We start from the raw sequence: 57,034 nt of genomic DNA on the forward strand, positions 1-57,034 counted from the left end.
CCCGCCAGTTTCGTCGGCGAAGAACAGGGTGCGGGTCTCTGGCCAGTCGCGCAGTAACGCCGCCAATTTGACTGGTTCGGCGAGTGCGGGCAGCGCGGTGCGGCCACATTGCTCGGCGGCCTCGACGGCATGCGCGCGCAGGCGGTCGAGGTTCAGGCGATCGACGACGGTGCGGCGGGTCAGCACCGGCAGGATGCGATCGACGCCCAGTTCGCACGCCTTTTCGATGACCCAGTCGATGCGGCCCTTCTTGGTCGGGGCGATGCACAGCCACAGGTCGGGGGCGATCTCGCGGTCGCGTAAGCGTTCGGTCACCTCAAGGATCAGGTCGCGCTTGCGGACATGCGTCGCGGCGGCCCGCCATTCCCCGGTCCGGTCGTCGAAGAGGCGGACAGTGTCGCCGTCCTTCACGCGCATGACGGACAACAGATAATGCGCCTGCGCGCCGTCGAGCCGGACCTGCGTGCCCTGGCTCAGCGGCTGATCGACGAACAGGCGGGGCGACGAATCGGGCGGCCAGGCGGGGGTAGCGGGCATGGGCGGGGGTTAGGACGCCAGCTTCATCAGCACCAGCCCGCCGAGCAGCATCGCCGCCGCGGTCAGGCGCAATGGCGTCACCGCTTCGCCAAGCAGGACGATGCCGACGACGAACGCGCCCAATGCACCGATGCCGGTCCACACCATGTAGCTGGTGCCGAGCGGCAGCTGCTTCATCGCAAGGGCAAGCAGCCCGAAACTGGCGAACATCGCGACGAAGGTGGCGATGGTCGGCAGCGGTTTCGAAAAGCCGTCGGACAGCTTCATGTAATAGGCCCAGACGATCTCCAGCAGCCCGGCGACGGTAAGCATCACCCACGGCATCACCGCGTCTCCGCGTCGCGTTCGATCCGGTAGGCGGCGTCGAGATAGCGTTCCGCCGCCGCGCGTAGCGCCGGTTCCTTCTCGAACGCTTCGGCCGGGGGCGGGGCGAAGCCCAGCGCGTCCATCAGCGCCCATAGCGCGAAGCGGCGCGACGGATCGCGCTCGACGCCGAAGTCGATGCCCATGCGTTCGCGCGCCGCGTCGATCGTCGCCGGATCGGCGGTCTCGGGATCGGTCGACCCAAAATAATGGCGAAGCAGCTGGTCGAGGTCCATGGGCAGTCTGTAGCCGCGATCGGGCAGGTGCGCGACCGCTTCGTGACCATCAGGTGACGAAGGTTTAACGCAACAATTCCGTCCATTCGTGCACTGTATCCGCCATCGGACATGGGGTCCGTGGAGGGTTGAACATGCGTAACGTTTCGCTGATCGTCCTGCCGCTGGCGATGCTGGCAGCACAGCCGGCGCTGGCCAAGGGCTGTATCCGCGGTGCCGCCGCCGGCGCAGCCGCCGGTCATTTCGTGGGCAAGGGCCATGGGCTGCTCGGTGCTGCGGCAGGCTGCGTCGCCATGCACCATCATTACGCCAAGCAGGCCAAGGCGGCACGCTGAGCGATGGCGGCCCGCCGCCCCGTGGGACGGGACGGCGGGCATTGCCGGATCAACCGATCTGCTTATCCTGAGCACCGCTGTCGGGGCGTGCCGGGCCGAGCACGGGTTCCTCGCCGAGCGGCTTGTTCTGGAACACGGTGAATTCGCCACGCCCGTCGACGCTGGGACCATCGGTCCAGCGGCCTTCGGGGAAGGTGCCGTCGACCGAGGTGGCGTAGAAATTATAGTTGTTGGCCTGATCCTCCATGTCCTGCGGGAAGCTATTGGGGATCGGCAGGTTGGCGGCGGCACCGCCCAGTTCCTCGACCACCGCCAGCCATTGCTGCTGGTGCATCGTATCCCGGGCGATCATGTAGTGCAGCATCTTCTTCATGCCGTCGTCGCGCGCCGCGTTGAACAGCCGCACCGCCAGCACCCGTCCGGTGCTCTCCGCCGCGACGTTGCAATACATGTCGGCGGCCACGTTGCCGCTGGCATAGATGTGGCTCATGTTGAACGGTACGCCGTCCGAATCGATCGGCATCGCCGCAAGCCCACCCGACAGCAGATTCTTGTGGATCAGCCCCTCGATCGACGCCTTTGCGCTATGGCCGCCCATCACCGCGCCGACGATGCCGTCGCTTGCGCCTTCTTCCTGCAACGAGGCGGGCGCGGTTTCGAGGTTGAGCGCGACGGCGGTCGCCAGCATCTCGATATGGCCGATCTCCTCGGTCGCGGTGTGGAGCAGCATGTCGCGATATTTGGTGGTCGGCGCGCGATTGCCCCAAGCCTGGAAGAAATACTGCATGCAGACGCGGATCTCGCCTTCGACACCGCCGATCGCCTGTTGCAGCATCCGCGCGAACGCCGGATCGGGTCGTTCGACGGTGACGGGGTACTGAAGCCGTTTGTCGTGATAATACATCGGGGATACTCCGCTGGATGCCGATGGGGCTGCAACGGGTCGGCGATGGGGAAGGTCGCGAAGGAAATCGGCTTTATTTCCGTAACTTAGGTCAGCTTTTTCCGATCGTCGTACCTGGCGGGCGGTTCGTCGCGGCGCATTCCCCCTGTCGCTTCGCGCGCAGCCGTGGCAGCAGGGGGGACCATGCCGACCCCGATCCCAGCCGCTACGTCCGAACAGGTTGCCGATACCGAACATCGCGGGTTCGTCGCGATGCTGCCGCGCGCCGCGCGGCCGTTCGCGTTGCTGGCGCGGTTCGATCGGCCGATCGGCTGGTGGCTGCTCTATTGGCCGGGGGCCTGGGCGATGGCGCTGTCCGGGCGCGCGATCGAGCGATGGGACATGCTGCTGTGGTTCCTGCTCGGCAGCATCGCGATGCGTGGCGCGGGCTGCGTCTATAACGATATCGTCGACCGCGATTTGGACCGGCAGGTGGCGCGGACCGCCAACCGGCCGCTGGCGAGCGGCGCGGTGTCGGTGAAGGCGGCATGGGCGTGGCTGGTGTTCCTCAGCCTGATCGGGCTGGTCGTGCTGCTGCAACTGAACTTCACTGCAGCGATCGTGGCGCTGGCGAGCCTTGCGCTGGTCGCCGCCTATCCGTTCATGAAGCGCATCACCTGGTGGCCGCAGGCGTGGCTGGGCATGGTGTTCTCGTGGGCGGCGCCGGTCGCGTGGGCGCAGATGGGCAGTGACGACTGGTCGGTGCTGGCACTGCTCTATGCCGGGTCGATCGCATGGGTCATCGGCTACGACACCATCTACGCGTGTCAGGATATCGAGGACGATGCGATGGTCGGCGTCCGCTCTTCGGCGCGGGCGATGGGCGGCAAGGTGCGGCCGGGAGTGACGTTGCTGTACGTCGTTGCCATCGTCTGCTGGGCAGGCGCGGTGTGGCGGGTGTTTCCGACGCCGCTGGCGCTGGCCGCGCTGCTGCCCGGCGCGTTGCATCTGGTTTGGCAGGTCGCGACGTTGCGGCCCGCAGAGGGGGCGAACACGCTGCGCCGGTTCCGGTCGAACCGCGATGCCGGGTTGCTGATCTTCCTCGGCCTGCTGGTGGTGGGGCAGGCGGCATGAGCGTTGCCGTCGCCGCTTCGGCTTCCCATTTGGCCGATATGCTGACCCCGTCCCAAGCCGTCGATCGTGCCCATGCCGCCATGGACCTTGCCAAGCGGCACGGCGCGGATGCCGCCGATGCGATCCTCGTCGCCGATACCGCGCTGTCGGTGTCGGTACGGCTGGGGAAGCTTGAGGATGTCGGCCGGTCGGAGGGCAGCGAGCTGGGGCTTCGCGTGTTCGTCGGGCAGCGGTCGGCGAGCGTGTCGACCTCGGACCTGTCCGACGCCGGGCTGGACGCGCTGGCCGAGCGGGTCGTGACGATGGCGCGCGCCGCGCCCGAAGATCGCTGGGCGGGGCTGGCCCCGGCCGAGCGGTTGCTGCACGGAGCACCGCCGCTGCTCGACCTCGACGATGGCGGCGACGTGCCGCCGCAGGCGTTACGCGAGGCTGCGCTGGCGGTCGAGGATGCGGCGCGGGCAGTGCCGGGCGTCAGCATTTCGGAAGGCGGATCAGCCGGTTATAATCGGGCGGTCGTCGCCTTCGCCACCAGCCATGGCTTTGCGCAGGGCTATGCGGTGACCAGCCACGGCATCTCCGCCAGCGTGCTGGCAGGCGACGGCGCGGGGATGCAGCGTGACCATGCGCATCATTCGGCGCGGCACTATGCCATGCTGGAGGACGCGGAGAGCGTCGGCCGGCGAGCGGGTGAGCGCGCCGTTGCCCGGCTGAACCCGGTGCGGATCGAAGGCGGGGCGATGCCGGTGGTGTTCGACCCGCGCGTCGGCGGCAGCCTGATCGGGCATATCCTCGGCGCGATCTCCGGCCCGTCGATCGCGCGTGGGACCAGCTTCCTGCGCGACTGTATGGGCCATGCGATCCTGCCGACCAACCTGTCGATCATCGACGACCCGCACCGCCCGCATGGCCTTCGCGCGCGGCCGTTCGATGGCGAGGGGCTGGCGGTGTCGCCGATGGCGCTGGTCGATCACGGCGTGCTGGAGACGTGGCTGCTCGACAGCGCATCGGCGCGGCAGCTGGGGCTGGAGCCGACCGGCCATGCCTCGCGGGGCCTCAGCGGTCCGCCGGGGGTGACGACCGGCAACGTCCATTTGGCGGGCGGCAGCGGCAGCCGCGACGCGCTGATCGCCGATATCGAACACGGCGTGCTCATTACCGAACTGATCGGGCAGGGGGTGAACGGCGTCACCGGCGATTACAGCCGGGGCGCGTCGGGCTTCCTGATCGAACGCGGCGAGGTGACGCGACCGGTGTCGGGCATCACCATCGCCGGCAATCTGCGCCCGATGCTGGCGTCGCTGACCGCGGCGGGCGATCTGGAGCATCGGCAGGGCGTCAACGTGCCGACGCTCAGGGTCGATGGCATGACGGTGGCGGGTGGCTGACGCTGCGCTGCTCGAACAGGTAAGTGCGATCACCGCCGAGGCGGCGGCGCTGGCGCATGAGCGCTGGCATGGCGATTTCGCGACATGGGAAAAGGCGCCGGGCAATCCGGTGTGCGAGGTCGACCTGACCGTCGACCGACTACTGCGCGACCGGTTGAGCGCGCTGTTACCGGAAGCGGGGTGGCTGTCGGAGGAGACCGCTGACGACGCGGTGCGGCTGGCGAAGCGGCTGGTGTGGATCGTCGACCCGATCGACGGGACGCGCGACTATATCCGCCGGCGCGACGGCTGGGCGGTGTCGGTGGCGCTGGTCGAGGATTGCCAGCCGGTGCTAGGCGTGCTCGACGCGCCGGTGCGGGGGCAGCGCTGGACCGCGCGCGCGGGCGGCGGGGCGTGGCTGAACGGGCAGAAGCTGGCGGTCAGCGAGCGGATCGACTTTGCCGGCAGCCGGACGCCGGTCGACGCGCTGCCCAAGGCGGACCGTGACCTGTTGATGGTCGCCAAGCCCAATTCGATCGCGCTGCGCATGGCGATGGTCGCTGCGGGCGAGGCCGATTTCCTCGCCACGATCCGCTGGGGCAATGAGTGGGACGTGGCGGCGAGCATCCTGCTGGCGCGCGAGGCCGGGGCGACCGTCACCGACGCGATCGGCCGCAAGCTGCGCTTCAACCAGCCGCGCCCGCAGTTTTTCGGGGTGATGGCGGCGGCACCCGGCATCCATGCGGCAGCGGTCGAGCGGCTGCGCGAGCGGGCGATCGTGGCGCTGGGGAAGCGGTAGCGCGGATCAGCCGCCATTCATCGGCGTTGTGGCAGGGCGATGGCGATGCAGGCGGTAATCCCCGAACGGACGCGGATCGGCGCGATGGGCGTGACGATCGCGCTGCACGTGCTGCTCGGCTGGGCGCTAATCGTCGGGCTGGGCGTCGATGTGCCGCGGGTGACGCAGAGTGCGCTGGCGACGTTCGACATCCTGCCGCCGCCGCCCGATCCGCCACCTCCACCGCCGGTCCCGCAGGTTGTGCGGCAGGGGCGGCCCGAGGGCCGCGCCGCCCCGCCCAATATCCGGTCGAAAGCGACCGAGATCGTCGCGACGCCGCCGGTCGTGCCGTTGCCGGTGCCGCCGCCGGTCGTGACTGCGCCGGTCGCCGGGCCGGGCAATGACGCTTCGTCGGGGGCGACCGATCGGGTCGGGCCGGGAACCGGGGCCGGCGGGGTCGGCAATGGCCTCGGCGGCGGCGGTGCGGGGGACGGCGATGGTGGGGGCGGCGGGGATACGCCGCCCGAGCAGATCGGCGGTTCGTTGCAGGGCGCGCGCCTGCCGGCCGAACTGGCCGAGGATGGCTTCGTCGGGACGGTCGAGGTCGACTATGTCGTCGAGCCCAATGGCCGCGCGACCGATTGCCGCATCCGCCGGTCGAGCGGAAACCGCGCGATCGACATCGCGACCTGCCGCCAGATCGAGCGCGCCTTCCGGTTCCGCCCGTCGCGCGATGCGCAAGGGCGGGCGGTGCCGTCGGTCATGGTGCAGCGGCATGACTGGGACGTCGAGCGCTACTGAAAACAAAGGGGTTTTCGGCCAAAGTTCACAAAGTTCACACTCGTGCGGTGTTGGTGCGCGAGTTGCTTTTTGCGCGGGGGCACGGGGCGGGGGTCACGGTAAGAAAGGGCGGTCATCAGCGTAGCGAGCGTCGGCTGGTGTAGGAAAGTGGAATGATGGGAATTGCGCCACCGAACGGACTGCCTGTTGTCCCAGACCCGATCCGGTCCCGCAATTGACTACGGTCGAGAAGAAGCGGGGCCCCGGATCAAGTCGGGGGCGACGTTGATTATTTGGAAGGTTCTCGCGTGACGATCGACCAGCCCTATTCCTCGCCCTGATACTTGATCTGCAGATACCGCTCTCTTGTCGCCAAGCTATCCAAGTCCCCCTGCGCCAGTTGCTGGGTCATCGCCGCGATTTCGGTGTCGATGATGCGCAGGCCATCGACGAGTTGCTGGTCGGGGGTGCGGCCGTTGCGTTCGACGCGGCGGAGCGGTTCGGGGACGCGATTGTAGCCGCGAATGAGTTCGGGGAGTTGTTCGCCGAGCAGCTTACGAACTTCCGACGCGGCCATCGGTTCATCCTCGCCGAGGGTGGCGAGTTGGGACGACAGCGTATCGAGCTTGATCCCGATCGCGTCCGCCAGGCTGACGGCGGGGGCGGGCAAAGCGGGGCGCTGGGTGGCGAGCCAGCGTTCGGTCTGCGACGGCAGCGACCTGATCGGGGCCTGGACCAGTTGTTCGACCGCGACCGGGCGGGTGACCGGCAAGGCGGCGAAGAACAGTGTCGCGGCGATGAGCAGCGTCACCACCAGCAGCGCGCCACCGACGCCCAGCGGCACGAACCAGCCGAATACCAGCGCGGCGATGAGGATCGCGCCGTCGGCCAGCGCGATGCGGCCAAGGCGGCGCAGCACCTCCGCCTCGCGGCGGCGACGGGCGCGCGGCGCGACCTGTCCGTGGCGCTCGCGCGCGCGCTCCAGCGTCAGGCTGGCGCGTTCCAATACCTCGTCGCTGCGCGACATGGGCCTACATCGCCTCCAGCTTGAACGTCTCGCCCTGACCCGATGCGTTCTGCGACGCCCCCTCGGCGCGGGCGATATAGCCCCGCGACTTCTCGACCTCGTTGCCGAGCGTGTTGATCGTCGTCTTCATCGAATCGAGCGCCTTCAGCTTGAACGTGTCGATCGCGTCCATCGTGTCATAGACGTTCTGGAACGCACGTTGCAGCACTTCGACCGGAATGGTCGAGGCGGCGGCCTGTTCGTGGATCGTCGCGGTCTGCGAACGGAGCAGCTTGCCGGTCGAATCGATGATGTTGGCGGTGGTGGTGTTCAGCGCGGTGATCTGTTCGAGCACCAGCTTCTGGTTGGTCAGCGCCTGTGCGACCGTCACCGCGGTGCGCAGCGCGCCGACGGTGGTGGTGCTGGCGCGGTCGACGCCCTTGACCAGTTCGACATTGTTCTTCTTGACCAGATCCAGCGCCAGATAGCCCTGCACCGTCACCGCCATCTGCGTCAGCAGATCCTGCGACCGCTGACGGACGTAGAAAAGCGCGGTCTCGCGGATCGCCTTGGCCTTTGCGGGATCGCTATGGTCGAGCTCGTTGGCCTTGTCCTCCAGCTTCTGGTCCATCTCGCGCGAGAGATAGATCATCTGCTCCAGACGCCCCATCGCCGTCCACAGGTTCGCGCGTTCGGTGTCGATGGCGGCATTGTCCATCAACAGCTCGTCCTTGCCCGATTGCAGGCGTTTGAGGATCGAGGCGATATGGCTCTGCGCGGATTTATAGCCGTCGAAATAGTCGCGGACCTTGCTGCCGAACGGGATCATGCCGAACAGTTTCTTCGGCTCCAGCAGATTGCCCTGCCGACCGGGATCGAGGTCCTCGATCGTGCGGCGCAGCTGGGCGAGGTCGGCGCCGACGCCCGATTCCTGGTCCATCGCGCGGACCGGGCGGTCGAGGAAGCGGTTGGACTGGCCCGCCGCCTCGCGGATCTCACGCGCGCCGAGGTTGCTGATCGCGTCGACGCGCTTGCCGAATTCGGGGGAGTTCGCGTCCTGCGCGACCAGCTGTTCGACGAAATCGTCAACGCGACGCTGCAATTCGGTCTTCTTGACGTCGTCGACCGGCACCAGCCCGGCCGCCTTCGCCGCCGGCACGGTCGGCACCGGATCGGGCGGGGTCAGCACCAGCGCGGGTTCTTCGGTCGTCTGCGTCGCCATACTTCCTCCACGTCGTCCGCCGGTTGATGCCATGCGAACGCGGTATCGTTCAACTGTGCTATTTAGATAATACACTTTGCGGATGCAAGACGGCGGGGCGTTCGCCGCAGCGCAGCAAGGAGGGGACTTTCGGTTTCGCAGGAAATACGCTAAGCGCGCGGCCAATTGCACTCCCGCATGATCCAGGAAATACCATGAGCCTTCGCAACGTGGCGATCATCGCCCACGTCGATCACGGCAAAACCACGCTCGTCGATCAGTTGTTCCGTCAGTCCGGCACGTTCCGCGACAACCAACGCGTCGAGGAACGCGCGATGGATTCGAACGACCTCGAAAAGGAGCGCGGGATCACGATTCTCGCCAAGCCGACCTCGGTCGAATGGGTTCCGCCGGCCGGTGGCGAACCGGTGCGCATCAACATCGTCGACACCCCCGGCCACGCCGATTTCGGCGGCGAAGTCGAACGCATCCTGTCGATGGTCGACGGCGTCGTCCTGCTGGTCGATTCGTCGGAAGGCGCTATGCCGCAGACGAAGTTCGTGACCGGCAAGGCGTTGGCGCTGGGCCTGAAGCCGATCGTCGTGGTCAACAAGGTCGACCGCAGCGACGCGCGCATCCAGGAAGTGCTCGACGAAGTGTTCGACCTGTTCGTGTCGCTGGACGCGAACGACGAACAGCTCGACTTCCCGGTGCTCTATGCATCGGGCCGCAACGGCTATGCCTCGACCGACATGGACGCGCGCGAAGGCACGCTACAGCCGATGTTCGAGACGATCGTCTCGCACGTCCCGCCGCCCTCGCTCGACGAAGAGGCACCGTTCACCTTCCTGGTGACGCTGCTCGACCGCGACAACTTCCTCGGCCGCATCCTGACCGGGCGCGTCAATTCGGGCACGGTGAAGCTGAACCAGCCGATCCACGCGCTCGACAATGACGGCAACGTGATCGAAACCGGCCGCGCGTCGAAGATCATGTCGTTCCGCGGTCTCGAGCGCGTGCCGGTCGAGGAAGCGAAGGCGGGCGACATCATCAGCCTTGCCGGCCTGACCGTCGCCACCGTCGCCAACACCATCTGCGATCCGCAGGTCACCGAGCCGCTGCACGCGCAGCCGATCGATCCGCCGACGCTGTCGATGCGCTTTGCCGTCAACGATTCGCCGATGGCGGGGCGTGAGGGCAGCAAGGTGACGTCGCGGATGATCCGCGACCGCCTGTTCCGCGAAGCCGAATCGAACGTCGCCGTGAAGGTGACCGAAGCGTCGGATCGCGACAGCTATGAAGTCGCCGGCCGCGGCGAGTTGCAGCTGGGCGTGCTGATCGAGACCATGCGCCGCGAAGGGTTCGAACTGGGCATCTCGCGTCCGCGCGTGCTGTTCGGCGAGGACGAGAATGGCGGCAAGACCGAGCCGTACGAAACCGTCGTGATCGACGTGGACGAGGAATTTTCGGGTACGGTCGTCGACAAGATGAACCAGCGCAAGGCCGAGATGACCGACATGCGTCCGTCGGGCGGTGGCAAGACGCGCATCACCTTCTCGGCACCGTCGCGTGGCCTAATCGGCTATCACGGCGAATTCCTGTCGGACACGCGCGGCACCGGGATCATGAACCGGCTGTTCGAGAAGTATGGCCCGCACAAGGGCCAGATCGAAGGTCGCAAGAACGGGGTGCTGATCTCGAACGGCGCCGGCGAAGCGCAGGGCTATGCACTGGGTCCGCTCGAAGAGCGCGGCATCCTGTTCGTCGGGCACGGCGAAGCGCTGTACGAAGGCATGATCATCGGCGAGAACGCCAAGACGGATGACCTCGAGGTCAATCCGATGAAGGCGAAGCAGCTGACCAACTTCCGCGCCTCGGGCGGCAAGGACGACGCGATCCGCCTGACCCCGCCGAAGAAGATGACGCTGGAACAGGCGATCGCCTATATCGACGACGATGAAATGGTCGAGGTGACGCCGAAGAACATCCGTCTGCGCAAGCGGCATCTGGACCCGCATGAGCGGAAGAAGGCATCGCGCGCGAAGGCGGCAGCCTGAGCGAGCGAGCCGGGCAGGCGGACCGGGCAAAGGCGTAGCGCCAGCTGCGCCGAGCCGCACTAGGTCCGCCCGGCCGGCCTTGCTACAAGCAAGGACCGACGACGTGGCTTCGCCACGTCGGGCCAAGAAACAAAACGGCCCCGGAAGCGATTCCGGGGCCGTTTCCTATGCACCGCTACCCGGGCCTCAATCGACCGGAGCCGGTTCCTTCAGCAACGGAATGATCTCGCGGTTCAGATCGTCCAAATCCAGTGCGCCGGCCTTTGCGTAGCGGACGACGCCACGACGATCGATGATGTAGTTGGTCGGAACGGCGGTCGGGCTGCCGGACATGCCCTTGACGCGCTTGGCAGGCGTGATGGCCAGCGTCGCGAACAGGTTCTTCATCTTGTGGATCGGCACCGATCCTTCGGTCGTGATCGCGAACACCTGCATCCGGTGTTTGCGCACCTGCCGGTAATAGCCGTCGAGCAACGGCAGCTCGACCCGGCACGGCACGCACCATGTCGCCCAGAAATTGATGATGACGACCTCGCCGCGATGTTCGGCCAGCGTCGTCTTCGTCCCATCGACCAGCGTCAGTTCGATGGGCGGCGCGGGCTGGCCGACCTTCAGTTCCTTGGCAGTGGCTGGTGTCGCCGCGAGCATCGCGCAGACGAGCGGCAGCAGCATGTTCAGACGCATGAAAAATTCCCCCGCCGGCAATCTTTTGCGGCGGACGAACCGCGTCAAGCTACAGCAGCAGCCATCCGGCCAACGCGCCGACCGCGACGATCAGCGGCGTCACCCAGCCGCCCTTCAACCGCCACGCCATCGCCAGCGCGACCGCGAACAGGCCGATCGCCACCGCGACCGCATCGACCCGCGCTCCGGTCGCGATCACCAGTTGCACGAAGGTCGCGGCGATGATCCCAACCACGGCCGCCGCAACCCCGGTCAGCGCGTGGCGCAGCGACGGCGCGTCGACGATCCCCTCCAGCCGTTCGAAGAAGATCAGCGAGAAGGCGAAGGCGGGCAGGAACATGCCGAGCGTGATCGCCAGCGCGCCCGCCAGCCCGCCGGCGACATAGCCGACAAAGGTCGCGAAGATCACCAGCGGCGCAGGGATCACGTTGGCAAAGGCGACCCCGTCGAGGAACGCGGCATCGCCGATCCAGCCGCGCCCGACGGTATCGGCGCGGACATAGGGGATGGCGGTATAGGCCCCGCCGAAGGTCAGCAGCCCGCCCTTCAGCCCGGCGACGAACAGCGCAAAGATCGTCAGCGGCTGCGCGACCGATCCGGCCGGGGCGGGGGCGGCAAGCTGCATCGCGCCGATCGCCGCGACGACTCCGGCCACGCCGATGGCCGCGGCCAGTGCAGGGCGGGCCATCGCCGCATAGACCGCGCCGCCGACCAGCAACGGTATCCAGAACGGCACCCCGATCAGCGTCGCGACGGCTGCCGCAACGGCGATCATGGCGAGCAGCCGGTCCTCGATCACATGTTGCCCGATCCGCGTTACGGCGCGCAGGATCACCGCCAGGATCGCGACCTGAATGCCGAGCAGCACGCCGGTCACGCCGACGCTGCCCTGCACGACGGTGACGTACAGCCAGCCGACCAGCAGCATCAGGCAGAAACCGGGGAGCATGAAGCCGAGCCCGGCGAGGAGCCCGCCGATCCGCCCGCGCGCCAGTACGCCGAAATGGACGCACAGTTCGTGTGCCTCGGGTCCGGGCAGGACCTGTAATACCGCGAGCAGGCGGTTGAACCGCCCCTTGTCGATCCAGCGCTCCTCCTCGACCAGCGCCTGCCGCAGCATCGCGATCTGCGCGACCGGCCCGCCAAAGGCGAGGCAGCCGAAGCGCAGGAATTTGAGGAACAGCGCGAACAGGCCGATGGTCGGGAGACGGGACGGGGCAGCGACTTCCATAGACAAACGCTCCTAAGGCCGCGCGACGCGGCCGGTGGAGCGGAACTTGGACGGAAGCCGTCTGAACGGGCGTCCGCATCTGCCCGTTGGGGGCTTATTCTTCACAACCCTGCCCAACTGTCAATCGGTTGCCGCGTCATGCCCGCCGCGTGGTGGCGGTGAACGCATCGACGATCGCCCCCCGCATCGGCTTGGGACGGTAATCGGACGCATAGGGTAGGGGGCGCTTGGGCAGGCCGTCGCGGCGGATGCCGAACTCGCTCGATTGCAACCAGCTATATTTGTCGACCAGCCCCCAGGTCAGCACCTCGTTCATCTGCGGATAGCTCATCAGAAGGTCGAGATAGGCGCGGACCAGCAGCGCCGAATCCGCGTCGCGCTGCTCGATCGATCCTTCGCGCTGGGTATCGTTGACGTCGAGCTCGGTGACCTTCAGCTTATACCCCATCGCCACGACCTGATCGAGAAAGGGCTTCATATTGTTGACGTTATAGTCGGCGATGGAACGTGCGCTGTCGGGCGAATAGAAGCCGAGATGCGACTGGATACCGAGCGTGTCGACCGGCACGCCGCGATCCTTGAACCCCTTCAGCAGGTTCAGCACGCCCTGCCGATGGTTGGGCATGCCGGCGTCCATATAGTCGTTATAGACCAGTTCGGCGGTCGGCAGTTCCTGCCGTGCGGTGATGAAGGCGAGGTCGAGCAGCGACGTATCGTTGCCGACCGCGGTGGCGAGCGCATTGGTCCTGAGCGCGCCGGTGGCCGGTACGATCGCTTCGTTGATGACGTCCCAGCTGGTGATGCGGCCGGCAAAGCGGCGGGTCACGGTCTGCACATGCTCGCGGACCAGCCGGCTGGCCTCCGCCTTGGGATCGCTGCCGAAGTCATAGTTGCGCAGCCAGCCGGGGAAACGCTCCTGCAGATACCACAGCAGCGTGTGGCCTCGCACCGGGATACCCGCGCTCTGGGCGGAGGCGAGCATCGCATCGATGCGGGTGAAGTCGAACGTCGTCGCACTGGGACGAACGGCTTCCCACTTCAGCTCGTTCTCGGGGACCAGGATGTTGCAATCCTGACGAAGCAGCGCGGCATAGTCCGGGTTGGTGAAGGATGCCGCATCGGTTCCGGTGCTGAACGCGAAGGCCGATCCGAAGCGCATGTTGCGTGCCGCCGCGATGGTCGCGATGCCGGTCGTCGGACTAGGGCTGGCAGAGGGGGTGGGCGTAGGGGTGGGCGTAGGGGTAGGTGTCGGTGTCGGGGTGGGTGTCGGTGACGGCGCAGGGCTGACCGATCCGCCGGAACTGCTGGATCCGCCGCAAGCCGAAACCGCCGCGCCAAGGCCGAGTATCATTGCGTCACGTCGCGTGATCGTCGCCATCGTCATCCCCTCTCGATTGCCGGAATTTTTCCGGTCGAACATGATGGTAGCGCAAACATCGCCCTTCACAAGGGGGCAGGCGACGAGGGTTCCGCGCCGCTACCCCTCGCATGCGCGCACCGGCGCTGCTATCTCCGCGCCATGCCCCATCTCTATCTCGTCGACGGCTCCGGCTATATCTTTCGCGCCTATCACCGGCTGCCGCCGCTGACCAACCAGCATGGCGAGCCGGTCGGGGCAGTCTATGGCTATACGACGATGCTGTGGCGGCTGGCCGATGCGCTGCACAAGGCCGACGGGCCGACGCACATGGCGGTGATCCTCGACAAGTCGTCGAAGACGTTCCGCAACGACCTGTACGACCAGTATAAGGCGCACCGGCCGCCGCCGCCCGAGGATCTGGTCCCGCAATTCCCGATGATCCGCGACGCGACCCGTGCCTTCTCGATCCCGTGCATCGAGGAGGAGGGGCTGGAGGCCGACGATATCATCGCCTGCTATACGCAGGCGGCGCTGGCCCAGGGCTGGTCGGTGACGATCGTCAGTTCCGACAAGGACCTGATGCAGCTGATGACCGATCCGTCGGTCGACATGCTCGACACGATGAACAACCGTACGCTCGGCCCCGATCATGTGCGCGAGAAATTCGGAGTGGGGCCGGAGCAGCTGGGTGACGTGCTGGCGCTGATGGGCGACAGCGTCGACAATGTGCCGGGTGTGCCCGGCGTCGGGCCGAAGACCGCCGCGAAGCTGATCGCCGAGCATGGCGACCTCGAAGCGGTGCTCGCCGCCGCGCCCGAGATGAAGAAGGGCAAGCTACGCGACAATCTGATCGAACATGCCGACAATGCGCGGTTGTCGAAGGTGCTGGTGACGCTGAAATGCGATGGCGGGCTGCCCGAACCGCTCGATGCGCTGGCGATGCAGGGGATACCCGAGGCGCCGTTGCGCGCCTTTCTTGAGCATCATGGCTTCCGCACGTTGCTCACCAAGCTGTCGAGCGTTGCGGACGAACCGGTAGCACCCGCGGCGGCGCCGGGGGGCGAGGAGGATGAGCCGGCCTGCAACCATGACGGCTATGAGACGGTCGTGACGCAGGACGCGCTCGACCGCTGGGTACAGGTGGCGCGGCATCACGGCTGGGTCGCGATCGATACCGAGACGACGGGGCTGGACGCGACGCGCGCCGAACTGGTCGGGATCAGCATGGCGTTGCACCCGAACCTCGCCTGCTATGTGCCGATCGCGCATGGCGGGACCGACATGTTCGCCGAGCGTCCCGAGCAATTGTCGCGCGAGGCGGTGCTGGCGACGCTGAAACCGCTGTTCGAGGATCCCAGTGTCCTGAAGATCGGCCATAATCTGAAATACGACATGATCGTCCTGTCGCGCGCGGGGGTCGATGTTGCGCCCTATGACGACACGATCGTGATGAGCTTCGACCTCGACGCGGGCCTGCACGGGCATGGCATGGACGAGCTGGCGGCGACGCACCTCCAGCATAGCTGCATCGCGTACAAGGACGTGGTGGGGACGGGGAAGAAGCAGGTCGGTTTCGGCGAAATCGATCTGAAGACCGCGACCCGCTATGCCGCCGAGGATGCCGATGTGACGCTGCGGCTGTGGCGGCGGTTCAAGCCGCGCCTGCCGTACGAGCAGGCGACCAAGGTGTACGAGATGGTCGACCGGCCGCTGGTCCGCGTCATCGCCGATATGGAGACAGCGGGAATCAAGGTCGATGCGCAGGTATTGGCGCGGCTGTCCGACGATTTCTCGACGCGGATCGCCGCGCTCGAAGGCGAAATTCATGAACTGGCCGGCGTGAAATTCACCATCGGATCGCCGAAACAGCTGGGCGACGTGCTGTTCGTGACGCTGGGGATCAAGGGCGGACGCAAGGGCAAGTCGGGTGTCTATTCGACCGACGTCAACGAACTGGAGCGGATCGCCGCCGACACTGATTCGGGTGGGGCGGCGATCGCGGCGAAGGTGCTCGACTGGCGGCAGCTGACCAAGCTCAAGAACACCTATACCGATGCGTTGCAGGCGCAGATCAATCCGGCGACCGGGCGGGTGCATACGTCGTACAGCCTGACCGGTGCGCAGACCGGGCGGCTGTCGTCGACCGATCCAAATTTGCAGAACATCCCGATCCGCACCGAGGTCGGCCGGCAGATCCGCGATGCGTTCGTGGCGGAGCCGGGCAATGTCATCCTGGCGGCCGACTACTCGCAGATCGAATTGCGGCTGGCGGCGCATATCGCCGACGTGCCGCAGCTGCGCGACGCGTTCGAGCGCGGCGACGACATTCACAGCATCACCGCGCAGGAGCTGTTCGGCGAGGTCAACCGCGACACGCGCGGGCGGGCCAAGACGATCAACTTCGCGATCCTGTATGGCATCAGTCGCTGGGGGCTGGCCGGGCGGCTCGACGTGACCGCTGAGGAGGCGCAGGCGATGATCGATCGCTATTTCGACCGCTTCCCCGGCATCAACCGCTACATCGCCGAGACGACGCAGAGCGTGCGCACGACCGGCTTCACCACGACGCTGTTCGGCCGCAAGACTCATTTCCCGCGCATCAAGTCGAAAGTGCAGCACGAACGGCAGGGGGCGGAGCGCGCTGCGATCAACGCCCCGATCCAGGGGACCAGCGCCGACATCATTAAGCGGGCGATGGCGCGCATGGGTCCGGCGCTGGCCGAGGCGGGGCTGAGCGAGGTGCGGATGCTGTTGCAGGTGCACGACGAACTGGTGTTCGAACTGCCCGAGGGGCTGGTCGAGGCCGCGACGCCGGTGATCCGTCGGGTCATGGAAACGGCGGCCGAGCCGGTGGTGCAACTGTCGGTGCCGCTGGGCGTGGAGATCGGGACCGGGCCTAGCTGGGGCGCGGCGCATTGATGCTGGCGCTGGCATTGGTCCTGCAAACGGCGCCGACGGTAGCGGCGGTCGATCAAATGGTGCCAGCGGAAGCGGGGGCGGCGGTCTTGGCCGGCAAGACACACGAACCGATCGCGGCCGTCGTCAAGGTCGAACCGGGGCATATAGCACCACCGGGATTTGTCGACCGCGACCTGATCGAACAACCGGTGCGGAACGGTAGCGGTTGCGCCCGGCATCGGTGGCGGGCCAGTTTTCGTTCGCCGACGCTCGAGCGGCGAGGGCCGTTCGTCCTTGATACCGTCTACGCCATGACGGAGGTCGCGCTGACCGCGACGTCGGCATGCCCGACGACGGACTATGTTCATTTGAACCCCGGCATAGACCAGATGAGGGGGTTGGCGGCACTGGCTCAATTCGAACGCGTCCGAACCGGCCGCGTCCGGGTGGCGTTCGATTGCCGGGACGATACCGGCGATGCAGGGTTCTGTCGGTCGCGGGCGACCATCCTCCGGGAACTTGCCGGTCGCAGGGCATGGATCATGTCGCGAACGGGCGATGGGTTCGCCGTTTCGCTGCAAGGGCAGACGCCAGCCATCGTCATATTACAGGTCCATCCGCGGACGCCGGGTCGCGCCAGCGTGTCGAAAGCATTTCCGCCGCCGTTCTGACACGAAGCAACCGGTCCAACCGTTGCCCGCAAGCCGCACCCCGTCGCCAAAGCGCAACGGGGGGCTATGGGGAGCCGCCGCCCTCGCGTATGACGCGGCGATGATCCAGCCCCCGCGCGCCGCATGACCGACGCGCCGACCCAGCCCACCGACGACATCGCCGCACTTGCCAAGGGCGGGCGGACGAACGTGTTCGGGTTCGTCCTGCGGCTCGTCGCCCGACTGCCGTTCCTGTTCATCGCCGGGCGCATCTATGGTCCCGAGATCGTCGGGCGGTTCGCGCTGGCGGTGCTGGTGGTCGAACTGGCGGCGCTGATCGCGACATTGGGGTTGAAGCGGGGGCTGGCGCAGGCGCTGTCGTCGACCGACCGGCCGCATGCCCATGTCGTGTGGGACGCGCTGGCGGTCGCGTTCATCCTCTCGGTCGCGGCGAGTGCGGTGCTGTTCGTGTTTCCGCAGATCATGTACCCGAACAGCCAAGTGATCGGGTTCGAACGGCTGTTGCCGCTGATCGTCTTTGCGATCGCCTGGTCCGACGTCAGCCTGGCGGCGCTGGCCTATCGGCTAAACGTCAAGGCGGCGGTGACCGCGCGGGCGGTGATCGAGCCGTGGACGATCTCGATCGCGGCTTGGGCACTCAGCTATTATTCGACGCGCGACGGGCTCATCATGAGCTATGTGCTGTCGATGGCGGCGGCGCTGGCGGCGTCGATCGTGCCGTTCATTCGCAGCTATGGCCTGCCCTATGGTTGGTCGCCGCATCTGCGGCCGATGCTGGCGCTGGTGAAGCGCAACATGCCGCTGGCCGGAGCCGACGCGATCGAATGGGGCACGCGCAACGTCGATCGCTTCATCCTGGGCCTGTTGTTCGGACCGGCGATCGTCGGCATCTATTACATGGCGCAGCAGGTCGCGTCGCTGCCGCAGAAGCTGAAGACCAGCTTCGATCCGGTGCTGGGGCCGGTCATCACCCAGAGCCTGGCCGTCGGGGACAAGCCGGCGGTCGCGCGGCAGGTGCGCCAAGTCGGATTCTGGATCGTCACCGCGCAGGCGGCGCTGGCGCTGGCCGGCAGTATCCCGGCATCGGGGGTGATGGGCGTCGTCGGGCGCGAGTTCGTCAGCGGGGCGGGGGCGCTGTCGTTCCTGCTGATCGCCGAGGTGCTGGCGGCGAAGGGCGCGGTGTCGGAAGCGGCGCTGGTCTATATCGCGCGGCACCGCAACCTGATGATCTCGCTGGGGCTGCTGACGTTTCAGGTGGTGCTGAGCTTCGCGCTGGTCGCGTTGATGCGCGCGCTGGGCCTGCCGCAAAATTATGCCGCGGTGGGGCCGGCGATGGCGCTGTGTACGTCGGTCGGGCTGGGGTCGATCATCAAGTCGGGGCTGCTGTCGAAGCTGCTGGGCGTCAGCGTTCGCGATTTCCGGCCGGCGTTCATGTGGGCGGTGCTGGCGGCGACGGTGGCCGGGTCGCTCATCATGCGCCTGCCCAAACGCTATGAATGGGCGGAGCTGCTGTTCGGTATCCCGATCATGCTCGGCATCTATTTCGCGGTACTGTGGCGCTGGGCGTTCCGGCCCGAGGACAAGGCGCTGTTCCACAAAAGCGCGGCGGCGAGCGAGGCGCATATCCCGACGGATCGGTACAAGGTTTAGGGACGCGAGCTTCTTGGGGCTCGCTTGCCACCCCCCCGGCGTGGCCGAGACCTATCCGTACCCCTGCGAAGGCGGGGGGGGGCAGAACCAGATATTACAACGGCTTGCGCATCTGGCCCTGGGTCCCCGCCTTCGCGGGGACACGGTACCGTGGCGGTCCGCAGTAGTTCTGCCTTGGGTCTTACCGGAACGGCGGTTCGTTGAACGCCCGCAGCTTGCGGCTGTGGAGGCCGGCGCCTTCCAGCCGCAGCTGTTCGCACGCTTCGATGCCGATGCGCATATGTTCGTTGATCGCGCGTTCGTAGAAGCGGTTGGCTTGTCCCGGCAGTTTCAGTTCGCCGTGCAGCGGCTTGTCCGAGACGCACAGCAGCGTGCCATAGGGGACGCGGAAGCGATACCCTTGCGCCGCGATCGTCGCCGATTCCATGTCGATTCCGACCGCGCGCGACAGCGAGAAGCGCAACGCCGAGCGGCTGAAGCGCAATTCCCAGTTGCGGTCGTCGGTGGTGACGATGGTGCCGGTGCGCAGCCGTTTCTTCAGTTCGTCGCCCGACTGGCCCGACACGATCTCCGCCGCGCGGGCCATCGCCACCTGAACCTCGGCGATGGCGGGGACCGGGATTTCGGGCGGCAGCACGTCGTCGAGGACATGGTCGTCGCGCAGATAGGCGTGCGCCAGCACATAGTCGCCGATCCGCTGGCTGGGGCGCAGGCCGCCGCAGTGCCCGATCATCAGCCACGCCTCGGGCCGCATGACGGCGAGGTGGTCACAGATCGTCTTCGCATTGGAAGGGCCGACGCCGATATTGACCAGCGTGATGCCGGTGCCGTCCGCCGCAACGAGGTGATAGGCCGGCATCTGGTGCCGCCGCCACGCACTGTCGCTGACCATACGTTCGGCATCGTCCTCGGCAGTCGCGAGCACGCCACCTGCGCCCGACAGCGCGGTATAGCGGCTGGGCGTGCCGTCGGCGGCGGGCTTCAGCTGCTCGCCGGCCCAGCGGACGAATTCGTCGACATAGCGGTGATAGTTGGTGAACAGCACGTAGCGCTGAATATGTTCGGGCGGGGTGCCGGTGTAATGGCGCAGCCGGGCGAGCGAGAAATCGGTGCGCAAGCCGTCGAACAGCGCCAGCGGACGGCTATCGTCATGCGCGTTCCACAGGCCGTCGGCAATCTCGTCGCCGATATGCGCCAGTTCGGTCGCGGGGAAGAAGCGCGCCAGTTCGGATGCCGACACCGCGTCGAGGCTGAGCGCATGGCCGGCATCGAGCACATAGGGGAAGGGAATTTCCTGCCGCCCGGCAACTGCCTCGACCGTGACGTCATGATTGGCGATCAGCAGGTCGAGCTGTTCGGTCAGATAGGCGGCGAACATCGCCGGCTTGGTCACGCTGATCCGGTATTCGCCGGGCGTAGTCAGCCGGCCATAGGCGCGCGAGGGCATCGGCTTGTCGCTGCCGCCGCGATGGGTCAGGCGGATCTCGGGATAGGCGAACGAGCCGTCGACACGCGCCGAGGAAGGCGGGCGGGTGCCATCGGTCAGGTAACGGTCGAGCGCCGCACGCAGCCGCGCCACGGAAGCGGTGTAGAGCCGATCGAGTTCGGCGACGATATCGGAAGCCTGCGTCATCGACCGTGGCTAGGGCGATCCGACGCGGCAGGTCAAGACCCGGCGCACGGGCAGTGCGCCGGGTCGGAGACGATCAGGTCGCCGACGGGGTGACCTTCGGCACATCGCCCTTGGCGTCCGCCTCGCGCTTCTTCTCGATCAGCTTGGATGCGCCGAAGGCGGCACCGGCGATCGCGGCGGCGGCGCCGGCGACGATCGCGGCGGTGGCAGCGGGATGGGCCTTCACCGTCTCGGCAGTCGACTTGGCGGTTTCGGCGACGGCCTCGCGGGTCTTGCCGGCGGCATCGACCACCGCGTCACGCGATTTGGCGGCCGCGTCGCTCACGCTTTCCTTAGCCGACGCATAGGTGGCCGACGCCTTTTCGGCGAAGCTGCCCGATGCGTCGGCGGCGTCGTTCACGGCTTGCTTGGTGGTCGTCGTGCTGGTCATGACGGTTCCCTTTCGCGTTCGATATGGTTGCGTAACCAACGATCAACCCGGCAACGCCCGACCGGTTCCGACACGCCGATATGGAAACCGCCACCCTGCGTCAGATCGAGGCGAGCAGGTTTTCGGCCGAGCTGACCTTGAACTCGCCGGGGGCTTCGACGTGCAGCGCCTCGACCACGCCGTCATTGACCAGCATCGCGTAACGCTTCGACCGGATGCCCATGCCGTATGCCGAGCTGTCCATGTCCAGCCCGGTCGCCTTGGCGAAATCGGCATTGCCGTCGGCCAGCATCGTCACCTTGCCTTCCGCATTACCTGCCTTGGCCCAGGCGTCGAGCACGAAGGCGTCGTTGACGGCGGTGCAGGCGATCTCGTCGACGCCCTTGTCGTGGAACGCCTGCGCCTGTTCGATAAAGCCCGGCAGATGCTTGGCCGAGCAGGTCGGTGTGAAGGCGCCGGGGACCGAGAACAGCGCGACGCGGCGGCCGGCGAAGAAGTCCGTGGTCGACACCTGATCGGGGCCGTCGGGCGTGGCCTTGACCAGCTTGGCATCGGGCAGGCGGTCACCGATCTTGATCGTCATCATCGTCTCCGGGAAAAATTGGCACGCAACACTGCGCACGGGCGGAGCGTGGGAGCGGTCCCGATCGTTTTCAAGCATGGCGCCCGGAGCTTGGGACGATTAGCCTCGGACTACCATGGACCAGACCCGATTCCTGACCGGACAGATATTGCTGGCGATGCCCGGTATCGGCGACCGCCGGTTCGACCATGCCGCCATCGCGATGTGCAGCCACGACGCCGATGGCGCGATGGGGGTCGGCATCGGCGATACGATCGAGGGGCTGACGCTGCACACGTTGCTGGCGCAACTGGAAATCGAGCCGGGGGCAGCCCCCGACGTGCCGATCCATCAGGGCGGCCCGGTCGAGACGCGGCGCGGCTTCGTGCTGCACGATGCCGGCTGGGGCGGGCAGGACACGATCGACGTCGCCGGCAAATGGGCGCTGTCGGGATCGGTCGACGTGCTGCGCGCGATCGCCGCCGGCACCGGGCCGGAACGATTCCTGATCGCGCTCGGCTATGCCGGCTGGGAGGGTGGACAGCTCGACGCCGAGATGTCGCGCCATGGCTGGATGAACGTCGATGGCGATGCCGCGCTGCTGTTCGACGTACCGACCGCACAACGCTGGCGCACCGGGTTCGACCGGGCGGGGATCGATACGCGGTTGCTGTCGCCCGGCGCCGGCACCGCCTGACAAGGCTTTGTTAGGGGCGGGCGGTTAGGGGTTCGAGCATGTCGATCCTCTCCGCCCTGTGGGAAAGCATGAAGCCGACGCTGTGCGTCATGGGCTTCGGATTTTCGGTGATGACGGCGGTCGAGTTGCTGACTCCACGCGAGCGATCGTCGCTCAGCGGCCGGCTGCCGGGCCTGTTGTTCTGGGCGCTCTGGCTGGCGGTCAGCGGCATCGCCTACGCCGCCTTCCGCGTGCTGTGGACCGCGATCGGCATTCCGCCGCTGCTGACGCTGCCGACCGGGGCGGGGTGGGGCGGGCCGGTCGCGTGGGTCGTGGCACCGATCGTCGGGGCGGCGATCTACGACTTCTTCTTCTACTGGTGCCACCGTGCACAGCATCGCTGGCTGTGGCGCTATCATGCCGTGCATCATTCGATCCGCGAACTGTCTGCGGTCAATGCGTATCATCACCCGATCGAACCCTTTGTCCAGATCCTGCTGATCGCGATCCCGACCAGCCTGATCGCGTCCGAGGCGGGACCGGTGGTGCCGACGATGCTCGTACTGCTGCACCTGCAGGGCGCGTTCCTCCATTCGGCGAGCCACTGGCATCTGGGGCCATTGTCGCGGGTCGTCGTCGACAATCGCTTTCACCGCATCCATCATTCGGTCGAGCACAAGCATTTCGACCGCAATTTCGGTGCGTTCACGACCATCTGGGACCGGATGTTCGGCACGGCATGGTGGCCCGACCGCGACGAATGGCCGGCGACTGGCATCGCCGAGGTCGACCAGCCGCGCACGCTGCACCAGTGGATCACCTTGCCCGTCGCATATGACCGCGCCGTCGCCGAGCCGCCGCCCGCTACCGTCACGAAACAGATATAAAGAAATCTTTATATTCACATTTGCGTTTCGCCCGACGGCTGGGTAGAGGCGCAGTCATCCGCCACGGGCGCGCCCGCGGCACAGCTCCAGGAGTATCCATGGCTACCGCCCCCAATCTTGCCGGCGCCGACAAGCAGGCCGATTACGTCATTCGCGACATTGCCCTCGCCGATTTCGGTCGCAAGGAAATCGAGATCGCCGAAACCGAAATGCCGGGCCTGATGGCGCTGCGCGACGAATTCGGCGCGTCGCAGCCGCTGAAGGGTGCGCGGATCACCGGGTCGCTGCACATGACGATCCAGACCGCGGTGCTGATCGAGACGCTGGTGGCGCTCGGCGCCGATGTCCGCTGGGCGACCTGCAACATCTTCTCGACGCAGGACCATGCCGCCGCCGCGATCGCGGCCAAGGGCATTCCGGTGTTCGCGGTGAAGGGCGAGAGCCTCGCCGATTACTGGGACTATGTCGGCGACATCTTCAACTGGGGCGACCAGACCGCCAACATCATCCTCGACGATGGCGGCGACGCCACCATGTTTGCGCTGTGGGGCGCGAAGCTCGAAGCCGGCGCTTCGCTGGGCGAGCCGGAAAACGAAGAGGAAGTCGAGTTCCAGCGCGCATTGAAGGCGTTCATCGCCAAGCGTCCGGGCTACCTGACCGAGACGGTCAAGAACCTGAAGGGCGTGTCGGAAGAGACGACCACCGGCGTCCACCGCCTGTACGAGATCGCGAAGAAGGGTGAGCTGCCCTTCCCGGCGATCAACGTGAATGACTCGGTCACCAAGTCGAAGTTCGACAATCTCTATGGCTGCAAGGAATCGCTGGTCGACGCGATCCGTCGCGCCACCGACGTGATGTTGGCCGGCAAGGTCGCCTGCGTCGCGGGCTTCGGCGATGTCGGCAAGGGTTCGGCCCAGTCGCTCCGCAACGGCGGCGCGCGCGTCATGGTCACCGAAATCGACCCGATCTGCGCACTGCAGGCGGCGATGGAAGGGTTCGAGGTCGTGACGATGGACGAGGCGGTCGAACGCGCCGACATCTTCTGCACCGCGACCGGTAATGCCGACGTCATCACCGCCGAGCATATGGCGAAGATGAAGCCGATGAGCATCGTCTGCAACATCGGCCATTTCGACAGCGAGATCCAGATTGCGGCGCTGTCGAACTATGAATGGGACGAAGTGAAGCCGGGCACCGACCTGGTGAAGTTCCCCGACGGCAAGCAGATCATCGTGCTGGCCAAGGGCCGCCTGGTGAACCTCGGCTGCGCCACGGGCCACCCGTCGTTCGTGATGTCGTCGTCCTTCACCAATCAGGTGCTGGCGCAGATCGAACTGTGGACCAAGGGCGAGAACTACAAGAACGAAGTGTACGTTCTGCCCAAGCACCTCGACGAAAAGGTCGCGGCGCTGCACCTCGAAAAGCTGGGCGTGAAGCTCAGCAAGCTGACCGAGAAGCAGGCGAGCTATATCGGCGTGCCGGTCGAAGGGCCGTTCAAGCCGGATCATTATCGCTACTGATCCGATTGGATTGTTGGCGCGGAAGGGGCGGGCATCCAATTGGATGTCCGCCCTTTTTTGTTGCTGAGGTGTGGCGGCGTGTTGCTATCGTACAACACGCGGGCGCAAACAAGCGCTGCGTGGAGCCGGAAGCTTCCCAAACGGTTGATGCGGACAGGAAAAGCGTATCGGGAAAGAATACGCATGAACCGGTAAAAGGGGTCCGAACCATGATGCAACCGATATCGCGCTGGCGGCTTGGTGCCGCGCGCGGCGTATTCGCCATTACTGCCTTGCTCGCCGCGGCGTCGGCTTCGGCGCAGAACGCGGCCCCGGTCGCGAGCGACGAGCAAAGTACGGTCGATACCAGCGACGAAATCGTCGTCACCGGTTCGCGTATCGCCCGTCCCGAACTGGAAGTCGCCAACCCGATCGTATCGGTCAACGCCGCCGCGATTGAGGCGACCGGTCTCAACAACATTACCGACGTGCTGATCCGCAATCCTGCGCTGACCGGTTCGATCGGTGGTGCCAGGTCGGGTGGGTCCAGCCCGACCGAACTGAACGGCACGGGCGCCAATTTCCTCAACCTTCGCAATCTTGGCGTGGATCGTACGCTGGTCCTGGTAAACGGCCGTCGTCACGTGGCCGGGGTACCGAACACTGCGGCGGTCGATACCAACTCGATCCCGCAGGACCTGATCGAAAAGATCGACGTGCTGACCGGCGGCGCGTCCGCGATCTACGGTGCCGACGGCGTGTCGGGTGTCGTCAACTTCGTCCTGCGCCGCGATTTCGAAGGGATTTCGGCGCGCCTCCAGGGCGGGATTTCCGATGACGGGGATGCCGGTAACCAGCTCGCATCGATCGTCGCCGGCAAGAATTTCGCCAATGGTCGCGGCAATGTCACCGCAGCCTATGAATATAGCAATACCGAACGGTTGAGCAGCTTTTCGCGGCCGTTTTCGGGTGATCCCAGCCGCTATCGCGAACTGTGGCAGAACATCGGCGACTTCCGCCGCGGGGCCGACGGCAACCCGTTCGACGATCCCAACATTCTCGATCGGATCGTCTATACCAACCTTGGCTGGTCGGACAGCGCGCCGGACGGCGCGGTTGACCTGAACCTCGACGGCATTCCCGATTTCACCGGCAGCGGCCTCGTCTATGACGGCGGTACCTTCCTGCCCGGATCGGGCGGGCGGGCGCAGAACGGCTCGTCTAATACCCCCACCGCCGGATATTTTGGCGATCTGTATCCGGCGATCGAGCGCCATGCTGCCAACCTGCTGACCAGCTTCGAGTTCTCGGACAAGGTGCGCTTCTTTGCCGAAGGCAAGTTCGTGCGCACCCGCGCCTATTCCGTGGGGCAGCCAAGCTTCGACTTCTTCACCTATCTGAACGGCGACAACGCGTTCCTGGCCGATCGCTTCGGTGCGGGTGCGGCGCCGGACGGTGCCTATATCTCCCGCGACAATTTTGACTTCGGCATCCGCGGCGAGCGGGTGCGGCGCGATACGTGGCGGGGCGTCGTCGGTTTCGATGGCGAAATCGCCGAAAATACCCGTTACGAGATTTCCTATGTCTATGGCCGCACCAATGCGCGCTCGACGCAGACCGCGAACCTGATCGGCGACCGCTATTTCGCGGCGATCGACGCGGTCCGTGCGCCCGACGGTTCGATCGTCTGCCGCTCCACGCTCGACGCGACCGCGCTTGACCAGCCGGCGACGACCTTCACCCCAGGTGCCGGCAGTGCATGTCGTCCGCTCAACTTGCTCGGCAACGGTGTTGCTTCGCAGGCGGCGCTCGATTTCGTGCTGGCGAACAATGTCAATCGCGCGGCGGTTGACCAGCACGTGGTTTCGGGATCGATCTCGGGCGACAGCCGCGCCATCTTCGAACTGCCGGGCGGGCCGATCGGCTTCGCGTTCGGTGGCGAATATCGTCGTGAAGGCAGCCGGTCCGACCCCGATGCGCTGATCGTCAATGGCGAACTGCGCGATTTCGCGGCGCTGCCGCCGAGCGCCGGCAGCTTCGACGTCAAGGAAGTGTTCGGCGAGTTGAACGTGCCGCTGCTCGCGGACATGCCGTTCGCGGAGTTGCTGTCGTTCAGCGCGGCGGCGCGACTGTCGGATTATTCGACGGTTGGCACGACGCGCACATGGAAGTTCGACGGCATCTATGCGCCGATCCCCGACATCCGGTTCCGAGGTTCCTATTCGCAGGCAGTCCGGGCGCCGAACATCGGCGAATTGTTCCTGCCGACGACCGGTACGTTCGGGTTCGTCACCGATCCGTGTGACATCGCCAACCGGAACCAGGGGACGCAGTTCCGTGCCGCAAATTGCCAGACGCTGCTGAGCGGCCTTGGTCTGAGTGCTGCTCAGATCGCCAGCTTCAGCCCGTCGCAGGTTCCGTCCGCAACGACGTCGCGCCGGGGTACGCAGGGCGGCAACCGCAACCTGACCGAAGAAACCGCCACGACGTGGACCGCGGGCGTGGTGCTGCGGCCGCGCTTCATCCCCGGCCTGACGATCACGGCGGACTGGTATGACATTCGCATCAGCGATGCGATCAACACGCCGACCGCGACCGAACTGGCGCAGCTTTGCGTCGACCAGCCGACGATCGAAAACCCGTTCTGTGCGAACGTCTTCCGCTCGACCCAGACCGGTTATGTCCTGGGCGATGGCGACGATCCCGAGCGCCGCATCGGCTTTAACGTCACCCCGGCCAATGTCGCGGCGTTCCGGACGTCGGGTGCCGATTTCGGTATCAACTATACGTTCAAGCCTGGCAATCTGGGTCGCTTCGACATTAGCGTAAACGCGGGCTATCTCGACAATATCTCGTTCGTGCCGACCGTTGGGGCGGACGTCGATATCGACACGCTCGAAACCTATAATCCGCGCTGGCGCGGGTCGAGCAACGTCACCTGGACGATCGATGCCCTGTCGCTGAATTACGGCCTCGTCTATTTCAGCAAGACGCGGCGCTTCACGACCGAGGAACTGGCGAACAATCCGGACCTGTCCGATCCGCGCTATTTCTTCTTCCCCGAGCTGTTCCAGCACGACATTCGGGCCGAGGTCCGCGTGAACGACAGCTTCCGCTTCTATGGCGGCGTCAACAACCTGTTCGAACAGACCCCCAGCCTGGGCTCGCTGAACTACCCGATCTCGGGGGTAGGGCGCTTCATCTATGCGGGCGCCAGCTTCCGTATGTGATCGCATGTCGCCGATATTTCGGTTCGACGATTATGGGCGGCGCCACATGGCGTCGCCCCTTTTTTATGGCGCGGCGAAGGACTAGGCAGGGGGGGTGTTCATGCCTGCCTGCTTGCCGCCCGTTGGAGATCGCCGGTGATTACCGTCACGACCATGACCGCCCTGCTGTGCGGTGCGGTGCTGGCGGTGTTGATCGTCGGCAGCATCTGGGCGCTGTATGTCGGGGTGTCGGCGCGGCGGGGGGCGACGTCGGATCGCGGTCTGTACGATTCACTGCGCGCGACGCTGGCGGCGTCGCCTGCATTGGCGATGGTGGTGCGGGCCGATGGGCGGCTGTCGATCGACCGGCCGCTTGCCGACCGGCTGGGTCAGGCCGAACTGCCCGCGACTGCCGCCGATCTCGGCAATCCCGACAACGGGTTGGAGCCCGGCAGCGCCGAACGGCTGCTCGATGCGATCAACGGTGCGCTGCGTGGGGGCAAGGCGTTCCGCACCGTCATCCGCGCGACCGGATCGGCGCGTTCGCTGTTCGCGATCGGTGACCGTGCGCCGGCGGAGCTCAACACGCCGGGCGGGGTGCTGGTCTGGTTCTTCGACGCGACCGAGTTCCATGACGAGATCGCGACGCTGGGTGCCGAGGCGGAGGAGTATCGCGCCGCGTTCGATGCGCTGTCCAGCCTGATCGAGGCGGCGCCGATGCCGATGTGGTATCGCGACGATTCGCTGCGGCTGGCGATGGTCAACACCGCCTATGTCCGCGCGGTCGATGCGCTGGATGCGGGCGAGGTGATCGCGCGGCAGGTCGAGCTGGTCGAGGGCGTCGGCATAGGCGGGCCGCTGGCCAGCGCGTCGATCGCGCGCGATACCGGACAGCCGCAATCGGCGGCGATGCCGGCGACGATCAACGGCGAACGACGGATGCTGCGCGTCCACGACATGCCGTTGCGCGACGGCGGCACCGGCGGCTTCGCGATCGACGTGCACGAGATCGAGGAAGCGCGCGGCAAGCTGAAGCGCAGCCGCGAGGCGCAGCGGGCGATGCTCGACCGGCTGTCGGCGGGCGTCGCGCAATTCGCGCCGGACCGGACCTTGGTGTTCTACAACCAGCCCTTCATCCGCACCTTTGCGATGAAGCCCGAATGGCTGGGCGATCGCCCGGAATTCGACCGGGTGCTCGACCGGATGCGCGAGGCGAAGCGCCTGCCCGAAGTCCGTGATTTTCCAGGATGGAAGGCCGAGCACCGCGACTGGTTCCGCGCGGCGGAGGGCGCGATCGAGGAGCAATGGCATGTGCCGGGCGGCACCCATTTGCGCGTCGTCGCCCAGCCATTGCCCGAAGGCGGTCTGCTGTTGATCTTCGAGGATCGGACCGAGGAAGTGCAACTGGCCAGCGCGCGCGACACGCTGCTGCGCGTCCGCACCGCGACGTTCGACAATTTGTTCGAGGCGCTGGGTGTGTTCGCCGCCGATGGCCGGTTGCAGATATGGAACGCCAAGTTCCGCCAGGTCTGGGGGCTGGACGACGCCTTCCTCGACGGCCATCCGCGCGTCGATGCGCTGGCCGAACGCGTCGCCGACAGCCTCGCCAATCCGGGCCGTGCGGCACTGATTCCCGAATTGGTCCGTTTTGCCACGCAGCAGCGGATGCAGCGATCGGGCAGGTTCGCGATGGCCGATGGGCGGCATTACGAATTCGGCGCGGTGCCGTTGCCCGATGGCAATGCGTTGCTGACCATGCTCGACATTTCGGACAGCCGGCGCATGGAACAGGCGCTGCGCGACCGCAACGAGGCGCTGGAGGCGGCCGACCGGGTCAAGAACGCCTTCGTCGCATCGATGAGCTACGAACTGCGCACGCCGCTGACCTCGATCAAGGGCTTCGCCGAGATGTTGCAGGCGGGCTATGCCGGCAAGCTGAGCGAGGATGGCGGGCGCTATACCGACGCGATCCTCGAATCGGTCGAGTGGTTGAGCGGGCTGATCGACGACACGCTCGACCTGACCGCCAACGAAACGCTGCCGGTGGCGCGGGCGACGGTGGCCATGAAGATGATCGCGACCGAAGCGGCAGAGGCAGCGCGCGCCACCGCGACCGCACGCGGTGTCGAGCTGGCGGTGGAGATCGCGCCGAGCGCGGGGGTGATGCTGGGCGATGCGCGCCGCCTGCGGCAGGCGGTCGGCCATCTGCTCGACCACGCGATCGGCGGGTTGCGGCAGGGTGGGCGCGTGCTGCTGCATGTCGATGGCGATCCGCAGCGGGTGCGGGTGGTGGTGTCCGACGACGGGCCGGGCATGTCGCGCGACGCCGTTGCCCGCGCATTCGACCGGTTCGCGCAGGCCGGCGCGGCCCGGGTCGGCGAACGCGCGCTTAGCCTCGACCTGCCGCTCGCGCGACAGGCGGTGGAGGCGCATGGCGGCACGATCGAACTGGTGTCGGAAAAGGGGCTGGGGACGCTGGTCACGATCGACCTGCCGCGCGAGCCGTGATCCACCTGCCCGACGAAGCGGCGGCGCATGCACTAGGCGTGCGGCTGGCGGCGGTGCTGCGGCCGGGCGACGTCGTCGCGCTGTCGGGGCCGCTGGGCGCGGGCAAGACCAGTATCGCGCGGGGGGTGCTCGCCGCGCTGGGGCTGGAGGGCGAGGCACCGTCGCCGAGCTTCGCGATCGTCCAGCCCTATGACCCGCCCGAGGTGCGCTTCAGCGTGCTGCACGTCGATCTCTACCGGATCGAGGACCCGGAGGAGGTGCGTGAGCTGGGGCTGGACGAGGTGCTGGACGAGGCCGCGCTGCTGGTCGAATGGCCCGAGCGGCTGGGCGACGATCCCTGGCCCGACGCGCTGTGGCTGACCCTGGCGTTCGACGATGCCGGCGGCCGGCGCTTGACAGCGCGGGTGCCGGGCGCTTGGGAAAGTCGATGGCCGCTGACCTGAACCCGCGCGATGCGGCACCTGCTTTCCTGACCCGGGCCGGATGGGGCGATGCGCAGATATTGCCGCTGGCGGTCGATGCCTCGTTCCGTCGCTATTACCGGGTGGTCGATGCCGGGCGGACCGCGGTGCTGATGGACGCGCCGCCGCCCGAGGATACCCGCAAATTCGCGCATATGGCCGCGTGGCTCGCCGAACGGGGCTTTGCCGCGCCCGCGATCCTCGCCGATGATGCCGCCGGCGGCTTCATGCTGCTCGAGGATTTCGGCGACATGCGGATGCGCGAGACGGTCGACGCTGCGCCGGAGAGCGAGGCGCGGCTGTACGCGGCGGCGGTCGACCAGCTGCTGCGGCTGCAACGCCATGAAGCGGCGCCGGTCCCGCCCTATGACCGCGCCTTCATCTTGCGCGAAGCGCATCTGCTGATCGAATGGTATTGCGATGCGCTGGGCCTGAGCGTCGACAGCGACGGCTATACCGCGGCGTGGAATGCGGCGTTCGATGCGCTGCCCGACATGCCGGTGGTGACCGTGCTGCGCGACTATCATGCCGAAAACCTGATGCTTCTGGACGATGCGCGGCTTGGGTTGCTCGATTTCCAGGACGCGCTGGCGGGCCATCCGGCCTATGACCTCGTGTCGCTGTTGCAGGATGCGCGGCGCGACGTGCCGGCGGTGGTCGAGGCGTCGATGCTCGCCCGCTACCGCGAATCGACCGGAGTGGGGGAGGGGTTCGACGCTGCCTATCACCTGTTCGGCGCGCAGCGGAATGCGAAGATCCTAGGCATCTTCACCCGGCTGTGGCGGCGCGACGGCAAGCCGCGCTATGGGGCGCTGTGCCCGCGCGTCTGGCGCTATCTGGAGCGCGACCTTGCCCATCCGGCGCTGGCCGGCGTCGCGCGCTGGTTCGATCTCAACATCCCGCCGCATCGTCGCGGCGATCCGCAGGAACTCGCATGACCACGCTCCGTTCGATCCGCCCCCATCCGCAGGCGCAGGTGCCCGAAACCGCGATGGTGCTGGCGGCGGGGCTGGGCAAGCGGATGCGCCCGCTGACCGCGATGCGGCCGAAGCCATTGGTTGAGGTCGCCGGCAAGCCGTTGATCGACCATGTCTTCGACCGGCTGCGCGGGGCGGGGGTCAAGCGAGCGGTGGTCAATGTCCATTACCTCGCCGATGCGATGGAAGCGCATCTGAAGCATCGGGTGAAGGGCATCGACGTCGCCGTGTCCGATGAGCGTGCCAAGCTGCTGGAAACCGGCGGGGGTCTCGTCAAGGCACGCGACCTGATCGGCGACCAGCCGTTCGTCTGCGTCAATTCGGACAATCTGTGGGTCGACGGCCCGGTCGATTCGATCAAGCTGCTCAGTGCGTTGTGGGACGATGCGAAGATGGACGCGCTGTTGCTGCTGGTGCCGCAGGCGCTGGCGCACGGGCATCGCGGGCAGGGCGATTTCCATATCGACGCGATGGGTCGCATCACCGGCCGTCGCAAGCCCGGCCGCCTCGCGCCGTTCGTCTTCACCGGCGTGCAGATATTGTCGCCGCGCATCATCGCCGACTGGCCCGAGGGAGCGTTTTCCACCAACCTGTTCTGGAACCGCGCGATCGCGGCGGGGCGCGCGTTCGGCGTCGTCCATCAGGGGCTGTGGTTCGATGTCGGCACGCCCAGCGCGATCCCGATGACCGAAGCCGTGCTGGCCGATGGCTGAGGCGAAACGCCTCGGCCTCTACACGATCCCGATCCACCGCGCGTTCGCCGATGCGCTGGCGGTGGGGCTGATCCGCCGCTTCGGCAGCGACCCGATCGCACTGGCACAGGGTATGGTGCTGGTCCCAACCAACCGCGCCAAGCGGACCGTGCAGGAGGCGTTCGTACGCGCCAGCGGTGGCGGGTTGCTGCTGCCGCGGCTGGTCGCGATCGGCGATCCCGAACTGGACGAAGGGGCGGGCAGCTTCGCCGATCCCGCCGACGCCGTGCCGATCCCGCCGGCGATCGATCCGCTCGCCCGACGGATGATTCTCGCCCGGCTGGTCGCCGAGGAGCGCCAGCGCGCCGGCCGCCCGGTCGATGGCGCGGAGGCGGTGCGGCTGGCAGGCGATCTCGCCGCGACGCTCGACCAGTTGCTGGTCGAGGAAGTCGATCCGGCAGCCTTGCGCGAACTGAACCTCGACGAGGCGCTGTCGGCCCATTGGGAACGCTCGCTCGAACTGTTCCGCATCGTGCTCGATCGCTGGCCGGGCGAGCTGGCGGCGCTCGGGCGGATCGATCTCGCGGACCGCCGCACGCGCCTGCTCAAACGGTTGTGCGCGCGCTGGACCGCGCAGCCGCCCAAGGGATTCGTCTGCGCGGCGGGAATTGCCACCAATGCGCCGGCCATTGCCCGCATCCAGAAATGTGTCGCAGGATTGCCGAAGGGGATGGTGGTCCTACCGGGCCTCGACCTCGCGATGGACGAGGACGAATGGGCGTCGCTCGGCCCCCATGCGCCCGATCCGGTGACCGGGCGGCGCAGGCGGTCGATCGAGACCCATCCACAATATCATCTGAAGCTGCTGCTCGATCGGATGGGCGTCAACCGCCGCGAATTCGTCCGCTGGCAGGCGGCGAGCGAGCATGACGCGACCCCGACGCGCAGCCGCGCCATCGCCACCGCGCTGAGCCCCGCCGATCGCACCCATCACTGGATCGACGTACCCGCCGCCGACCGCCGCCTGTCGGGGGTGCGCATGGTCGAACTGGCGACCCCGGCCGAAGAGGCGCAGGCGATCGCCATCGCGCTGCGCGAGGCGTTGGAGACGCCCGGCCGCACCGCCGCTTTGGTCACCCCCGATCGCGCGCTCGCCCGGCGGGTCGCGGCGCACATGGCACGCTGGGACGTCGCGGTCGACGATTCGGCCGGGCAGCCGCTGTCGCTGCTGGCGCCGGGCACGCTGCTGCTGGCGCTGGTCGAGGCGGCGGCGCAGGGTTTCGCGCCCGTCGCGCTGCTGGCGTTGCTCAAACACCCGCTGGTGCGTAGCGGCGAGGCCGAACAGCGCGTCGTCTGGCTCGACGGGGTGCGGCGGCTCGACCGGGCGTTGCGCGGACCGCGCCCCGCGCCGGGGCTGGCTGGAATCGACCGGCATCTGCGCGAGGGCGAACCGCGCGACGCGGCGATCCGCGCGGCGGCGCAACCCTTTTGGGACATGGCCTGTCCGCTGCTGACCCCGCTCGCCGAAGCCTTTGCGGCGGGACCGCAGCCGATGGCCGCACTGCTGGCGTTGCTGCGCGAGACCGCGACCGAATTGGCGGGCGATGCCGCGTGGAGCCGGCCCGAGGGACGCGCCGCCGCCGAACTGATCGCCGCGCTCGAGGAACAGGCACCGATCGGCCCGCCGGTGCTCGACCCGCGCGCGCTACCGGCGCTGTTGCGGACGCTGCTCGACGAGGTCGCAGTGCGCCCGCCACAGGGGGCGCATCCCCGGCTCGCCATTCTCGGCCTGCTCGAAGCGCGGTTGCAGACCGCCGACCTGATGATCCTCGGCGGGTTGAACGAGGGCGTGTGGCCGCAATTGCCCTCGCCCGATCCCTGGCTGGCGCCGCGCATCCGTGCCGATCTCGGCCTGCCGGGCCTCGAACGCCGGATTGGCCTTGCCGCGCATGATTTCGCCGGGGCATTGGGCGCGCGCGAAGTGGTGCTGACCCGCGCCGCGCGCGATGCCACCGCGCCGACCATCGCCTCGCGATTGTGGCTGCGGTTGCAGGCATTGGACGACGGGCTGGAGCGCGCTGGCCATCTGCGCGACTGGGCGCGCGCGATCGACACGCCCGATCATTACGCCGCCGCATCGCGTCCGGCACCGCGTCCGCCGGTGGCGCTGCGTCCGCGCCGCATCTCGGTGACCGAGGTCGACCGGCTGAAGGCCGACCCCTACTCCTTCTACGCCCGGCGGATGCTGCGCCTGTCGCCGATGGATGCGGTCGATGCCGATCCGACCGCCGCATGGCGCGGTACGGCGGTGCATGGCGTGCTCGAACGCTGGGCGCGCGAGGATGGGTTGGACCCGGCGAAGCTGCACCGCCGGTTGCAGGCTTTGTCCGACGATCCGCGCACCCACCCGCTGCTGCGTGCCCTGTGGGTCCCGCGGCTGCGCGAGGCGATCGACTGGGTCGCCGCCTTTACCCACGAAAAGCTGGCCGAGGGGCGCATCGTCGCCGGCGTCGAATGCGACGGCCGGCTGGAGATCGCCGGCGTCGAACTGTCGGGCAAGGCCGACCGCATCGACCGTGCGAGTGACGGCAGCCTCGCCATCATCGACTACAAGACCGGCAAGGCGCCCAGCGCCAAGGCGGTCGCCGCCGGCTACAGCCTGCAACTGGGACTCCTCGGGCTGATGGCCGAACGTGGCTGTTTCGGCGGAGTGCGTGGCACCGCCACCGCCTTCGAATATTGGTCGCTGACCAAGGATGGCGATCGCTTCGGCAAGATGACCTCGCCGGTCAACGCCGACGGGTCGAAGGGGCGGGTGGTCGCCGACGATTTCGTGCGCGTAGCCAAGGGCCATTTCGAGAATGCCGTCGCCCGCTTCCTGACCGGCGTCGAGGCGTTCACCGCCAAGCTGGTCCCCGAATATGCCCCCTATGCCGAGTATGACCAGCTGATGCGCCGCGACGAATGGTATGGCCGTGAGTGAAGTCCGCGCGCTCCAGCGGTTGAAGAACGACCAGGCGGCGGCCAGCGACCCGCATCGCCATGTCTGGCTGTCGGCATCGGCGGGTACCGGCAAGACGCACGTCCTTTCGGCGCGCGTGTTCCGCCTGTTGCTGCGCGGCGTCGATCCGGCGGCGATCCTGTGCCTGACCTTTACCAAGGCCGGCGCGGCGGAAATGGCCGAGCGCGTCGCCAGCCGCCTCGCGCGCTGGGTCCGGCTGCCGACCGCCGATCTGAAGGCCGATCTGTTCGCGCTGGGGGAGGACGTGAACGATCCCGCGCTGCTCGCCCGCGCCCGCACCTTGTTCGCGCGCGTGCTCGACGCGCCGGGGGGCGGGGTGCGGATTCAGACGATCCACGGCTTCTGCCAAAGCCTGCTCGCCGGTTTCCCGGTCGAGGCCGGGCTGGTCCCGGGCTTCCGTCCCCTGGAAGCACGCGAGGAAGCCGGCATGGCGCGCGAGGCGTTGGCCGAATTGCTGGTCGAGGAACAACGCACCGGCTCTACCCGGATCGGTGACGCGATCGCCGCCATGTCGCTGCGCATGGGCGAAGGTGCGGCCGAGGGTTTCCTCCGCGAATGTGCCCGCAATCCGCAAGCGATGGCCGAACTGCCGAGCGGTATCCAGCCGTTCCTGCGCCGCGCCTTCCACCTGCCGTCGGGTGACGTCGACGAGGTGATCGCGCAGGCGTGCGGCGACGACGAATTCGACTGCGACGCGCTCGAACGACTGGCCGAGGCTAATCGCGCCTGGGGCACTTCGACCGGGCAGAAGCTGCACGGGGCGATCCTCGACTGGCTGGCCCAACCGCCCGCCGAACGCGCGCTGCGGCTGGGCGACGTGCGGGGCATGTTCTTCACCCAGAAGGATACGCTGAAGAAGGCATCGGCCAAGCTGATCGCCGCAGACCCCGATTATGACGATCTTGCCGATGCGGTCGGCACTCGCGCCGCCGAACTATTGTCGATCCGCGCGCAGGCTGCTTACGCCGATGCGCTGGCGGGCGCTTTGGAGGCGGGGCGGGCCTATGCCGATGCTTATGTCCGTGCCAAGCGGCGGGCCGGCGCGGTCGATTTTGACGACCTGATCCGCGAGACCCTGAACCTGCTCGCCCAACCCGGCATCGGCGACTGGGTCCGCTTCAAGCTTGACCAGACTACCGAGCATGTCCTGATCGACGAGGCGCAGGACACCAATCCGCAGCAATGGGCGATCGTGCGGTCGCTGGTCGAGGAATATTTCAGCGGCGACGCCGTGCGTGCGGCGGGGATGCGGACGCTGTTCGTGGTCGGCGATTACAAGCAGGCGATCTTCGGCTTTCAGGGCACCGACCCGATCTATTTCCGCGCGGCGCATCATGATTTCAGCCGCCGCGCCGCGCTGCCCGCCGATTATCGCGGCGATGCGCGCGAACTCGACACGCTGTCGTTGACCCATAGTTTTCGCACGACGCGGCCGGTCCTCGAATTCGTCGACGCCGCGATCGCCGCCTTGCCCGATCCGGGCATGGGCATCGACACGCCCGAACGTCACGACAGCGAAGTCCCCGGTCCCGGCACTGTCACGCTCTGGGCACCGACGGTGGTCGAGGCGGCGGGTGATGACGAGGAAGGTTGGATCGACGATTCGACCCGCGTGATCGCCCGCGACATCGCCCGCGCGATCAAGGGCTGGATCGGCACGCTGCTGCTCGAATCCAAGGGGCGGACGCTGCAGGCCGGCGACATCATGGTGCTGGTCAAGCGGCGCGGCGACCTCGCCTCGCTGATCGTCGCGCGGCTGTACGCGGAGGGGGTGCCGGTCGCGGGCGTCGACCGGCTGCGCCTCGATGCGCCGCTGGCGGTACAGGATCTGCTGGCCGCGATCCGCTTCGCGCTTCAGCCCGAGGACGACCTCAGCCTCGCCAACCTGCTGGTCTCGCCGCTGATCGGTTGGACGCAGGAACAGTTGCTCGCCGGTGCCCTGCGCGAGGGCGGAAGCCTGTGGCGGCATCTGCGCCAGACGAACAGCGATGCGGTCGAGCCGCTGTCGCGCATCCTGCGCCGCGCCGATTTCGCGACGCCCTATCGCTTCCTCGAGGAACTGCTCTCGGGCGAACTCGACGGCCGCCGCAAGCTGATCGCACGGCTGGGCGAGGAGGCGCGCGATCCGATCGACGAACTGCTCAACGCCGCCTTGTCGTTCGAAAGCGTCGCCACGTCCTCCCTGCAACGCTTCGTCGAATGGTTCGACCGGGGCGAGGTGGAGATCAAGCGTGACGCGGGGGCGTCGGGCGGCGCGGTGCGGGTGATGACCGCGCATGGGTCAAAGGGGTTGCAGGCGCCGCTGGTCCTGCTCGCCGATGCGGCGATCGATCCCGCCAACAGCCGCCGCGATATCGTGGCGTGGGTACCCGACGGTCATGACGGCGCGGCCTTTCCGGTATTTCGCCCGCGCAGCGGCGAGCGCGGCACGCCGGTCGACGACGCCGTCGCTGCGGTCGACAAGCGCGAACTCGAAGAACATTGGCGGCTGTTCTACGTCGCCGCGACCCGCGCCGAGGAACGGCTGGTCATCGCCGGTGCCCCCTCCGCCCGCTGCCAGGGCGTACCGCCGGCACTCAGCTGGTACAGTGCCGCCGCCGCCGCGTTCGATGCGCTGGGGGTGCCGGCGGCGGAGGGCGAACGCGTCTTCACCGGGCGGATCCGCCAAGCCCCGGTCGCTGCGCGCACCCGCCGCAGCGCTGCCCCGCCGGCAACCGCCGCCCCCCCGGCATGGCTGCGTGCGTCCGCGCCCGAGGAAGCACGTCCGCCGCGCCCGCTCGCCCCCTCCGCGCTCGGCGAGGACGCGGTGTCCGACCCTCCGCCCAGCGCGACGATGCGCGCCGCCGCCGAACGCGGGCGGCTGCTCCACCAGTTGTTCGAACGCCTGCCCGACCTGCCGCGCGACAGCCGCGCCGATGCCGCCGAGCGCTGGCTGGCGGGCACGGCGGGGGTCGAGGACGCGAAGCTGCGCCAGCGCGTCACGCGCGACGCGATGGCGATCCTCGACGATCCGGTCTTCGCCGACCTGTTCGGCCCCGACGCGCTCGCCGAAGCACCGATCGCCGCCGTCGTCGGTACGCAGGTCGTGGCGGGCACGGTCGACCGGCTCTGCATCGGCGACACGGTGGCGCGCGTCGTCGACTTCAAGACCGGCCGCCGGGTACCGTCGTCGCTCGACGCCATCCCGGTCTATCACCTCAAGCAGATGGCGGCCTATGCCGCCGCGCTCGCCGTCATCTTCCCCGACCGCGCGATCGAGGCGGCGTTACTCTACACGGCGGGGCCGACGCTGTTCGTCCTGCCCGCCGATCTGCTCGACGCGCACAAGCCCGGCTTGGGGGCGGGGGAACAAAGCTTGCCCCGCGAAGCTTGAGGAGCCACGCTCCCGACCATAGATATCGGCCCATAAGGAGATAAACATGCCGACCAAGACCGTAACCGACGCCAGCTTTTCCGCCGATGTCCTGCAATCCGACAAGCCGGTGCTGGTCGATTTCTGGGCGGACTGGTGCGGCCCGTGCAAGATGATCGCCCCCGCGCTGGAGGAAATTGCCGACGAACTGGGCGACAAGGTCACGATCGCCAAGGTCGACATCATGGCCAACCCCGACACCGCCGGTTCGATGGGTGTCCAGTCGATCCCGCTGCTGAAGCTGTTCAAGAACGGCCAGCCGGTTGCCGACCTGCTCGGCGCGCGGCCGAAGAGCCAGTTGAAGGCCTGGCTCGAGGGTGAACTGGGTTAAGCGACCCCGACTTGATACGATAGGATGATGGCAGGGATCGGACACAATCGCGCATGGCCGACCCGTCGTTCGACGGGAGGAAGCATGTACGCTATTGTGTTCGATCTCGACACCAACTTGTTGCGTGAAACCTACCCGAACGCATCGTGGAATAACGCCTATTCCGATGTCCGCCGCGTGCTTGAACAGCACGGCTTCGACTGGCAACAGGGTTCGACCTATTTCGGCAACGAACAGGTCACTGCGGTCGATTGCGTGCTGGTGGTACAGGAACTGAATCGGGCCTATAGCTGGTTCCAGCCCTCCGTCCGCGACATTCGTATGTTGCGGATCGAGGAGAATAACGACTTGTCACCGGCGTTGCGCTGAACAACATCAGACTAGCCGGATCGCGAGATCGCCGCTCAACTCCGGTAATCAGCGTTGATCGAAATATACCCGTGCGTCAGGTCGCAGGTCCATACCGTCGCGCGTCCTTCGCCGAGGTGCAGGTCCACGCCGATCTCGACCTCCTGACCCTTCAGATGCGCGGCGACCGGCGCCTCATCGTAACCCGCGACCGCCAGACCACCTTCGGCGACCTGCGTCGTACCGAAGCGGATCGCCAGCTTGTCGCGCTCGGCGGGTTCGCCCGCCTTGCCGACCGCCATCACCACCCGGCCCCAATTGGCGTCCTCACCCGCGATGGCGGTCTTGACCAACGGCGAGTTGGCGATGCTCATCGCGATGCGGTGCGCGCTGCCATCGCTCTCCGCACCCTCGACCGTCACCGCAATGAACTTGGTCGCACCTTCGCCGTCGCGCACCACCAGATGCGCCAATTGCCGGCACAGGTCGTGCAGCGCCGCGATGAACGCATCCGCGCTGTCATCGTCGAACGACGCGATCGGATCACCTCCCGCCGCGCCGGTCGCGAACGCCAGCACCGTGTCGCTGGTCGAGGTATCGCCATCGACCGTGATGCACGAAAAGGTCTGGCGATTGGCCGCCTCCAGCGCGCTTTGCAGGAAGGCGGGCTCCACCGCCGCATCGGTGAAGACGAAGCCCAGCATCGTCGCCATGTCGGGCGCGATCATCCCCGACCCCTTGATGATCCCGGCCAGCTTGACCGTTCGGTCGCCGACCTTGGCGGTCGTGAACGCGCCCTTGGTAAAGGTGTCGGTCGTGCCGATCGTTTCGGCGGCCGCTTCCCAGCCACATGGGGTCGCGACGAACGCCGCGTCCAGGCCGGCCTCGGCCTTGTCGATCGGCAGCGGCACGCCGATCACGCCGGTCGAGGCGACGAAGATGTCGGAGGGCTGGCACCCGATCGCCTGCGCGGTGCGCGCGGCGATCGCCTCGACCGCCGCCCGGCCGCGATCGCCGGTGAAGGCGTTGCTGTTGCCGGCATTCACCACCAAAGCCCGCGCGCGGCCCAGCACCAGCGCGCGGCGGCACCATTCGACCTCGGGCGAGGGGCATTTGCTGTTGGTCAGCACGCCCGCCACCGCCGTCCCCTCGGCCAGCGTCGCAAAGGTCAGGTCGCACCGGTCCCATGCCTTGTAGCGCGCCCGCGCCACCCGCAGCGTCACACCCCCGATCGGCGGCAGCGCGGGGAAGGGCGTAGCGAGCGGCGATACGGCAGTCGACATTGGCGGGGTGTCCGGTCTAGCCTGCGCCGGGGATGGGGCAGGGGGTGGAGATGCGACGGTTCCTACGCATGGGCGCGTGCGTTGCAACGCTTTGTTGTGGGGGCGGGGCGTTGGCGCAGACCGATCCGGTCGCGATTGATCCCGGAAGCTGGGTAACTGCCAGCGATTACCCGGCTTCGGCGCTTGCGAAACGGCAGGACGGCGTAGCGGGGGTCTATGTCGAGGTGGATCGCCACGGTCGCCCGGCAGATTGCCGACTGATTACATCCACTGACAATGCGCTTCTCGACGCTGCCACCTGTCGCCTCATTATGAGACGTGGGAAGTTCACGCCGGCCCTCGATGCAAAAGGGAAAAAGGTAGCCGGGCAGTGGCTGACTCGATTCATCTGGAGCCTTCCGCCCCAGACGCCGCCCCGCGTACCACTGCGCTCCTATGCCGTGATCGAACGGTTCACGTTGGATGGCAGCGGAAAGATTTCCGGATGCACCAGTCGGGAGTCGGGTGAAAGCGGCATACCGGTAGGCGGGTGCTACAAGCCGAATGGCGAATATCTGGTTCAGCGATCCATCGGCAGCGGGTTCGTGAACGGTACCCTCATTCATGTCGGGCGCAGAGAAGTCGAACAGGATCCATTGCCAGCCGATGCGCCCGATACCGACGTGCCGCCCTATTGGACGCTGGAGCGAACTCTGACGGCTCAGCCGGATGGAAGCGTCGTCGACTGCGTCCAACGAGATTCGGCAAAGGCTACCATTGCCTGCGAGTGGCTCGAGCATTTCCTGCCAATCCCTGACGGAAAGTCGAGGCGGGTCAGAACGGAAAACCGCTGGTCTTTCCAACCGAAGCAGTAACGCCTCGACTGGACGCCGGGCCACCCATTCCCTATGTCTCGCCCACTTGCGGCCGGGCGACCCGTCGCGAAACCAAACCGTCTGGACGTATCGCTTGCGTTTGCTGCTGTTCCTCTCTGCGCTGCTGACGGGCCTGACCGGCCTGCTCCCGGGCGTGGGAGTCGCGAATGCGCGGCAGGTGGCGGCGACGCAGGCCGTTGCCGGGCAGATCGCGGTTGCCGTCGCCGCGGCGCCTATGGCAGCGACCGCGCGACCCGAACAACCGCTGACGCGTGATCCGCAACCGCTGTTCCTCGCGCCTGCCCCGCACGTCGCCGTCCGCGACCGGACGCTGCGCACCCACGAATAGCGCGCACCCGCGCTTTTCCGTCCCTTTTCCACGCGCAGCCGCCGAACCCGTCGCGGTGCGCGCGCCGTATTTCCCAAGGAAGCACATCCATGTTCGGTGGCCTCGCCAAATCTTTGTTCGGGTCGTCCAACGACCGCTACGTCAAATCGCTCGGTTCGATCGTCAACAAGATCAACGAGTTCGAACCCACACTGACCGCCATGTCCGATGCGGATCTGGCCGCGCAGACTCCGAAGTTCCGCGAGCAGCTGGCGAACGGCGCCAAGCTCGACTCGCTGCTGCCCGAAGCCTTCGCCACCGTCCGCGAAGCCGCGCGCCGCGTGCTCGGCATGCGCCATTTCGACGTGCAGATGGTCGGCGGCATCGTCCTCCATCGTGGCGAGATCGCCGAGATGCGCACCGGCGAGGGCAAGACGCTGGTCGCGACGCTCGCCTGTTATCTCAACGCCTTACCCGGCGAGGGCGTCCATGTCGTCACCGTCAACGACTATCTGGCGCGGCGCGACGCGGCCCAGATGGGGCAGGTCTACGGCTTTCTCGGCCTGACCACCGGCGTGATCGTGCCGAACATCCCCGATCACGACCGCCGCGCCGCCTATGCCGCCGACATCACGTACGGCACCAACAACGAATTCGGCTTCGACTATCTGCGCGACAATATGAAATTCGATCGCGCGTCGATGACGCAGCGCCCGTTCAACTTCGCGATCGTCGACGAGGTCGATTCGATCCTCATCGACGAAGCGCGCACCCCGCTCATCATCTCCGGCCCGACCGACGACAAGTCCGACCTCTACCGCTCAGTCGACGAGATCGTGAAGCGGCTGTCGCCCGACGATTACGAGAAGGACGAGAAGCAGAAGTCGGTGGTGCTGACCGAGGACGGCACCGAAAAGGTCGAACGGATGCTGGAGGAGGCCGGACTGCTGGTCGGCGCCAACCTCTATGACTTCGAAAACACGCAGGTCGTGCATCATGTGAATCAGGCGTTGCGCGCGAACATGATGTTCAAGCGCGACACCGACTACATCGTGAAGGACGGCAAGGTCGTCATCATCGACGAATTCACCGGCCGCATGATGGACGGCCGCCGCTGGTCGGACGGCCTGCACCAGGCCGCCGAGGCTAAGGAAGGCGTGAATATCGAGCCGGAGAACCAGACGCTCGCCTCGATCACCTTCCAGAATTATTTCCGCATGTACCCGAAGCTGTCGGGCATGACCGGCACCGCCGCGACCGAAGCACCGGAATTCTTCGACATCTACAAGATGAATGTCGTCTCGATCCCGACCAACGTGCCGGTGCGCCGCGTCGACGAAGAGGATGAATTCTACAAGACGCTCGACGACAAGTTCCGCGCGATCGCCAAGAAGATCCGCGAACATGCGTCGAAGGGGCAGCCGGTGCTGGTCGGCACCGTCTCGATCGAAAAGTCTGAACTGCTCTCCGACTTCCTCACGCAGGAGGGGGTCGAGCACAAGGTGCTGAACGCGCGCTATCATGAATCCGAAGCGCATATCGTGGCGCAGGCGGGTCGGCTGGGCGCGGTGACGATCGCCACCAACATGGCCGGTCGCGGCACCGACATTCAGCTGGGCGGCAACGCCGAATTCCGCATGCTCGACGAACATCCAGAGCTAGTCGAGGGCAGCAGCGAATATGACGCCGCGCTGGCTCGCGTCCGCGCCGAGATCATCGAGGAAAAGCAGAAGGTGCTGGAGGCCGGCGGCCTGTTCGTGCTCGGCACCGAACGCCACGAAAGCCGCCGCATCGACAACCAGCTGCGCGGCCGGTCGGGGCGTCAGGGCGATCCGGGTCTGTCGCGCTTCTACCTGTGCCTCGACGACGATCTGCTGCGCATCTTCGGGCCGGACACGCTGTTCGCCAAGATGATGCGCAACAATATCGAGGATGGCGAGGCGATCGGCAGCAAGTGGCTGAGCCGCGCGATCGAAACCGCGCAGAAGAAGGTCGAGGCGCGCAACTACGACGTGCGCAAGCAGGTCGTCGAATATGACGACGTGATGAACGACCAGCGCAAGGTCATCTACGAACAGCGCGCCGACATCATGGATGCCGAAACGGTCGGCGACGTCGTGATCGACATGCGCCATGCGGTCGTCAACACGGTCGTCGGCGATGCCGTGCCGCCCGACAGCTATCCTGAACAGTGGAATGTCGAGGGTCTGCGCGAGCGCGCGCAGGAACTGCTCGGCGTCGATGCGCCGGTCGCCGACTGGATCGCGAACGAGGACGGCCTCGACGCCGAAACCCTCGAAGAGCGTATCCGCAAGGATGCCGACGCGCTGGTCGAGGCGAAGTCGGCCGAGCTCGATGCCGACAGCTGGACTCAGATCGAGAAGTCGATCCTGCTCCAGACACTCGACCATCACTGGAAGGAGCATCTCGCGATGCTCGACGCGCTCCGGGCGGTCATCCACCTGCGCGCCTATGCCCAGAAGACGCCGATCAACGAATATAAGCAGGAAGCGTTCGCGCTGTTCGAACGGATGCTCGCCAGCATCCGCGAGGACGTGACCCGGACGATGGCGCACGCCAACTTCAATTTCCAGGCGCCGCCCGAGCTTCCCGAACTGCCCGATTTCCTGACGATGCACATCGACCCGCTGACCGGCGAGGACGATAGCTGGGGCGGGGAAGGCGCGCAGGGCCTGATCACCACCCGCGTACCGATGCTGCAGATGGCGGCACCGGTGCCCGATGAGGACCTCGGCGACGATCCGGCCAGCTGGGAAGGCCGCGTCAGCCGCAATGCGCCGTGCCCGTGCGGGTCGGGCCGTAAGTACAAGCACTGCCACGGCGCGTTGGTGGCGTAACGCCGCCGACGCCCTTCGCCTGCCCTATCCCCGCGCAGGCGGGGACCCGGCAAAACGAAAAGGCCGCCGTCCCGATGGGAACGGCGGCCTTCCTGTCTTAGCCCTTGTCGCAGCGTTACCGCCGCGGTTCGGGCTCCATCACGCTCGGCCCCAGGCTCTGCAGCACCGCGCGCGCATCGAAGGCGCGGACGTTGTTGGCGGGTTTGGGACCCTTGCCCAGCACGATCTCCGCCATCGCCTCGTATTTGTCGACGGTGCGGATATCCATCGTGTTGCCGAAGAACGGATCGCCCCAGAACGGGTCCCATGCCCGCCAGCCGAACGCCGGGCTGCGATAGCGCCATGCCGGGCCCCAGCCGCCCCAGCCGAAGCCGCCGCCCCAACCAGGACCAAATCCGCCAACACCCGGCGTCGAATAGGTACGGCTGCGCAAATTGGTGTCACGGTCGGCCATCAGGAAATAATCATAGCCGCGTTCGAGGGTCAACTGGGCGGCACGGTACAGCAGATAGCGCTCGACCGTCTCGCGCGAGGTCAGGCTGTTGCCCGAAAAGGCGACCTGATAACGGTTCGGCTCGATCTGCTGGTCGCTATAGCCGTTTCGGTAGAAGCCCGAGCCGGATGCCGGCTGATAGGGGGTTGGCGTCGCGCAGGCGGCCAATGCCAGCGCTCCGACAAGAGTCGTGCCGATCGCGCGCAGGCGGGCACGTGGGGTAGGGTGCAGCAACATCAGTTTCTCCAATGCCGCCATGGCTACCGACTCATGGCGATCGTCCATTGCAGGAAAGAACGATCCGCCGCGGGTTCGGGTCCGTGGATGCAGCACGACGGAACGTGCCGTACACGAGATTACCCGATGCTGAACGCCGGTTCAGCCGATTTGTGACGAAGCATTTCCAGCATCGTCCGATGGGTGGAGGCCGGACATGGAAGACCACCGCAGCCACGCAGTGCCCCAGTCGGGGAAAAGTCCAGATTTTCCGGGGGTGTCGCTGGCTCCCTGAGTAGGATTCGAACCTACGGCCGCTCGATTAACAGTCGAGAGCTCTACCGCTGAGCTATCAGGGAACAACTGCGAGGCCGCGTCTCTACCAGCGGAATCGGGCTTTGCAAGCGGTTATTTTCCGAAATTTGGAAGAAAGTCTGGCGCGGGCGGATTTCCGGGCTTTTCGAAGGGAAAGGGGGTTTGGTTCACGCGAAGGCGTGAAGTGCGCAACGAGACAGAAGACGTATGTCGCGCAGAGGCGCAGAGGGGTTGCGCGTGCTGCCACGTCCGTGTCAGCGGCGTCATTCCTCGTAGCCGCGCGAAATCGACCCTCTTCGCTCGACGCGGGTCAGCCTAGCCCGCGAACTGCTCCATCGTGATCCGGTCATCCAGCGCATGTTCGGGATCGAACAACAGCGTCAGGTCGCGCACCCGGTCGATCGCAACGTCGACCTGCGCCACGTCGCGGACTTCGCGTTGGTCGGCGACCGCCGATACCGGGCGCTTCTCGGGCTCCAGCACCTTGAGCGTGATCCGTGCCTTGTCGGGCAGGATCGCGCCGCGCCAGCGCCGCGGGCGGAACGGACTGATCGGGGTGAGTGCCAGCATCGCCGATCCCATCGGCAGGATCGGACCGTTCGCGGACAGGTTGTACGCGGTCGACCCGGCCGGCGTCGCGGCGAGGATGCCGTCGCATACCAGCTCGGGCATCACCACCCGGTCGTTGACCGATACCTCCAGCTTCGCCGTCTGCCGCGTCTCGCGCAGCAGCGACACCTCGTTGATCGCGGGCAGCACGCGGACGTCGCCGTCCATCGTCGTCGCGGTCATGGTCAGCGGCGATACCTTGAACGGCTTGGCGCGGCCCAGCCGGCGGTCCAGCTCGTCCATCCGCCATTCGTTCATCAGGAACCCGACCGTGCCGAGGTTCATGCCGAACACCGGCACCGTCCGCCGCCGTTCGAGCAGCATGTGCAGCACCTGCAACAGGAAGCCATCGCCGCCCAGCGCCACGATCAGGTCGGCATCCTCGACCCCGCGAAAGTCGTAGCGGGCGCGCAACGTCTCCTCGGCGGCGCGCGCCTGCGCGGTCGGCGATGCGAGCAGGGCAAGCCGCGTCATCCGCCGGTGACGCTCATATGGCGGGCGACGGCGGGGGCCGCGCCCGCCTCGATCCGGAAATCATGCGCAGCCGGCTTGCGCGGCAGCGCGGCGTCGAGCGCGGCATCGACCGCCGCCAGCCCGCCGGTGCGCAGCGCATCCTTCAGATCGACATGATCGTCATGACCGAGGCACAGATACAGCTTGCCCTCGGTCGTCAGCCGGATGCGATTGCACCCGGCACAGAAATTGGCGGTCAGCGGCGATATCAGCCCCAGCCGGTTGCCATGCTCCCCGACCCGCCAGTAGCGCGCCGGCCCACCGGTACGATGCGTATCGCGGGTCAAGGTGAAACGCTGCGACAGCGTGTCGAACACCCGCGTCAGCGGCACGAAGCGATCGGTGCGATCCTCGTCGATCGCGCCCAGCGGCATCGTCTCGATCAGCGACAGGTCATGCCCCTCGCGCCCGCACCAGTCGAGCATGTCGCCGACCTGATCCTCGTTCAGCCCTTTTAGGACCACCATGTTGATCTTGACCGCAATCCCCGCCTCGCGCGCGGCGGCGATGCCGTCGATCACCTGCGCGACATCGCCGTGGCGGGTCACATAGCGGAAGGTAGCGGGGTCGAGGCTGTCGAGGCTGACATTGATCCGCCGGATGCCGGCATCGGCCAGGGCCGGCGCATGGTCGCGCAGCCGGGTGGCGTTGGTCGTCATGGTCAGTTCGTCGAGGCCGTTTCCGACCATCCGTCCCAGCCGTTGGCATAATTCGGCGACGCCGCGGCGCACCAGCGGCTCACCCCCCGACAGGCGGATCTTGTCGATTCCGCGCGCAACGAACCGTTCGGCGATCAACGCGATTTCCTCGAGGCTCAGTACCTTGGCCCGCGGCAGGAACGTCATCGCCTCCGCCATGCAGTAGCGGCAGCGCAGGTCGCAGCGATCGGTGACGGATATCCGCAGGTAGCGGATGGTGCGGCCATGCGCGTCGATCAGGTTGGGGGCGCAGGACATTGCGGCCCAAGTTAGGGGCGGATGCGGGGGAGAACAAGGCACAGCCGGTGGTTCGGTCGCGGATGCACCGGGGCGAGCAGCGTCGGAGGAGGAAGACATCCGATGCCCCCGGCTCCGTCCGCCGGTATCTCCGCTCGCCCACCAACGTCCGCCACCGAACCATACAAGCTGTTTATTGCCGCCGTGCCGGCCGCCTCATACAAGTGGGGTATGACGGGGGGCATGACCGGTTGGCACGGGGGGGATGCGGCGCGACAGCGCGCGCTGTTCCTGTTGTCGTTCCGGCAACGCGACGAACTGGCCGCGATCCTGTCGCGCGGTGGCTGGCACGTCGTCGCCGCGCGGCGGGCGGAGGGGTTGCGCCAGCGTGTCGCCGCCAGCGGGGCGGCGATCGCCATCATTGATGCGCGCGGCGCGGTGGAAGAGGGCGTCGCCGCCACCACCGAACTGGCGCAGGTCGCCGGCCATGGCGACGCGCTGCTGGTCCTGCTCTCGCGTAACGACAGCGCCCGGCTGGGTGAGTTGCACGATGCCGGCGCGACCCATTTTCTCGTCAGCCCGATCGCGGCGGACGTGCTGTTACAGGCGGTGCGATCGGCCGAACGCCATGTCGTGCGCATGGGCGGCGGCTGGCACGATCCCCAGGCCGGCGGCGGTGCGGCGCTCGGCTGGCGGCATGACGGCGATCGCGGCACGCTGCAACTGACCCCGGCCTTGGCGGAGGCGACGGGCCTGCCCGAGCACGGATCGTCGCGCGCGACGCTGCGCGCGATCGGACGGGCGGGGCGGAGGACGGCGCTGACGGCGATCCGGCGGCTGGGCGACACGCTGCCCGCCACCGCCTTTGCCCATGACCTGCCGGGGCTGGGGCGGGTGGTGCAACATGTCGCGCGCGATCCGCACACCCACCGGCTGCACGCCCTGGTCGAGCCGCTGGCGCGGGTCGGCGATATCGGCGCGGCGGTGCGCGAGGCGCTGGGGTCGGTGCGCGATCTGGCCGGAGCGCGGGCGTGGCTCGACCGCCGCATCCATGCCGGCGAACGGCCGGGGGTGCGGATGCTGACCGTCGCCGGGATCGATACCGTCAATCGGCAACAAGGGCGCGGTGCCGGCGACACGCTGCTGCGCGCGGTCGAGCGGCGGATCGAACGCGCCGTACGCGATGCCGGCGTGGCCCGCGCGGCGCTGGCGCGGCTGGGCGGCGCCGATTTCGCGGTGCTGCTGCCGCACGGTGCCGATGCCGGGCTCGACGCCGCGCTGGCGCAGGCGCTGGCGCGTCCGTTCGTCGCCGGCAGCATGATGGTGACGCTGACCCTGCAACAGGCATATGGCGTCGTCGATGCGGGGGAGGGCGGCGGCGTGCTGCTGCGCCGGGTCGGCAGCAGCCTGTCGGGCGGCGCGGTCGACACGGCACAGGCCCGCCGCCCGCTCGACGACGCCGAAACACTGGCGAGCGAGATCCCCCGTGCGATCGACCGCGGGGAGATCACGATTCGCTTCCAGCCGCAGGTCCATGTGTTGTCCGGCGCGATCGTCGGGGTCGAGGCGCTGGCCCGCTGGGACCATCCCGATCGCGGCGAACTGGGGGCCGAACTGCTCTTCGCCGCCGCCGGGCGCGCCGGGCTGGTCGAGGCGCTGTCGGCACATGTCCAGCAGCGCGCGCTGCGTATCGCCGCCGGCTGGGCCGCGCCGCTGTCCGGACTGCGCCTGTCGATCAACGTCACGGCCGAGGATATCGCCCATCCCAATTTCGCCGATACGCTGTTGGCGCGCGCCGATGCCAGCCGCTTCCCGCGCGACCGGCTGACCGTCGAGATCACCGAAAGCGGGCTGATCGCCGATCTGGGCGAGGCGGCGGGGTTGCTCGCGACGCTGCGCGCGGCGGGTTGCCGGGTCGCGATCGACGATTTCGGCACCGGCTATTCCAGCCTCGCCTATCTCAAGGCGCTCCCGCTCGATTATCTGAAGCTCGACCGGCGGATGACGCAGGACATCGTGGGCACGCACCGCGACCGGGTGGTGGTGCGCGGCGTGATCGACATGGCGCGCTCGCTCGACCTGACGATCATCGCCGAAGGGGTCGAGACGGTCGAACAGCGCGATGCCCTCGCGACCGAGGGCTGCCAGCTCTATCAGGGTTTCCTGTGCGCCGGCCCGCTCACCGTCCCGGCGCTGGAGGAGCTGCTCGATCAGTAACGCGCGATCGACAGGTCTTCGGTCTCGATCGCGGCGCGCTTGCCCGACATCAGGTCGGCGATCACCGCCGCCGATCCGCACGCCATCGTCCACCCGAGCGTCCCGTGCCCGGTATTCAGGAACAGGTTGCCGAACTTCGTCGGGCCCAGCACCGGCGTGCTGTCCGGCGTCATCGGCCTTAGGCCACTCCAGAAACTTGCCCGCGACGTGTCACCCGCGCCGGGGAACAGGCTGCTGAGCGAATATTCCAGCGTCGCGCGCCGCGCTTCGGGCAGGTCGTTGTTGAACCCCGAAATCTCCGCCATGCCACCCACGCGGATGCGGTCGCCCAGCCGCGTGATCGCGACCTTGTAGCTTTCGTCGAGCAGCGTCGACACCGGCGCGCGGCCCTCGTCGACGATCGGCACGGTGATCGAATATCCCTTCACCGGATAGACCGGCACCCGCAAGCCCAGCGGTGCGACCAGTTGCGGCGAGAAGCTGCCCATCGCCACCAGATAGGCGTCGCCGGTGACCGGCCCGGCATCGGTTTCGACCCCGGTGATCCGGTCGCCCTGCCGCACCAGCCGCTTGATCGCCGTTCCCATGCGGAACTCGACCCCGGCATCCGCCGCCATCCGTGCCAGGGCGTTGGTGAACTTGAAGCAGTCGCCCGTCTCGTCCCCCGGCAGCCGCAGCCCCCCGGCAAGCGGCTGATTGCTCCCCGCCAGTCCCGGTTCGGCGGCGATGCACCCGGCGCGGTCGAGCACCTCATAGGCGACGCCATCGGCCTTGAGCACCGCGATGTCCTTGTCGATCCCGGCCAGCTGCTTCTCCTCGCGGAACAGCTGCAGCGTCCCTTGCGACCGCTCGTCATAGGAAATGCCGGTCGCACGGCGCAGCTCGATCAGCTGGTCGCGGCTATATTCGGCCAACCGCACCATCCGCGCCTTGTTCACCGCATAGTCGCGCGCGTTGCAGTTGCCGAGCATCGCCACCAGCCAGCGCAGCATCGCCAGGTCGAATTGCGGGCGCAGGATCAGCGGCGCATGCTCCATGAACAGCCACTTCACCGCCTTGGCCGGGATGCCCGGCGCCGCCCAGGGGCTGGCATAGCCCGGCGAAATCTCGCCCGCATTGGCGAAGCTCGTCTCCAGCGCCGGCCCCGCCTGCCGGTCGATCACCACGACCTCATGCCCCGCCTGCGCCAGATACCATGCCGAGGTGACCCCGATCACCCCCGCGCCGAGAATCACGACCCGCATGGCGGCACTCCCTCTTGCTGTACGCCCAGGATCCGGCGCGCATGGCGGTGACGCAGCCCGGTCAGGATTTCATAGGCGATCGTCCCCGCATCCTCGGCGACCTGGTCGATCGTCTGGTGCGGCCCGATCAGCTCGGCATGGCCCGCTGTCGCCAGCACCTCCCCTGGTACGTCGGTGACGTCGATGCAGATGCTGTCCATCGACACCCGCCCGGCGATCGGCGCGCGATAGCCGCCGACATAGGCCGCGCCCCGGTTGCTGAGCGATCGCGGCCAGCCATCGGCATAGCCATAGGACAGGGTCGCGATCCGCCGGTCATGGTCCGCGACCGAGGTAAGGCCATAGCCGACGCCGGTCCCGGCGGCCACGTCGCGCCACTGCACGATCCGCGCGTCGAGCGACACCACCGGCCGCATCGGATTGTCGCGCCCCATTTGCGGCGCCGCCCCGTACAGCGCGATCCCCGGCCGCACCAGATCGCCATGAAAGTCGCTGCCCAGAAACGCGCCGCCCGAATTGGCGAGTGAGCACGGCGCGGGCGGCAGCATCGCCGCCAGTTCGCCAAAGCGCGCCCGCTGTGCCGCGTTCGCCGCTGCATCCGGTTCGTCGCCGCAGGCCAGATGGCTCATCACCAGCACGATATCGAGCGCGGCGAGCGGCCCGTCCTGTGCCGCCAGCGCCGCGACCTCACCCGGCGTCAGCCCCAGCCGCGACATGCCGCTATCGACCTGCACCGCCGCCGGCAGCCGCCGCCCGCCGATCCGCGCCGCCGCCGACCAGCGCGCGATATCCGCCGGACAATTGAGCACCGGCACCGCATCAGCCGCGATCAGCGCCGCCTCCTCGCCCGGCGCGATCCCGTTCAGCACGAACAGCCGCGTATCGACCGGCAGTGAAGGGCGCAGCGCGCTCGCCTCGCCGGTCAGCGCGACGAAGAAATCGCGGCAGCCCGCACCGTACAGCGCGCCCGCGACCAGCACTGCGCCCAGCCCATAGCCATCGGCCTTCACCACGCCCGCGACCCGCGCCGGCGCGACGGTGCGCGCAACGATCCGGTAATTGGCGGACAGCGCGTTCAGATCGATGGTCAGCGGCATGCGGTACGGTCTCCGGGCATGATCCTAGCGCGGAATCGCGTGCAGGAATTGCGTTTGTGCGGCAGGATCGTCGAATATCCCCCGTTTGCGCAACTTCGTGCGGCATGAAAGCAACATTGCATGAACCTCGATGCGATCGACCGCAAATTGCTCAACCTGCTCCGGCTCGACGCGCGCCGCACCAACAATGCGCTGGCGGCGGAGGTCGGCCTGTCGCCCTCGGCCTGCCTGCGCCGCGTGCGGCTGCTCGAGGATGCCGGCGTCATTCGCGGCTACACCGTCGTCACCCGCGCCGACCCGCACGATCACGGCGCGACCGTCATCGTGCAGGTGACGCTCGAGCGCCAGACCGAGGAATTCCTGTCCCGGTTCGAGGCCGCGGTCCGCCGCCACGCCGAAATCCAGGAATGCTGGCTGATGACCGGCCAGTCCGACTATTGGCTGCGCGTCGCGGTCGATTCAGCGGCGGCCTATGAGGCGCTCCACACCGACATCCTGTCGCGCCTGCCGGGGGTCACGCGGATCAATTCGAGCTTTGCGATGCGCAATGCGCTGATGCCGCGGCGGCGGGGGTAGGGGTGCCGGACCTTTATCCTTATTCGTTCGTGCTGAGTAGGGATTGAGCTTGTCGAAAGCCCGTATCGAAGCACCCCCGGCGGTCCTTCGATACGCCGCTTCGACAGGCTCAGCGGCTACTCAGGACGAACGGCGGCAAGGAAACGGACCGCTCCCCCCTCCCGTTCGGTTCGAGCAGCTTCGAGCTTGCCGAGAAGCGTCCGTCGAGAACGCCGGAGTTTGGGGCACCCCCTTCTCGACTACGGTTCTCGACAGGCTCGACCCTGCGCTCGAAGCGAACGGAGGTGGAGAGGGGGTAGGGCGGGGCGAGCGGCAGAGTCGGGCACAAGCGGCAAGGCATACCCATCGGCCCGGAACCCGACCCCCTACCGCAACCTCGCCAGTTTCTCCGCCGTCCGCACGTCGTGCGCGACCACCGCCCCGCTCAATCGCTCGATCAGCCCCAACAGCCCGCCACCGCGCACCGCATTCTCGGGCGCCAGCAACTCGCTGCCCCATTCGCGCGCCAGCGCCTCGATCTGGCCCGATCGGTCGACCGTCACCGAGCGGAACGGCAGCAACGTCGCCGGCGACGCGAAGCGATCCGCACCGACCCCGGTCGTCGGGTCGACCAGGATCGCGCCCGCCACCCGCTGCACATAATGGCTCGGCGACAGCCGCGCCCACCACGCCGCCGCGCGGCAACCGGCGCCATGCGCCAACAGGATCACCTGCCGATCCGCCTCGCCGACGAAGCGGTCGATCCGCGCGCCCAGCAGGTTGCGGTCGGCATCGGTCTGCCGCCCGAGCGGCAACAGCGTCGCGCGCAACCGCTCGATCGCCTCGCCCAGCGCGGGCGGTGGCGGTCCGTCGGACAGGGCAAGGACCGAACAGCGGGCAGCGGCGATGGCGACCATGGTTTCGTCTCCCGTTCAGGATCTCGACAGGAAAGCTAACACAGCGCTGAACCGGCGCAACACTGCAAAGGTTGCAGGGCGACGAAGCGACGCTTCGCCACCGCCAGCCGATATCCAATCGGCTTACGCAATATTTACCGAGATATGTTGATACAGGTTGCATCACATGATTGCAGGCTGACGGTTCGCATGGACATTCCCCCCGCAGAGGACGGACGCTGGCACGCCCTGTTGTCGGGCATGGCGAGCCCCGGCTATCGCTGCCTCGCGCTGCGCATCCTGATGATCCGTCTGACCCATGCCTATCGCCATCCCGATGCCGACCGGACGGCGGTGATTGAGGAACTGCGCCGCTTCTTCCGCGACAATATGCGCTTCGCCGCCGAAGACTTTCAGACGATCTTTGCAGGAGCGGCCCGATGAACCGCCATTTCCCCGACGCCGCCCGCTCGCTCCATTCGGTGGCGGAGGTCGCCGCGATGATCGACGCGGGTCAGGCGCTGATCCTAGCGGCCGAGGAAGCGCCGCTCGCGGCCCTGCCGCGCGGCGACTGGATCGGCGGAACCAGCCCGTTCTTCATGAGTCACGAGGTCGGCGGCACCTTCGACCGCGACCGCATTTTCGTTCAGAAACTGCCCGACATCGCCTCGATCGCATGGGTCGGACTGCTCGACCGCGAAGCGCTGCCGACCATGGCCGAACTCGGCGCCGACAATGGCTATACCATCCTGCTGATGCCGGGGCAGAGCGCGGTCCAGCAGGAATTCGCGCTGCACAGCCTCGAATGGCCGGGCATGTTCGTCCGGCCGCTGGCCGGATGGGTTACCGGCGTGGCGAACGATCGCATCGGTGTCGACGTGCCGAAGGTGTTCGATGGCCGCACCGGCACCGCATCGACCGATCGGGCGCTGGTGTTGCACGTCGCGCTGCCCGACGATGCCTTTGCCCGGATCGACATAGTCAACCTCTTCGTCCCCGATACCGATGGTCCGGCGCTGACCTTTGGCGGGGAGGGCGACGAACCGGCCTTCACCTTGGAATGGGCGAAGGTGGATGGCGTGCCGACGCGGCTGGTCGATCATATCGCCACGCACGGCATCGACACCCGTTTGCCGCTGGTAGCTGATTATAACGGCGCGATGGTCAATGTCGCGACGCAATGGGTCGATACCGACCGGGGCCTCGTCAACCTGTTCGCGCCGGTCCATCCCGGCATGGAATATCGCTTTGCGAAGCCGATCGACGATTACGAACGGCTGTTCGCCGAACAGCTGGGCAACCCGCGCGGCGAGATCGTGTTCAGCTGCAACTGCGTGCTGAACTACGCCTATGCCGGGCTGGAGGGGCGGCATACCTCCGGCCTGACCGGGCCGATGTCGTTCGGCGAGATCGCATACATGCTGATGACGCAGACGCTGGTGTACGTGACGGTCGATCGTGACCGCCCGGTCACAGCGGCAGCGCCGTCGTCGACTTAACCTCTTCCAGCACCGCATAGGTCCGCGTCTCGCGCACCCCCGGCACGGTCGTCAGCGTCCGGCCGAGGAACGCGCGATACGCCTCCATATCGGCCATGCGGACCTTCAACAAATAGTCGAAACCGCCCGCAACCATATGACATTCCAGCACTTCCGGCAGATCCCGGACGTGATGGGCAAAGGCGGTGAAGACATCGTCGGTGGTCCGGTCGAGCAGCACTTCGATGAATACCAGCAGCGACCGGTCTAGCTTCGCCGGGTCGAGCAGCGCCGCATAGCCCCGGATGACCCCGCCCTCGCGCAACCGCCGCACCCGCTCGAAACAGGCGGCGGGCGAAATGCCGCATTGCGCCGCCAACGCCTGATTGGTGATGCGTCCGTCGCTTTGCAGAACGCGGAGCAGTTTCCGGTCGGTCTGGTCCAATTTAACCTTCGATACGTCACCCCAGCGTAGGCTGGGGTCTTTCTGTGATAGGGCGGCACGTCACTGCCAAAGACCCCAGCCTTCGCTGGGGTCACGCATGTGAAGGATTACCAGGAAACAGAGCTTCGAGGCCATAATCCTTTGTGCAGGTCGTCCAACATACGAAGCACCTTCGCCGTCTGCCGCGATATACCGAGGAACCGCCATACGGAGAGACGAATGCCTGCGATCGACTGGGACGCCCTGGACGCCGACAAGTTCACCGACGAAAGCGTCCTGCTGCCACAATTGCTGGCGCAGGTCCCGTTGACCCAGTCCGACCGCAGCGAGATCGTCGACAAGGCCGCGAAGCTGGTCGAGCGCACCCGCGCCGCCGCCGCCAAGCCCGGCGTAGTCGAAGGCTTCCTCCAGCAATTCTCGCTCGGCACGCGGGAAGGGCTGGCGCTGATGTGCCTTGCCGAGGCGCTGCTGCGCACCCCCGACGCCGCAACCCGCGACCGGCTGATCGCCGAAAAGGTCGGCACCGCCGATTGGGCGGCGCATCTCGGCCAATCGTCCAGCCTGTTCGTCAACGCCTCCACCATCGGCCTGACGCTGACCGGCAAGCTGGTCGGCGACGAAGGTCCGGCGGGCATTGGCGAGACGATCCGGCGGTTGGCCGGGCGGCTCGGCGAACCGGTCATCCGCCGCGCGCTGGCCGCCGCGGTCGGCATCATGGGCGACCAGTTCGTGCTCGGTGCCACCATCGACGCCGCGCTGAAGCGCGCCGCGAAGGAAGGCTATCTCTGCTCGTTCGACATGTTGGGGGAGGGGGCACGGACCCCCGCCGATGCCGACCGCTACGAACATATCTATGCCGCCGCGATCGATGCGGTCGGCAACG

General features: G+C 67.1%; 49 protein-coding genes and 1 tRNA gene (2 of these 50 running past the window's edge). 29 read left to right on the plus strand and 21 right to left on the minus strand.

Translation table 11 applies throughout. The annotated features are described in order from the left end of the window. The 3 genes in view from ACTHQV_RS02120 to ACTHQV_RS02130 are tightly spaced (at most 9 nt apart) and all read right to left on the minus strand, a layout consistent with a single transcriptional unit that may run on beyond the window. A protein-coding gene (locus ACTHQV_RS02120; protein ID WP_440488129.1) for a 16S rRNA (uracil(1498)-N(3))-methyltransferase crosses the window boundary here: on the minus strand, positions 1-537 show its 5' portion. It extends 207 nt beyond the left edge of the window; 537 of the gene's 744 nt are visible here — the first part of the coding sequence; it begins with the start codon at positions 535-537; its stop codon lies beyond the left edge, outside the window. Positions 538-546: 9 nt separating this feature from the next. Further along, positions 547-861: a DMT family transporter gene (locus ACTHQV_RS02125; protein ID WP_440488130.1), complete on the minus strand. Its 315-nt coding sequence runs from the start codon at positions 859-861 to the stop codon at positions 547-549. Continuing rightward, positions 861-1,136, minus strand: a complete 276-nt coding sequence (locus ACTHQV_RS02130; protein WP_440488131.1) for a hypothetical protein — start codon at positions 1,134-1,136, stop codon at positions 861-863. Before ACTHQV_RS02130 ends, ACTHQV_RS02125 begins: the two co-directional genes overlap by 1 nt. 134 nt (positions 1,137-1,270) lie before the next feature. On the opposite strand from ACTHQV_RS02130, the gene ACTHQV_RS02135 reads away from it, so the two are divergent. Further along, the gene (locus ACTHQV_RS02135; RefSeq protein WP_440488132.1) at positions 1,271-1,471 is read left to right on the plus strand and encodes a hypothetical protein; all 201 of its coding nucleotides are present in this window, start codon (positions 1,271-1,273) and stop codon (positions 1,469-1,471) included. Positions 1,472-1,520: 49 nt separating this feature from the next. On the opposite strand, the gene ACTHQV_RS02140 is transcribed toward ACTHQV_RS02135, so the two are convergent. After that, on the minus strand, positions 1,521-2,375 hold the full coding sequence (locus ACTHQV_RS02140) for a manganese catalase family protein (RefSeq protein ID WP_440488133.1): 855 nt from the start codon (positions 2,373-2,375) through the stop codon (positions 1,521-1,523). A gap of 183 nt (positions 2,376-2,558) precedes the next feature. Between ACTHQV_RS02140 and ubiA the strand changes: the two genes are divergently transcribed. Genes ubiA through ACTHQV_RS02160 form a run of 4 tightly spaced genes read left to right on the plus strand, consistent with a single transcriptional unit; the run spans position 2,559 to position 6,431 of the window. Continuing rightward, the gene (gene ubiA / locus ACTHQV_RS02145) at positions 2,559-3,488 is read left to right on the plus strand and encodes a 4-hydroxybenzoate octaprenyltransferase (RefSeq protein WP_440488134.1); all 930 of its coding nucleotides are present in this window, start codon (positions 2,559-2,561) and stop codon (positions 3,486-3,488) included. A 38-nt stretch (positions 3,489-3,526) separates the two neighbouring features. Beyond that, positions 3,527-4,873, plus strand: a complete 1,347-nt coding sequence (locus ACTHQV_RS02150) for a TldD/PmbA family protein (protein WP_440488135.1) — start codon at positions 3,527-3,529, stop codon at positions 4,871-4,873. After that, positions 4,866-5,651, plus strand: a complete 786-nt coding sequence (locus tag ACTHQV_RS02155) for a 3'(2'),5'-bisphosphate nucleotidase CysQ (protein WP_440488136.1) — start codon at positions 4,866-4,868, stop codon at positions 5,649-5,651. Before ACTHQV_RS02150 ends, ACTHQV_RS02155 begins: the two co-directional genes overlap by 8 nt. Positions 5,652-5,696: 45 nt before the next feature. Then, a complete protein-coding gene (locus tag ACTHQV_RS02160; protein WP_440488137.1) occupies positions 5,697-6,431 on the plus strand; it encodes an energy transducer TonB in 735 nt (244 codons plus the stop codon). Between the two features lie 304 nt (positions 6,432-6,735). Here ACTHQV_RS02160 and ACTHQV_RS02165 read toward each other — a convergent pair whose 3' ends face one another. Continuing rightward, entirely contained in the window at positions 6,736-7,437 is a 702-nt protein-coding gene (locus ACTHQV_RS02165; protein WP_440488138.1) for a hypothetical protein, read from the minus strand. A 4-nt stretch (positions 7,438-7,441) separates the two neighbouring features. Next, positions 7,442-8,638, minus strand: coding sequence for a toxic anion resistance protein (locus ACTHQV_RS02170; protein ID WP_440488139.1), 1,197 nt, complete (start codon positions 8,636-8,638; stop codon positions 7,442-7,444). 194 nt (positions 8,639-8,832) lie between these two features. Between ACTHQV_RS02170 and typA the strand changes: the two genes are divergently transcribed. Next, positions 8,833-10,674: a translational GTPase TypA gene (gene typA / locus ACTHQV_RS02175; protein ID WP_440488140.1), complete on the plus strand. Its 1,842-nt coding sequence runs from the start codon at positions 8,833-8,835 to the stop codon at positions 10,672-10,674. A 186-nt stretch (positions 10,675-10,860) separates the two neighbouring features. Here the strand turns inward: typA and ACTHQV_RS02180 are convergent, their stop codons facing one another. From ACTHQV_RS02180 to ACTHQV_RS02190, 3 genes are all read right to left on the minus strand, one after another. Next, positions 10,861-11,358, minus strand: coding sequence for a TlpA family protein disulfide reductase (locus tag ACTHQV_RS02180; RefSeq protein ID WP_440488141.1), 498 nt, complete (start codon positions 11,356-11,358; stop codon positions 10,861-10,863). Between the two features lie 49 nt (positions 11,359-11,407). Next, positions 11,408-12,589: a chromate efflux transporter gene (gene chrA, locus ACTHQV_RS02185; RefSeq protein ID WP_440488142.1), complete on the minus strand. Its 1,182-nt coding sequence runs from the start codon at positions 12,587-12,589 to the stop codon at positions 11,408-11,410. Between the two features lie 136 nt (positions 12,590-12,725). Beyond that, the gene (locus ACTHQV_RS02190; RefSeq protein WP_440488143.1) at positions 12,726-13,748 is read right to left on the minus strand and encodes an endo-1,4-beta-xylanase; all 1,023 of its coding nucleotides are present in this window, start codon (positions 13,746-13,748) and stop codon (positions 12,726-12,728) included. 360 nt (positions 13,749-14,108) lie between these two features. Between ACTHQV_RS02190 and polA the strand changes: the two genes are divergently transcribed. The 3 genes from polA to ACTHQV_RS02205 all read left to right on the plus strand — a co-directional run bounded on the left by polA (position 14,109) and on the right by ACTHQV_RS02205 (position 19,168). Further along, positions 14,109-16,868: a DNA polymerase I gene (gene polA, locus ACTHQV_RS02195; RefSeq protein ID WP_440488144.1), complete on the plus strand. Its 2,760-nt coding sequence runs from the start codon at positions 14,109-14,111 to the stop codon at positions 16,866-16,868. After that, positions 16,868-17,518, plus strand: coding sequence for a hypothetical protein (locus tag ACTHQV_RS02200; protein WP_440488145.1), 651 nt, complete (start codon positions 16,868-16,870; stop codon positions 17,516-17,518). Before polA ends, ACTHQV_RS02200 begins: the two co-directional genes overlap by 1 nt. Positions 17,519-17,641: 123 nt before the next feature. Further along, positions 17,642-19,168, plus strand: a complete 1,527-nt coding sequence (locus ACTHQV_RS02205) for a lipopolysaccharide biosynthesis protein (protein WP_440488146.1) — start codon at positions 17,642-17,644, stop codon at positions 19,166-19,168. A 181-nt stretch (positions 19,169-19,349) separates the two neighbouring features. Here the strand turns inward: ACTHQV_RS02205 and ACTHQV_RS02210 are convergent, their stop codons facing one another. The 3 genes from ACTHQV_RS02210 to ACTHQV_RS02220 all read right to left on the minus strand — a co-directional run bounded on the left by ACTHQV_RS02210 (position 19,350) and on the right by ACTHQV_RS02220 (position 21,814). Further along, positions 19,350-20,801, minus strand: coding sequence for an AMP nucleosidase (locus ACTHQV_RS02210; protein ID WP_440488147.1), 1,452 nt, complete (start codon positions 20,799-20,801; stop codon positions 19,350-19,352). 73 nt (positions 20,802-20,874) lie between these two features. Then, positions 20,875-21,231, minus strand: coding sequence for a hypothetical protein (locus ACTHQV_RS02215; protein ID WP_440488148.1), 357 nt, complete (start codon positions 21,229-21,231; stop codon positions 20,875-20,877). A 100-nt stretch (positions 21,232-21,331) separates the two neighbouring features. Beyond that, positions 21,332-21,814: a peroxiredoxin gene (locus tag ACTHQV_RS02220; protein ID WP_440488149.1), complete on the minus strand. Its 483-nt coding sequence runs from the start codon at positions 21,812-21,814 to the stop codon at positions 21,332-21,334. A gap of 115 nt (positions 21,815-21,929) precedes the next feature. Between ACTHQV_RS02220 and ACTHQV_RS02225 the strand changes: the two genes are divergently transcribed. The 12 genes from ACTHQV_RS02225 to ACTHQV_RS02280 all read left to right on the plus strand — a co-directional run bounded on the left by ACTHQV_RS02225 (position 21,930) and on the right by ACTHQV_RS02280 (position 39,836). Further along, complete coding sequence (locus ACTHQV_RS02225; protein WP_440488150.1) at positions 21,930-22,490, plus strand: YqgE/AlgH family protein; 561 nt, start codon at positions 21,930-21,932, stop codon at positions 22,488-22,490. Positions 22,491-22,528: 38 nt separating this feature from the next. After that, positions 22,529-23,356, plus strand: coding sequence for a sterol desaturase family protein (locus ACTHQV_RS02230; RefSeq protein WP_440488151.1), 828 nt, complete (start codon positions 22,529-22,531; stop codon positions 23,354-23,356). Between the two features lie 98 nt (positions 23,357-23,454). Then, positions 23,455-24,876 (plus strand): adenosylhomocysteinase, encoded by a 1,422-nt coding sequence (gene ahcY / locus ACTHQV_RS02235; RefSeq protein ID WP_440488152.1) that lies wholly within the window; start codon positions 23,455-23,457, stop codon positions 24,874-24,876. A 209-nt stretch (positions 24,877-25,085) separates the two neighbouring features. Further along, positions 25,086-28,085: a TonB-dependent receptor domain-containing protein gene (locus ACTHQV_RS02240; protein WP_440488153.1), complete on the plus strand. Its 3,000-nt coding sequence runs from the start codon at positions 25,086-25,088 to the stop codon at positions 28,083-28,085. Between the two features lie 153 nt (positions 28,086-28,238). Further along, on the plus strand, positions 28,239-30,572 hold the full coding sequence (locus ACTHQV_RS02245; protein ID WP_440488154.1) for a PAS-domain containing protein: 2,334 nt from the start codon (positions 28,239-28,241) through the stop codon (positions 30,570-30,572). Next, positions 30,572-31,015, plus strand: coding sequence for a tRNA (adenosine(37)-N6)-threonylcarbamoyltransferase complex ATPase subunit type 1 TsaE (gene tsaE, locus ACTHQV_RS02250; RefSeq protein ID WP_440488305.1), 444 nt, complete (start codon positions 30,572-30,574; stop codon positions 31,013-31,015). The genes ACTHQV_RS02245 and tsaE overlap by 1 nt, the downstream gene beginning before the upstream one ends. After that, a complete protein-coding gene (locus tag ACTHQV_RS02255) occupies positions 31,000-31,971 on the plus strand; it encodes an aminoglycoside phosphotransferase family protein (protein WP_440488155.1) in 972 nt (323 codons plus the stop codon). The genes tsaE and ACTHQV_RS02255 overlap by 16 nt, the downstream gene beginning before the upstream one ends. After that, the gene (locus ACTHQV_RS02260; RefSeq protein WP_440488156.1) at positions 31,968-32,723 is read left to right on the plus strand and encodes a nucleotidyltransferase family protein; all 756 of its coding nucleotides are present in this window, start codon (positions 31,968-31,970) and stop codon (positions 32,721-32,723) included. Before ACTHQV_RS02255 ends, ACTHQV_RS02260 begins: the two co-directional genes overlap by 4 nt. Beyond that, complete coding sequence (addB, locus tag ACTHQV_RS02265) at positions 32,716-35,685, plus strand: double-strand break repair protein AddB (protein ID WP_440488157.1); 2,970 nt, start codon at positions 32,716-32,718, stop codon at positions 35,683-35,685. Before ACTHQV_RS02260 ends, addB begins: the two co-directional genes overlap by 8 nt. Next, positions 35,672-39,097 carry a double-strand break repair helicase AddA gene (gene addA, locus ACTHQV_RS02270; RefSeq protein WP_440488158.1) on the plus strand — a complete coding sequence of 1,142 codons (3,426 nt, stop codon included), beginning with the start codon at positions 35,672-35,674 and terminating at the stop codon, positions 39,095-39,097. Before addB ends, addA begins: the two co-directional genes overlap by 14 nt. 46 nt (positions 39,098-39,143) lie before the next feature. After that, positions 39,144-39,467: a thioredoxin gene (gene trxA / locus ACTHQV_RS02275; RefSeq protein WP_055760313.1), complete on the plus strand. Its 324-nt coding sequence runs from the start codon at positions 39,144-39,146 to the stop codon at positions 39,465-39,467. An 84-nt stretch (positions 39,468-39,551) separates the two neighbouring features. Further along, positions 39,552-39,836, plus strand: a complete 285-nt coding sequence (locus ACTHQV_RS02280) for a virulence factor (RefSeq protein ID WP_440488159.1) — start codon at positions 39,552-39,554, stop codon at positions 39,834-39,836. Between the two features lie 35 nt (positions 39,837-39,871). Here the strand turns inward: ACTHQV_RS02280 and argJ are convergent, their stop codons facing one another. Beyond that, positions 39,872-41,098, minus strand: a complete 1,227-nt coding sequence (gene argJ / locus ACTHQV_RS02285) for a bifunctional glutamate N-acetyltransferase/amino-acid acetyltransferase ArgJ (protein WP_440488160.1) — start codon at positions 41,096-41,098, stop codon at positions 39,872-39,874. A gap of 110 nt (positions 41,099-41,208) precedes the next feature. Here argJ and ACTHQV_RS02290 point away from each other — a divergent pair, with 110 nt between their 5' ends. From ACTHQV_RS02290 to secA, 3 genes are all read left to right on the plus strand, one after another. Further along, positions 41,209-41,952: an energy transducer TonB gene (locus ACTHQV_RS02290; RefSeq protein ID WP_440488161.1), complete on the plus strand. Its 744-nt coding sequence runs from the start codon at positions 41,209-41,211 to the stop codon at positions 41,950-41,952. Between the two features lie 94 nt (positions 41,953-42,046). Continuing rightward, positions 42,047-42,301: a hypothetical protein gene (locus ACTHQV_RS02295; protein ID WP_440488162.1), complete on the plus strand. Its 255-nt coding sequence runs from the start codon at positions 42,047-42,049 to the stop codon at positions 42,299-42,301. An 89-nt stretch (positions 42,302-42,390) separates the two neighbouring features. After that, positions 42,391-45,138 carry a preprotein translocase subunit SecA gene (gene secA / locus ACTHQV_RS02300; RefSeq protein ID WP_440488163.1) on the plus strand — a complete coding sequence of 916 codons (2,748 nt, stop codon included), beginning with the start codon at positions 42,391-42,393 and terminating at the stop codon, positions 45,136-45,138. A 115-nt stretch (positions 45,139-45,253) separates the two neighbouring features. On the opposite strand, the gene ACTHQV_RS02305 is transcribed toward secA, so the two are convergent. From ACTHQV_RS02305 to moaA, 4 genes are all read right to left on the minus strand, one after another. After that, positions 45,254-45,916 carry a CC0125/CC1285 family lipoprotein gene (locus ACTHQV_RS02305; protein ID WP_440488164.1) on the minus strand — a complete coding sequence of 221 codons (663 nt, stop codon included), beginning with the start codon at positions 45,914-45,916 and terminating at the stop codon, positions 45,254-45,256. A 215-nt stretch (positions 45,917-46,131) separates the two neighbouring features. Continuing rightward, positions 46,132-46,206: transfer RNA gene (locus ACTHQV_RS02310), tRNA-Asn, on the minus strand. A gap of 271 nt (positions 46,207-46,477) precedes the next feature. Then, positions 46,478-47,245: an NAD kinase gene (locus ACTHQV_RS02315; RefSeq protein ID WP_440488165.1), complete on the minus strand. Its 768-nt coding sequence runs from the start codon at positions 47,243-47,245 to the stop codon at positions 46,478-46,480. Further along, positions 47,242-48,240: a GTP 3',8-cyclase MoaA gene (moaA, locus tag ACTHQV_RS02320; RefSeq protein WP_440488166.1), complete on the minus strand. Its 999-nt coding sequence runs from the start codon at positions 48,238-48,240 to the stop codon at positions 47,242-47,244. Before moaA ends, ACTHQV_RS02315 begins: the two co-directional genes overlap by 4 nt. A gap of 222 nt (positions 48,241-48,462) precedes the next feature. Between moaA and ACTHQV_RS02325 the strand changes: the two genes are divergently transcribed. Then, positions 48,463-50,436, plus strand: coding sequence for an EAL domain-containing protein (locus ACTHQV_RS02325; protein WP_440488167.1), 1,974 nt, complete (start codon positions 48,463-48,465; stop codon positions 50,434-50,436). Here the strand turns inward: ACTHQV_RS02325 and ACTHQV_RS02330 are convergent. Together ACTHQV_RS02330 and alr are read right to left on the minus strand one after the other, a co-directional pair. Further along, positions 50,430-51,680, minus strand: a complete 1,251-nt coding sequence (locus ACTHQV_RS02330; protein ID WP_440488168.1) for a D-amino acid dehydrogenase — start codon at positions 51,678-51,680, stop codon at positions 50,430-50,432. The genes ACTHQV_RS02325 and ACTHQV_RS02330 overlap by 7 nt on opposite strands. Continuing rightward, on the minus strand, positions 51,668-52,777 hold the full coding sequence (alr, locus tag ACTHQV_RS02335; protein ID WP_440488169.1) for an alanine racemase: 1,110 nt from the start codon (positions 52,775-52,777) through the stop codon (positions 51,668-51,670). The genes ACTHQV_RS02330 and alr overlap by 13 nt, the downstream gene beginning before the upstream one ends. A gap of 120 nt (positions 52,778-52,897) precedes the next feature. Between alr and ACTHQV_RS02340 the strand changes: the two genes are divergently transcribed. Beyond that, a complete protein-coding gene (locus ACTHQV_RS02340; protein WP_440488170.1) occupies positions 52,898-53,353 on the plus strand; it encodes an Lrp/AsnC family transcriptional regulator in 456 nt (151 codons plus the stop codon). Positions 53,354-53,718: 365 nt separating this feature from the next. Here the strand turns inward: ACTHQV_RS02340 and ACTHQV_RS02345 are convergent, their stop codons facing one another. Next, the gene (locus ACTHQV_RS02345) at positions 53,719-54,249 is read right to left on the minus strand and encodes an alpha/beta hydrolase (protein WP_440488171.1); all 531 of its coding nucleotides are present in this window, start codon (positions 54,247-54,249) and stop codon (positions 53,719-53,721) included. Positions 54,250-54,438: 189 nt separating this feature from the next. Here ACTHQV_RS02345 and ACTHQV_RS02350 point away from each other — a divergent pair, with 189 nt between their 5' ends. Both ACTHQV_RS02350 and ACTHQV_RS02355 read left to right on the plus strand, forming a co-directional pair. Further along, positions 54,439-54,672 carry a hypothetical protein gene (locus tag ACTHQV_RS02350; protein ID WP_440488172.1) on the plus strand — a complete coding sequence of 78 codons (234 nt, stop codon included), beginning with the start codon at positions 54,439-54,441 and terminating at the stop codon, positions 54,670-54,672. Then, positions 54,669-55,727, plus strand: coding sequence for a DUF6976 family protein (locus ACTHQV_RS02355; protein WP_440488173.1), 1,059 nt, complete (start codon positions 54,669-54,671; stop codon positions 55,725-55,727). The genes ACTHQV_RS02350 and ACTHQV_RS02355 overlap by 4 nt, the downstream gene beginning before the upstream one ends. Here the strand turns inward: ACTHQV_RS02355 and ACTHQV_RS02360 are convergent. After that, positions 55,699-56,151, minus strand: coding sequence for an Lrp/AsnC ligand binding domain-containing protein (locus ACTHQV_RS02360; protein WP_440488174.1), 453 nt, complete (start codon positions 56,149-56,151; stop codon positions 55,699-55,701). The genes ACTHQV_RS02355 and ACTHQV_RS02360 overlap by 29 nt on opposite strands. 219 nt (positions 56,152-56,370) lie before the next feature. Between ACTHQV_RS02360 and putA the strand changes: the two genes are divergently transcribed. Further along, positions 56,371-57,034: the 5' portion of a bifunctional proline dehydrogenase/L-glutamate gamma-semialdehyde dehydrogenase PutA gene (putA, locus tag ACTHQV_RS02365; RefSeq protein ID WP_440488175.1), read on the plus strand. Its footprint extends 2,432 nt past the window's final position; 664 of the gene's 3,096 nt are visible here — the first part of the coding sequence; its start codon is at positions 56,371-56,373; its stop codon lies beyond the right edge, outside the window.

The organism is Sphingomonas sp. SAFR-052, from assembly GCF_051965015.1.
GTDB lineage: Bacteria > Pseudomonadota > Alphaproteobacteria > Sphingomonadales > Sphingomonadaceae > Sphingomonas.

What these genes read in the sequence shown, in the direction of transcription:
- ACTHQV_RS02125 (WP_440488130.1), bottom strand. Translation starts at nt 861, where the DNA reads ATGCCGTGGGTGATGCTTACCGTCGCCGGGCTGCTGGAGATCGTCTGG.
- ACTHQV_RS02130 (WP_440488131.1), bottom strand. Translation starts at nt 1,136, where the DNA reads ATGGACCTCGACCAGCTGCTTCGCCATTATTTTGGGTCGACCGATCCC.
- ACTHQV_RS02135 (WP_440488132.1), top strand. Translation starts at nt 1,271, where the DNA reads ATGCGTAACGTTTCGCTGATCGTCCTGCCGCTGGCGATGCTGGCAGCA.
- ACTHQV_RS02140 (WP_440488133.1), bottom strand. Translation starts at nt 2,375, where the DNA reads ATGTATTATCACGACAAACGGCTTCAGTACCCCGTCACCGTCGAACGA.
- ubiA (WP_440488134.1), top strand. Translation starts at nt 2,559, where the DNA reads ATGCCGACCCCGATCCCAGCCGCTACGTCCGAACAGGTTGCCGATACC.
- ACTHQV_RS02150 (WP_440488135.1), top strand. Translation starts at nt 3,527, where the DNA reads ATGCTGACCCCGTCCCAAGCCGTCGATCGTGCCCATGCCGCCATGGAC.
- ACTHQV_RS02160 (WP_440488137.1), top strand. Translation starts at nt 5,697, where the DNA reads ATGCAGGCGGTAATCCCCGAACGGACGCGGATCGGCGCGATGGGCGTG.
- ACTHQV_RS02165 (WP_440488138.1), bottom strand. Translation starts at nt 7,437, where the DNA reads ATGTCGCGCAGCGACGAGGTATTGGAACGCGCCAGCCTGACGCTGGAG.
- ACTHQV_RS02170 (WP_440488139.1), bottom strand. Translation starts at nt 8,638, where the DNA reads ATGGCGACGCAGACGACCGAAGAACCCGCGCTGGTGCTGACCCCGCCC.
- typA (WP_440488140.1), top strand. Translation starts at nt 8,833, where the DNA reads ATGAGCCTTCGCAACGTGGCGATCATCGCCCACGTCGATCACGGCAAA.
- ACTHQV_RS02180 (WP_440488141.1), bottom strand. Translation starts at nt 11,358, where the DNA reads ATGCGTCTGAACATGCTGCTGCCGCTCGTCTGCGCGATGCTCGCGGCG.
- chrA (WP_440488142.1), bottom strand. Translation starts at nt 12,589, where the DNA reads ATGGAAGTCGCTGCCCCGTCCCGTCTCCCGACCATCGGCCTGTTCGCG.
- ACTHQV_RS02190 (WP_440488143.1), bottom strand. Translation starts at nt 13,748, where the DNA reads ATGCGCTTCGGATCGGCCTTCGCGTTCAGCACCGGAACCGATGCGGCA.
- polA (WP_440488144.1), top strand. Translation starts at nt 14,109, where the DNA reads ATGCCCCATCTCTATCTCGTCGACGGCTCCGGCTATATCTTTCGCGCC.
- ACTHQV_RS02200 (WP_440488145.1), top strand. Translation starts at nt 16,868, where the DNA reads ATGCTGGCGCTGGCATTGGTCCTGCAAACGGCGCCGACGGTAGCGGCG.
- ACTHQV_RS02205 (WP_440488146.1), top strand. Translation starts at nt 17,642, where the DNA reads ATGACCGACGCGCCGACCCAGCCCACCGACGACATCGCCGCACTTGCC.
- ACTHQV_RS02210 (WP_440488147.1), bottom strand. Translation starts at nt 20,801, where the DNA reads ATGACGCAGGCTTCCGATATCGTCGCCGAACTCGATCGGCTCTACACC.
- ACTHQV_RS02215 (WP_440488148.1), bottom strand. Translation starts at nt 21,231, where the DNA reads ATGACCAGCACGACGACCACCAAGCAAGCCGTGAACGACGCCGCCGAC.
- ACTHQV_RS02220 (WP_440488149.1), bottom strand. Translation starts at nt 21,814, where the DNA reads ATGACGATCAAGATCGGTGACCGCCTGCCCGATGCCAAGCTGGTCAAG.
- ACTHQV_RS02225 (WP_440488150.1), top strand. Translation starts at nt 21,930, where the DNA reads ATGGACCAGACCCGATTCCTGACCGGACAGATATTGCTGGCGATGCCC.
- ACTHQV_RS02230 (WP_440488151.1), top strand. Translation starts at nt 22,529, where the DNA reads ATGTCGATCCTCTCCGCCCTGTGGGAAAGCATGAAGCCGACGCTGTGC.
- ahcY (WP_440488152.1), top strand. Translation starts at nt 23,455, where the DNA reads ATGGCTACCGCCCCCAATCTTGCCGGCGCCGACAAGCAGGCCGATTAC.
- ACTHQV_RS02240 (WP_440488153.1), top strand. Translation starts at nt 25,086, where the DNA reads ATGATGCAACCGATATCGCGCTGGCGGCTTGGTGCCGCGCGCGGCGTA.
- ACTHQV_RS02245 (WP_440488154.1), top strand. Translation starts at nt 28,239, where the DNA reads ATGACCGCCCTGCTGTGCGGTGCGGTGCTGGCGGTGTTGATCGTCGGC.
- ACTHQV_RS02255 (WP_440488155.1), top strand. Translation starts at nt 31,000, where the DNA reads ATGGCCGCTGACCTGAACCCGCGCGATGCGGCACCTGCTTTCCTGACC.
- ACTHQV_RS02260 (WP_440488156.1), top strand. Translation starts at nt 31,968, where the DNA reads ATGACCACGCTCCGTTCGATCCGCCCCCATCCGCAGGCGCAGGTGCCC.
- addB (WP_440488157.1), top strand. Translation starts at nt 32,716, where the DNA reads ATGGCTGAGGCGAAACGCCTCGGCCTCTACACGATCCCGATCCACCGC.
- addA (WP_440488158.1), top strand. Translation starts at nt 35,672, where the DNA reads ATGGCCGTGAGTGAAGTCCGCGCGCTCCAGCGGTTGAAGAACGACCAG.
- trxA (WP_055760313.1), top strand. Translation starts at nt 39,144, where the DNA reads ATGCCGACCAAGACCGTAACCGACGCCAGCTTTTCCGCCGATGTCCTG.
- ACTHQV_RS02280 (WP_440488159.1), top strand. Translation starts at nt 39,552, where the DNA reads ATGTACGCTATTGTGTTCGATCTCGACACCAACTTGTTGCGTGAAACC.
- argJ (WP_440488160.1), bottom strand. Translation starts at nt 41,098, where the DNA reads ATGTCGACTGCCGTATCGCCGCTCGCTACGCCCTTCCCCGCGCTGCCG.
- secA (WP_440488163.1), top strand. Translation starts at nt 42,391, where the DNA reads ATGTTCGGTGGCCTCGCCAAATCTTTGTTCGGGTCGTCCAACGACCGC.
- ACTHQV_RS02305 (WP_440488164.1), bottom strand. Translation starts at nt 45,916, where the DNA reads ATGGACGATCGCCATGAGTCGGTAGCCATGGCGGCATTGGAGAAACTG.
- ACTHQV_RS02315 (WP_440488165.1), bottom strand. Translation starts at nt 47,245, where the DNA reads ATGACGCGGCTTGCCCTGCTCGCATCGCCGACCGCGCAGGCGCGCGCC.
- moaA (WP_440488166.1), bottom strand. Translation starts at nt 48,240, where the DNA reads ATGTCCTGCGCCCCCAACCTGATCGACGCGCATGGCCGCACCATCCGC.
- ACTHQV_RS02325 (WP_440488167.1), top strand. Translation starts at nt 48,463, where the DNA reads ATGACCGGTTGGCACGGGGGGGATGCGGCGCGACAGCGCGCGCTGTTC.
- ACTHQV_RS02330 (WP_440488168.1), bottom strand. Translation starts at nt 51,680, where the DNA reads ATGCGGGTCGTGATTCTCGGCGCGGGGGTGATCGGGGTCACCTCGGCA.
- alr (WP_440488169.1), bottom strand. Translation starts at nt 52,777, where the DNA reads ATGCCGCTGACCATCGATCTGAACGCGCTGTCCGCCAATTACCGGATC.
- ACTHQV_RS02340 (WP_440488170.1), top strand. Translation starts at nt 52,898, where the DNA reads ATGAACCTCGATGCGATCGACCGCAAATTGCTCAACCTGCTCCGGCTC.
- ACTHQV_RS02345 (WP_440488171.1), bottom strand. Translation starts at nt 54,249, where the DNA reads ATGGTCGCCATCGCCGCTGCCCGCTGTTCGGTCCTTGCCCTGTCCGAC.
- ACTHQV_RS02350 (WP_440488172.1), top strand. Translation starts at nt 54,439, where the DNA reads ATGGACATTCCCCCCGCAGAGGACGGACGCTGGCACGCCCTGTTGTCG.
- ACTHQV_RS02355 (WP_440488173.1), top strand. Translation starts at nt 54,669, where the DNA reads ATGAACCGCCATTTCCCCGACGCCGCCCGCTCGCTCCATTCGGTGGCG.